This is a genomic window from Lelliottia sp. RWM.1, assembly GCF_016859735.1.
GTDB lineage: Bacteria > Pseudomonadota > Gammaproteobacteria > Enterobacterales > Enterobacteriaceae > Enterobacter.
On sequence record NZ_WLVC01000002.1, the window covers coordinates 1 to 57000 of the forward strand.

The 57000-nt window shown below is 52.9% G+C and carries 56 protein-coding genes, 1 pseudogene and 1 riboswitch (1 of these 58 only partly in view); of the genes and pseudogenes, 25 read left to right on the forward strand and 32 right to left on the reverse strand.

The features are described from left to right. Nucleotides 1-76: 76 nt before the first annotated feature. Together GF617_RS27020 and yghX are read right to left on the reverse strand one after the other, a co-directional pair. Nucleotides 77-193, reverse strand: a pseudogene (locus tag GF617_RS27020) (hypothetical protein); the annotation flags it as partial. Nucleotides 194-306: 113 nt separating this feature from the next. Continuing rightward, nucleotides 307-1194, reverse strand: a complete 888-nt coding sequence (gene yghX / locus GF617_RS01790; protein WP_181620797.1) for a YghX family hydrolase — start codon at nucleotides 1192-1194, stop codon at nucleotides 307-309. A gap of 82 nt (nucleotides 1195-1276) precedes the next feature. On the opposite strand from yghX, the gene GF617_RS01795 reads away from it, so the two are divergent. Next, nucleotides 1277-2317, forward strand: coding sequence for an aldo/keto reductase (locus GF617_RS01795; protein ID WP_181620798.1), 1041 nt, complete (start codon nucleotides 1277-1279; stop codon nucleotides 2315-2317). 64 nt (nucleotides 2318-2381) lie between these two features. Here the strand turns inward: GF617_RS01795 and GF617_RS01800 are convergent, their stop codons facing one another. Together GF617_RS01800 and GF617_RS01805 are read right to left on the reverse strand one after the other, a co-directional pair. Next, entirely contained in the window at nucleotides 2382-2870 is a 489-nt protein-coding gene (locus GF617_RS01800; protein ID WP_181620799.1) for a TIGR00645 family protein, read from the reverse strand. 81 nt (nucleotides 2871-2951) lie between these two features. Next, complete coding sequence (locus tag GF617_RS01805; RefSeq protein ID WP_181620800.1) at nucleotides 2952-3455, reverse strand: ESA_00282 family adhesion-associated protein; 504 nt, start codon at nucleotides 3453-3455, stop codon at nucleotides 2952-2954. Nucleotides 3456-3557: 102 nt separating this feature from the next. Between GF617_RS01805 and GF617_RS01810 the strand changes: the two genes are divergently transcribed. Together GF617_RS01810 and GF617_RS01815 are read left to right on the forward strand one after the other, a co-directional pair. Beyond that, nucleotides 3558-3962, forward strand: coding sequence for a hypothetical protein (locus GF617_RS01810; RefSeq protein ID WP_181620801.1), 405 nt, complete (start codon nucleotides 3558-3560; stop codon nucleotides 3960-3962). A gap of 1 nt (nucleotide 3963) precedes the next feature. After that, a complete protein-coding gene (locus GF617_RS01815) occupies nucleotides 3964-4398 on the forward strand; it encodes a cytoplasmic protein (RefSeq protein ID WP_181620802.1) in 435 nt (144 codons plus the stop codon). Here GF617_RS01815 and GF617_RS01820 read toward each other — a convergent pair. The 3 genes from GF617_RS01820 to exbB all read right to left on the reverse strand — a co-directional run bounded on the left by GF617_RS01820 (nucleotide 4395) and on the right by exbB (nucleotide 7288). Further along, the gene (locus GF617_RS01820) at nucleotides 4395-5846 is read right to left on the reverse strand and encodes a methyl-accepting chemotaxis protein (RefSeq protein WP_203450936.1); all 1452 of its coding nucleotides are present in this window, start codon (nucleotides 5844-5846) and stop codon (nucleotides 4395-4397) included. The two genes, GF617_RS01815 and GF617_RS01820, sit on opposite strands and share 4 nt — an antisense overlap. Before the next feature lie 280 nt (nucleotides 5847-6126). Beyond that, nucleotides 6127-6552: a TonB system transport protein ExbD gene (gene exbD, locus GF617_RS01825; protein ID WP_181620804.1), complete on the reverse strand. Its 426-nt coding sequence runs from the start codon at nucleotides 6550-6552 to the stop codon at nucleotides 6127-6129. A gap of 4 nt (nucleotides 6553-6556) precedes the next feature. Further along, the gene (gene exbB / locus GF617_RS01830; protein ID WP_181620805.1) at nucleotides 6557-7288 is read right to left on the reverse strand and encodes a tol-pal system-associated acyl-CoA thioesterase; all 732 of its coding nucleotides are present in this window, start codon (nucleotides 7286-7288) and stop codon (nucleotides 6557-6559) included. Nucleotides 7289-7539: 251 nt separating this feature from the next. Here exbB and metC point away from each other — a divergent pair, with 251 nt between their 5' ends. Together metC and yghB are read left to right on the forward strand one after the other, a co-directional pair. Beyond that, complete coding sequence (gene metC / locus GF617_RS01835) at nucleotides 7540-8727, forward strand: cystathionine beta-lyase (protein WP_181620806.1); 1188 nt, start codon at nucleotides 7540-7542, stop codon at nucleotides 8725-8727. 143 nt (nucleotides 8728-8870) lie between these two features. Further along, the gene (gene yghB / locus GF617_RS01840; protein WP_181620807.1) at nucleotides 8871-9530 is read left to right on the forward strand and encodes a DedA family general envelope maintenance protein YghB; all 660 of its coding nucleotides are present in this window, start codon (nucleotides 8871-8873) and stop codon (nucleotides 9528-9530) included. A gap of 48 nt (nucleotides 9531-9578) precedes the next feature. On the opposite strand, the gene GF617_RS01845 is transcribed toward yghB, so the two are convergent. Continuing rightward, the gene (locus GF617_RS01845) at nucleotides 9579-10478 is read right to left on the reverse strand and encodes an AraC family transcriptional regulator (RefSeq protein ID WP_181623834.1); all 900 of its coding nucleotides are present in this window, start codon (nucleotides 10476-10478) and stop codon (nucleotides 9579-9581) included. Between the two features lie 193 nt (nucleotides 10479-10671). Here GF617_RS01845 and yqhD point away from each other — a divergent pair, with 193 nt between their 5' ends. Together yqhD and dkgA are read left to right on the forward strand one after the other, a co-directional pair. Continuing rightward, nucleotides 10672-11835 (forward strand): alcohol dehydrogenase, encoded by a 1164-nt coding sequence (gene yqhD, locus GF617_RS01850; protein ID WP_203450937.1) that lies wholly within the window; start codon nucleotides 10672-10674, stop codon nucleotides 11833-11835. A gap of 106 nt (nucleotides 11836-11941) precedes the next feature. Next, on the forward strand, nucleotides 11942-12769 hold the full coding sequence (gene dkgA / locus GF617_RS01855) for a 2,5-didehydrogluconate reductase DkgA (RefSeq protein ID WP_181620809.1): 828 nt from the start codon (nucleotides 11942-11944) through the stop codon (nucleotides 12767-12769). A gap of 31 nt (nucleotides 12770-12800) precedes the next feature. On the opposite strand, the gene GF617_RS01860 is transcribed toward dkgA, so the two are convergent. From GF617_RS01860 to GF617_RS01880, 5 genes are all read right to left on the reverse strand, one after another. Then, complete coding sequence (locus tag GF617_RS01860; protein WP_239006296.1) at nucleotides 12801-14972, reverse strand: YgiQ family radical SAM protein; 2172 nt, start codon at nucleotides 14970-14972, stop codon at nucleotides 12801-12803. Between the two features lie 142 nt (nucleotides 14973-15114). After that, on the reverse strand, nucleotides 15115-16527 hold the full coding sequence (ftsP, locus tag GF617_RS01865; RefSeq protein WP_181620810.1) for a cell division protein FtsP: 1413 nt from the start codon (nucleotides 16525-16527) through the stop codon (nucleotides 15115-15117). Nucleotides 16528-16585: 58 nt separating this feature from the next. After that, a complete protein-coding gene (gene plsC, locus GF617_RS01870) occupies nucleotides 16586-17323 on the reverse strand; it encodes a 1-acylglycerol-3-phosphate O-acyltransferase (RefSeq protein ID WP_181620811.1) in 738 nt (245 codons plus the stop codon). Between the two features lie 164 nt (nucleotides 17324-17487). Next, nucleotides 17488-19746, reverse strand: coding sequence for a DNA topoisomerase IV subunit A (parC, locus tag GF617_RS01875; RefSeq protein WP_203450938.1), 2259 nt, complete (start codon nucleotides 19744-19746; stop codon nucleotides 17488-17490). Between the two features lie 119 nt (nucleotides 19747-19865). Beyond that, the gene (locus GF617_RS01880; protein ID WP_181623836.1) at nucleotides 19866-20267 is read right to left on the reverse strand and encodes a YgiW/YdeI family stress tolerance OB fold protein; all 402 of its coding nucleotides are present in this window, start codon (nucleotides 20265-20267) and stop codon (nucleotides 19866-19868) included. 139 nt (nucleotides 20268-20406) lie between these two features. On the opposite strand from GF617_RS01880, the gene qseB reads away from it, so the two are divergent. From qseB to GF617_RS01900, 4 genes are all read left to right on the forward strand, one after another. After that, nucleotides 20407-21066, forward strand: coding sequence for a quorum sensing response regulator transcription factor QseB (gene qseB, locus GF617_RS01885; protein ID WP_203450939.1), 660 nt, complete (start codon nucleotides 20407-20409; stop codon nucleotides 21064-21066). Continuing rightward, nucleotides 21063-22412: a quorum sensing histidine kinase QseC gene (qseC, locus tag GF617_RS01890; RefSeq protein WP_203450940.1), complete on the forward strand. Its 1350-nt coding sequence runs from the start codon at nucleotides 21063-21065 to the stop codon at nucleotides 22410-22412. The genes qseB and qseC overlap by 4 nt, the downstream gene beginning before the upstream one ends. Before the next feature lie 106 nt (nucleotides 22413-22518). Further along, a complete protein-coding gene (locus GF617_RS01895; protein WP_203450941.1) occupies nucleotides 22519-23100 on the forward strand; it encodes an NAD(P)H-dependent oxidoreductase in 582 nt (193 codons plus the stop codon). 74 nt (nucleotides 23101-23174) lie between these two features. Then, entirely contained in the window at nucleotides 23175-23489 is a 315-nt protein-coding gene (locus tag GF617_RS01900; protein WP_203450942.1) for a putative quinol monooxygenase, read from the forward strand. A gap of 76 nt (nucleotides 23490-23565) precedes the next feature. Here the strand turns inward: GF617_RS01900 and GF617_RS01905 are convergent, their stop codons facing one another. Genes GF617_RS01905 through GF617_RS01925 form a run of 5 tightly spaced genes read right to left on the reverse strand, consistent with a single transcriptional unit; the run spans nucleotide 23566 to nucleotide 28255 of the window. Beyond that, nucleotides 23566-24453 carry a MurR/RpiR family transcriptional regulator gene (locus GF617_RS01905; RefSeq protein ID WP_181620817.1) on the reverse strand — a complete coding sequence of 296 codons (888 nt, stop codon included), beginning with the start codon at nucleotides 24451-24453 and terminating at the stop codon, nucleotides 23566-23568. Further along, complete coding sequence (locus GF617_RS01910) at nucleotides 24450-25400, reverse strand: iron-siderophore ABC transporter substrate-binding protein (RefSeq protein WP_203450943.1); 951 nt, start codon at nucleotides 25398-25400, stop codon at nucleotides 24450-24452. The genes GF617_RS01905 and GF617_RS01910 overlap by 4 nt, the downstream gene beginning before the upstream one ends. Before the next feature lie 13 nt (nucleotides 25401-25413). Next, nucleotides 25414-26451 carry an iron ABC transporter permease gene (locus GF617_RS01915; protein WP_181623837.1) on the reverse strand — a complete coding sequence of 346 codons (1038 nt, stop codon included), beginning with the start codon at nucleotides 26449-26451 and terminating at the stop codon, nucleotides 25414-25416. Nucleotides 26452-26462: 11 nt separating this feature from the next. Then, on the reverse strand, nucleotides 26463-27446 hold the full coding sequence (locus GF617_RS01920; protein WP_181620819.1) for an iron ABC transporter permease: 984 nt from the start codon (nucleotides 27444-27446) through the stop codon (nucleotides 26463-26465). Further along, entirely contained in the window at nucleotides 27443-28255 is an 813-nt protein-coding gene (locus tag GF617_RS01925) for an ABC transporter ATP-binding protein (protein WP_181620820.1), read from the reverse strand. Before GF617_RS01925 ends, GF617_RS01920 begins: the two co-directional genes overlap by 4 nt. 385 nt (nucleotides 28256-28640) lie before the next feature. Here GF617_RS01925 and GF617_RS01930 point away from each other — a divergent pair, with 385 nt between their 5' ends. Continuing rightward, nucleotides 28641-30782 carry a TonB-dependent siderophore receptor gene (locus GF617_RS01930; RefSeq protein WP_181620821.1) on the forward strand — a complete coding sequence of 714 codons (2142 nt, stop codon included), beginning with the start codon at nucleotides 28641-28643 and terminating at the stop codon, nucleotides 30780-30782. A gap of 44 nt (nucleotides 30783-30826) precedes the next feature. Here the strand turns inward: GF617_RS01930 and GF617_RS01935 are convergent, their stop codons facing one another. The 7 genes from GF617_RS01935 to nudF are packed head-to-tail and all read right to left on the reverse strand — an operon-like array spanning nucleotide 30827 to nucleotide 36590. Continuing rightward, nucleotides 30827-31234 (reverse strand): DUF2000 family protein, encoded by a 408-nt coding sequence (locus GF617_RS01935; protein WP_181620822.1) that lies wholly within the window; start codon nucleotides 31232-31234, stop codon nucleotides 30827-30829. A 56-nt stretch (nucleotides 31235-31290) separates the two neighbouring features. Beyond that, complete coding sequence (locus GF617_RS01940; RefSeq protein WP_375289293.1) at nucleotides 31291-32145, reverse strand: helix-turn-helix domain-containing protein; 855 nt, start codon at nucleotides 32143-32145, stop codon at nucleotides 31291-31293. Between the two features lie 37 nt (nucleotides 32146-32182). Next, nucleotides 32183-34075 carry a DNA topoisomerase IV subunit B gene (gene parE, locus GF617_RS01945; RefSeq protein ID WP_181620823.1) on the reverse strand — a complete coding sequence of 631 codons (1893 nt, stop codon included), beginning with the start codon at nucleotides 34073-34075 and terminating at the stop codon, nucleotides 32183-32185. Nucleotides 34076-34102: 27 nt separating this feature from the next. After that, nucleotides 34103-34684, reverse strand: coding sequence for an esterase YqiA (gene yqiA, locus GF617_RS01950; RefSeq protein ID WP_181620824.1), 582 nt, complete (start codon nucleotides 34682-34684; stop codon nucleotides 34103-34105). Further along, nucleotides 34684-35511, reverse strand: a complete 828-nt coding sequence (gene cpdA, locus GF617_RS01955; RefSeq protein ID WP_203450944.1) for a 3',5'-cyclic-AMP phosphodiesterase — start codon at nucleotides 35509-35511, stop codon at nucleotides 34684-34686. Before cpdA ends, yqiA begins: the two co-directional genes overlap by 1 nt. Before the next feature lie 27 nt (nucleotides 35512-35538). Then, nucleotides 35539-35961: a DUF1249 family protein gene (locus tag GF617_RS01960; protein WP_181620826.1), complete on the reverse strand. Its 423-nt coding sequence runs from the start codon at nucleotides 35959-35961 to the stop codon at nucleotides 35539-35541. Then, complete coding sequence (nudF, locus tag GF617_RS01965) at nucleotides 35958-36590, reverse strand: ADP-ribose diphosphatase (protein WP_203450945.1); 633 nt, start codon at nucleotides 36588-36590, stop codon at nucleotides 35958-35960. The genes GF617_RS01960 and nudF overlap by 4 nt, the downstream gene beginning before the upstream one ends. A 203-nt stretch (nucleotides 36591-36793) precedes the next feature. Between nudF and tolC the strand changes: the two genes are divergently transcribed. The 3 genes from tolC (at nucleotide 36794) to GF617_RS01980 (ending at nucleotide 40318) form a co-directional block, all read left to right on the forward strand. After that, a complete protein-coding gene (gene tolC, locus GF617_RS01970) occupies nucleotides 36794-38287 on the forward strand; it encodes an outer membrane channel protein TolC (protein ID WP_203450946.1) in 1494 nt (497 codons plus the stop codon). Between the two features lie 202 nt (nucleotides 38288-38489). Next, nucleotides 38490-39155, forward strand: coding sequence for a DUF1190 family protein (locus tag GF617_RS01975; protein WP_181620829.1), 666 nt, complete (start codon nucleotides 38490-38492; stop codon nucleotides 39153-39155). A gap of 2 nt (nucleotides 39156-39157) precedes the next feature. Continuing rightward, the gene (locus tag GF617_RS01980; RefSeq protein WP_203450947.1) at nucleotides 39158-40318 is read left to right on the forward strand and encodes a glutathionylspermidine synthase family protein; all 1161 of its coding nucleotides are present in this window, start codon (nucleotides 39158-39160) and stop codon (nucleotides 40316-40318) included. A gap of 43 nt (nucleotides 40319-40361) precedes the next feature. Here the strand turns inward: GF617_RS01980 and ygiD are convergent, their stop codons facing one another. After that, nucleotides 40362-41150, reverse strand: coding sequence for a 4,5-DOPA dioxygenase extradiol (gene ygiD, locus GF617_RS01985; protein ID WP_203450948.1), 789 nt, complete (start codon nucleotides 41148-41150; stop codon nucleotides 40362-40364). 196 nt (nucleotides 41151-41346) lie between these two features. Between ygiD and zupT the strand changes: the two genes are divergently transcribed. Then, nucleotides 41347-42120 (forward strand): zinc transporter ZupT, encoded by a 774-nt coding sequence (gene zupT, locus GF617_RS01990; protein ID WP_181620832.1) that lies wholly within the window; start codon nucleotides 41347-41349, stop codon nucleotides 42118-42120. 33 nt (nucleotides 42121-42153) lie between these two features. On the opposite strand, the gene ribB is transcribed toward zupT, so the two are convergent. Next, on the reverse strand, nucleotides 42154-42807 hold the full coding sequence (gene ribB, locus GF617_RS01995) for a 3,4-dihydroxy-2-butanone-4-phosphate synthase (RefSeq protein WP_033146666.1): 654 nt from the start codon (nucleotides 42805-42807) through the stop codon (nucleotides 42154-42156). 105 nt (nucleotides 42808-42912) lie between these two features. Beyond that, nucleotides 42913-43063: riboswitch (FMN riboswitch) on the reverse strand. Nucleotides 43064-43184: 121 nt separating this feature from the next. Between ribB and ubiK the strand changes: the two genes are divergently transcribed. Further along, complete coding sequence (gene ubiK, locus GF617_RS02000; protein ID WP_181620833.1) at nucleotides 43185-43481, forward strand: ubiquinone biosynthesis accessory factor UbiK; 297 nt, start codon at nucleotides 43185-43187, stop codon at nucleotides 43479-43481. 60 nt (nucleotides 43482-43541) lie between these two features. On the opposite strand, the gene hldE is transcribed toward ubiK, so the two are convergent. From hldE to GF617_RS02015, 3 genes are read right to left on the reverse strand one after another with little or no spacing between them, the layout of a single operon-like run. Next, nucleotides 43542-44972, reverse strand: a complete 1431-nt coding sequence (hldE, locus tag GF617_RS02005; RefSeq protein WP_181620834.1) for a bifunctional D-glycero-beta-D-manno-heptose-7-phosphate kinase/D-glycero-beta-D-manno-heptose 1-phosphate adenylyltransferase HldE — start codon at nucleotides 44970-44972, stop codon at nucleotides 43542-43544. A gap of 40 nt (nucleotides 44973-45012) precedes the next feature. After that, complete coding sequence (gene glnE / locus GF617_RS02010) at nucleotides 45013-47868, reverse strand: bifunctional [glutamate--ammonia ligase]-adenylyl-L-tyrosine phosphorylase/[glutamate--ammonia-ligase] adenylyltransferase (protein WP_203450949.1); 2856 nt, start codon at nucleotides 47866-47868, stop codon at nucleotides 45013-45015. 20 nt (nucleotides 47869-47888) lie between these two features. Continuing rightward, on the reverse strand, nucleotides 47889-49187 hold the full coding sequence (locus tag GF617_RS02015; protein WP_181620836.1) for an inorganic triphosphatase: 1299 nt from the start codon (nucleotides 49185-49187) through the stop codon (nucleotides 47889-47891). A gap of 229 nt (nucleotides 49188-49416) precedes the next feature. Between GF617_RS02015 and GF617_RS02020 the strand changes: the two genes are divergently transcribed. Together GF617_RS02020 and GF617_RS02025 are read left to right on the forward strand one after the other, a co-directional pair. Continuing rightward, the gene (locus tag GF617_RS02020; RefSeq protein ID WP_181623839.1) at nucleotides 49417-50037 is read left to right on the forward strand and encodes a TIGR04211 family SH3 domain-containing protein; all 621 of its coding nucleotides are present in this window, start codon (nucleotides 49417-49419) and stop codon (nucleotides 50035-50037) included. Between the two features lie 61 nt (nucleotides 50038-50098). Further along, nucleotides 50099-51340: a multifunctional CCA addition/repair protein gene (locus GF617_RS02025; protein ID WP_203450950.1), complete on the forward strand. Its 1242-nt coding sequence runs from the start codon at nucleotides 50099-50101 to the stop codon at nucleotides 51338-51340. Between the two features lie 10 nt (nucleotides 51341-51350). On the opposite strand, the gene bacA is transcribed toward GF617_RS02025, so the two are convergent. Together bacA and folB are read right to left on the reverse strand one after the other, a co-directional pair. Next, a complete protein-coding gene (bacA, locus tag GF617_RS02030) occupies nucleotides 51351-52172 on the reverse strand; it encodes an undecaprenyl-diphosphate phosphatase (RefSeq protein ID WP_203450951.1) in 822 nt (273 codons plus the stop codon). Between the two features lie 104 nt (nucleotides 52173-52276). Further along, complete coding sequence (gene folB / locus GF617_RS02035) at nucleotides 52277-52645, reverse strand: bifunctional dihydroneopterin aldolase/7,8-dihydroneopterin epimerase (RefSeq protein WP_181620839.1); 369 nt, start codon at nucleotides 52643-52645, stop codon at nucleotides 52277-52279. A 107-nt stretch (nucleotides 52646-52752) separates the two neighbouring features. Between folB and plsY the strand changes: the two genes are divergently transcribed. From plsY to ureC, 6 genes are all read left to right on the forward strand, one after another. Beyond that, nucleotides 52753-53373: a glycerol-3-phosphate 1-O-acyltransferase PlsY gene (gene plsY, locus GF617_RS02040; protein ID WP_181620840.1), complete on the forward strand. Its 621-nt coding sequence runs from the start codon at nucleotides 52753-52755 to the stop codon at nucleotides 53371-53373. A 93-nt stretch (nucleotides 53374-53466) separates the two neighbouring features. Then, on the forward strand, nucleotides 53467-54933 hold the full coding sequence (locus GF617_RS02045; RefSeq protein ID WP_203450952.1) for an MFS transporter: 1467 nt from the start codon (nucleotides 53467-53469) through the stop codon (nucleotides 54931-54933). A gap of 422 nt (nucleotides 54934-55355) precedes the next feature. After that, complete coding sequence (locus GF617_RS02050; RefSeq protein WP_203450953.1) at nucleotides 55356-56183, forward strand: urease accessory protein UreD; 828 nt, start codon at nucleotides 55356-55358, stop codon at nucleotides 56181-56183. Between the two features lie 10 nt (nucleotides 56184-56193). Beyond that, complete coding sequence (locus GF617_RS02055; protein WP_203450954.1) at nucleotides 56194-56496, forward strand: urease subunit gamma; 303 nt, start codon at nucleotides 56194-56196, stop codon at nucleotides 56494-56496. 10 nt (nucleotides 56497-56506) lie between these two features. Then, the gene (locus GF617_RS02060; RefSeq protein WP_181620844.1) at nucleotides 56507-56827 is read left to right on the forward strand and encodes an urease subunit beta; all 321 of its coding nucleotides are present in this window, start codon (nucleotides 56507-56509) and stop codon (nucleotides 56825-56827) included. Further along, nucleotides 56820-57000, forward strand: the start of a protein-coding gene (ureC, locus tag GF617_RS02065; RefSeq protein ID WP_203450955.1) for an urease subunit alpha. Its footprint extends 1523 nt past the window's final position; the window shows 181 of its 1704 coding nt (coding positions 1-181); its start codon is at nucleotides 56820-56822; its stop codon lies beyond the right edge, outside the window. The genes GF617_RS02060 and ureC overlap by 8 nt, the downstream gene beginning before the upstream one ends.

Consider the following 57000-nt stretch of genomic DNA (forward strand, 5'->3'; position numbering starts at 1 on the left):
TCATATGCCACCAACTGAATACGAAAAACAATATTATCAGCGGCTCGGAAGTGTCTAGATTATCTGTGGCGATTCATGTAACCCTGGAAAGTGACCAGGTGCTGTAGAGTCCTACACCTGCCCACATCAAACAAAAGAGACCCAAAATCGTCAACATGACGAACCGAATCGTAAAATTACGAAGCATTTGCATAGTGTGTTCCTTGCCGTTAGGGAGACACGTCCAGAGACGAGTCTTACCCTCGTTATCGGCAGGCGCTGTGGAAAATATAACCTTTTGTGATTCTTTTTGATTACGGAAAACGATCAACTCAGGTATTTTTCAAACCAGCTTAACGTTCGCTGCCAGGCCAGGCCTGCTGCGGCCTCATCGTATCTTGGCGTAGAATCGTTGTGAAATCCGTGGTTTACACCAGGATAGATATACGCCTCGTAAACCTTATTGTTCAATTTAAGAGCTGCTTCATAGGTAGCCCAGCCATCGTTAATATTTTTATCGAGCTCAGCGTAGTGCAGCAATATGGGAGCCTTAATTCTGGGTACGTCTGCCGCCGGAGGTTGTCTGCCATAAAAGGGAACGGCACACGCCAGTTCCGGGTACGCCACCGCTGAAGCGTTAGCCACACCACCGCCATAGCAAAAACCGGTGATCCCGACCTTACCGGTCGCATTCGGATGCGTTTGCATAAACGTAATCGCCGCGAAAAAATCATTCATCAGCTTTGTCGGGTCAACCTTCTGCTGTAACGCTTTCCCCTCCTCATCGTTTCCCGGATAACCCCCAACCGAGCTTAAACCGTCTGGCGCAAGCGCGATGTAACCGGCTTTGGCCACTCGACGCGCCACATCTTCGATATAGGGATTCAGCCCACGGTTTTCGTGTACCACAACCACGGCAGGAACTTTACCTGTGGCTTTGGCTGGTTTCACCAGATAACCCCGGACTTCGCCATGACCCTCGGGTGATGGGTAATGTATGTACTCCGGCAAAATATCCGGATCGGTGAATTTCACCTGCTCCGCCAGGGCATAGTCAGGCTTAAGCATATTGAACAGCGCCAGTGCCGTGACCCCGCCGACTGCATACCGCGCCGCCAGGTTGAGAAATTCACGTTTGGTGATTTTGCCGTGGGCGTAATAATCATAGTAATCAAGCAATTCTTGCGGAAAATCTTTGGCGGTCAGGCGTGTCATCGCTTATCTCCATGAATTGTGTTTTGATAAGCATAGAATGAAAACGCTGTTTCGAAAATTCATCGACAAGAAAGGAGACATCATGTCCTGGAACCCCTACTCCGGCCGCTATGAGAACATGCAGTACCGATACTGTGGAAAAAGTGGTTTGCGCTTGCCCGCTCTGTCACTGGGCTTGTGGCACAGTTTTGGTCATGTTCAGGCACTCGACTCCCAGCGCATATTGCTGCGCAAAGCCTTCGATCTGGGCATGACCCATTTCGATCTCGCCAATAACTATGGCCCACCAGCGGGCAGTGCCGAGGAGAATTTTGGCCGTCTGCTGCGTGAAGATTTCGCCGCCTACCGCGATGAACTGGTGATTTCGACCAAAGCAGGTTACGACATGTGGCCGGGGCCCTATGGGTCTGGCGGATCACGCAAATATCTGCTTGCCAGCCTCGACCAGAGCCTGAAACGTCTGGGTGTGGAATATGTCGACATCTTCTATTCCCATCGCGTGGATGAGAATACGCCGATGGAAGAGACTGCCTCTGCGCTGGCGCAAGCGGTACAAAGCGGCAAAGCATTGTACGTGGGGATCTCGTCCTACTCGACAGAACGCACTCAGAAAATGGCTGACCTGTTGCGTGAGTGGAAAATCCCGCTGCTTATTCATCAGCCATCCTACAACTTGCTGAACCGTTGGGTGGATAAGAGTGGGTTACTGGATACGCTGGAGGCCAACGGCACTGGCTGTATCGCCTTTACGCCGCTGGCGCAGGGGTTGCTGACAGGGAAATACCTGAACGGTATTCCTGATGGTTCCCGGATGCAGCGCGAAGGCAAAAAGGTACGTGGTCTGACAGAGAAAATGCTGACTGAAGCCAACCTGAACAGCTTGCACTTACTCAATGAGATGGCACATGCGCGCGACCAGACAATGGCGCAAATGGCACTTAGCTGGTTGCTGAAAGATGAGCGGGTCACGTCAGTGCTGATTGGCGCGAGCCGTCCTGAACAACTGGAAGAGAACGTTCAGGCATTGAATAACCTGCGTTTCACCGATGATGAGCTGATGAGAATTGACCAGCATGTCGCGGATGGAGAATTGAATTTGTGGCAGGCGTCGTCGGATAAATAGGTGATATTCCCCTCACCCGCCCTCTCCTCACTGGGGAGAGGTTAGGTTGAGGGGCGAGGGCAAATTACTTCTTACTGATCTTATCCAGATACCCCATCACAAACGCCGACAGTACAAACGTCAGGTGGATAATCACGTACCACATCAGTTTGTTATCCGGGATATTCTTCGCATCCATAAACACGCGTAACAGATGAATGGAAGAAATTGCCACAATGGATGCCGCAACTTTGTTCTTCAGCGACGTGGCATCCATTTTACCCAGCCAGCTCAGCTTCTCTTTGTGCTCGGCGATATCCAACTGGGAAACAAAGTTCTCATAACCGGAGAACATCACCATCACCAGTAACCCACCAACCAGCGTCATATCCACCAGCGACAGCAGCACCAAAATCAGATCCGATTCGGCAACAGAGAAAATGTTGGGCAAGACGTGAAAAATTTCCTGGAAAAACTTAATGGTCAGCGCGACCAGAGCCAGTGAGAGGCCAAAATAAACGGGTGCCAAGATCCAACGAGAGGCATACATTGCGTTTTCGAAAAAGCGTTCCATAGAGTCCTGTCAGCAAACGAAACCAGCGCCCAGTATATCTCAACGGCGATAACAGTTTGCAACAACTAACCAACAAAACACCTACACGTCATCAGGGTTAATTTCTGGGCGCGCGTACTCTGGCCACACCAGCACAACCAGTTCCGGATACGCCTCCAGACTAAACTCGCGAAAACATTGACGTAAGTTTAATACGTCTAAATCAGAATACGACACCTTCTCACCGTTAAGGCAGCGCTTTTTGATATTGTCATAATATTTATAGACTGCTGAATTCAGGTCGCTGCAACGACGCTGAGCTTCAAACAACCCCGGCGTGTCATTAATTTCTGACATCTTCATCCGCTTAATAGTGGCGTGAAGGAAGTCGATATATTCGTGATTCACCCTCCAGTACCATACGGGCGTCACCGAGTTCATCAAAACGGAAAAATGATCTTCCCCTTCCTCTTTAGTCATAGGTTCTGGTTGTAGAGGTTCACTGGCGTCTTTCGACACTTTCGTTTTATTGAACTCATGCATCAATAAAAGAACACCAGCGGTCAGTAATAGTAATGTGACGACCGTAAAAAAAATGCTGTTCATGGGTAGGCTCCATTTTTTTTGATTTTAAAATTGCCTCATGTTATTGTCAACGAATCTCACGCCTTTACCAACCCCACCCTGTTGAAATTAAAGGAAATTAAAATGCTGCCCGACAATCTCGTCCCGGCTAAGTACCACATTGCGCCTGTGGCACAGCAGTCGGCGGAAGCAGAAAAAGAGGCTAATTTCACTCAGGGGAAAAGAAAACTCTCCGATTTTGAGTCCGACATATTAATTGGTGTTTCCCGAACGGGGAAATCCCGTAATATGTTGCTGGAAGAACATGATCGTCATATAAAAGACCGTTTATTCCGTGTTGTAAAAATTGAAGCCTTTGTTCACCTTCTTGAGGATCTGCAGGCTGAAGGTGAAATAGATGCCCAGACACTAAGTCAAATAATGGCTGAAAAAACTAAAGAAATAAATGAAGCGGGTAATGAAATTTGGCTTAATCTTATTACTCGTGAAAAAAATAACCCTATATTTTATAACCTAGGGGAAGATTAACGTGAAGGAAGTTGAAGATAACAACGTTTATTTAACTTTAGATGACAAAAAAAGTGACGAGTTTATCTTAAAGCAAAATCTCGACGCGTTGAAAAACGCTAAAAATGTCGAGATGACCCGTATTACGCAAGACCTGGTATCGATACCAGCCACACTGGTACGCCTGAAATGGCAGAATCGCCGTGAAATTTATGCTTTACAGGTGAAAGAAGAGATTTATGGCGCAGTGATTAATGCCATTATGGAACAACGTCCTGATCTAAAAGAAAAGCTGCTGGGACGCCTGGAAACAAATTATCAATACCTGCTGGCCAGAGAAACCGCGACCCTGCGACTGACCCGTAAATTATCAGAGGGCGAGTATCACACCTCTAATGTCACCTTCGTCGCACTGGATGAAGAGGTCAGTGAATCCAAAACCAACCCACAAGGCTAATTAAATCGAAACACGGCTATTGCCTCTTTCAACTGCCCTGTCTGCTGCTGTTGCTCTTCAGCAACCTGCAATGTTTGCGCGACATGCCGCACATTCTCCTGCACACTGGCGTCAATACTGGCGATACTGCCATTCATCTGCGTAATACTTGCCCGCTGCTGTTCACTCATTAACGAAAGTTCTTCCAGCAATGAACGCAACCCTTCGACATTCTCAATAATGGATTTCATCGTCAGACCGGCCTGCTCAACCTGCTCCACACCGTGCTGAGTAGTGTGCTCTGAAGTGGTGAGGAGATGACGAATCTCTTTTGCCGCCCCTTCGCTACGCTGTGCCAGTATGCGAACCTCAGATGCAACCACGGCAAACCCTTTGCCATGCTCTCCGGCACGCGCCGCCTCGACAGAGGCATTCAGAGACAGAATATTAGTCTGAAACGTAATTCCATCGATCAGCTCCAGAATGTCGTAAATACGTCGTGACTCCTCGTGGATCTGCTCCATGGCACGAATCGCCTGACGAACATTCTCACCGCCCTGCTCTGCAACCTCACTCACGCTTAATGCCATTTCTCTGACCTGAGCCGCCTTGTCGCTGGTCTGCGTGGCAACCATATTGAGATGCTCCATCGCACTGGCTGCCGTCGCCAGCGACGTCGCCTGGTGATCGGTTCGCTCTGAGAGAGCCCGATTGCGCTGGCGCAACGACCTGGATGCTTCCAGTAACTGACCGATGTTTGTGCTGACCTGCTCCAGGGTATTGCGCATCGTGCCTAACGTCAGGCTGAAAGTCCGGGCAAATGAAGAATGCGTGGGGGGCATATCGGCGGCGAGTGTCAGAAAACCAGGTTCCCGATTAATAATGCCCGCAAGCTTTGCAACTTCACTGGCGGAGCGTGCATCTTGCGCCATACGAACCGCAAGCAAGATCAGAATCGCCGTTTGCACCACCACAAATAACCCGTGAAAAACCACCATATGAAACCCGGCGTGCATAAAGATCACCACACCAAACAGGCCATACTCTTGCAGGTAATTAAACACCAGATGATGAACGGCAATCGCAGCCGCCCCCATCAGTAACGGACGCCAGTCGCGCCAGGCCTGGAGGGCCGAGAGAAACACAAACACCGAAAAATGGTACTCGCTGTCGCCATTACCCAACTGAATGATCAGTGCAGACCAGGCCATCAGTATCACGGCAAAACTCAGACGTAACAGCAATGTACCTGGAAATAGCAGGGCTAGCGCCAGCGAAAGAACAAGTAAGAGAGTGCCCATACTTAAGGCCAGTGACACACCGTCATTCATGTAACCGATCCCCAGTGAAACACCCCACATGCCCCCTATCAGTACCAGCATTAACCGGTCAGCACGCTGTCGTATTGCAGCCAGAGAGATGAGTTCGTGTTGAGGTGCATGCGGGTGCAGCCATGTCATCATCGCCATAGAGTTTCTCATGCTGTGCAGGTGAAATACGCCCTTCAGAAGAAGGAATATTATTATTATCTGGCTTAAGCGTAGTGGGTATATTCCGCGATGCCATTCCTGCAGAAGATATATTCTTTCGGGATGAAATTAATTTAATATCAGCTTAACTATCAATGGATTATTTATTTTTTCTACCGTAGGGAAATAACTGTAATGAGAGGGGGCTTAATGCGGGTAATAGAGTGGATACGGTGACGGATGACAAACAAAAAAGCTGGCTTTCGCCAGCTTTTCTTCGTTATTTTGCGGTCGCTTTCTCTTCGCCAACCAGACCAATCTTCAGGTAGCCCGCCTGATGCAGCGTGTCCATTACCCTCATCATGGTTTCATAATCGACGGTTTTATCCGCCCGGAAGAAGACGGTTGTGTCTTTCTTACCGCCCGTCAGCGTGTCCAGAGCCGGAATAACCGATTCATCTGTTACCGGATCGTTCCCCAGGAACATGGACTTATCGGCTTTCACTGACAAGTAGATTGGTTTTTCCGGACGCGGCTGCGGCTGACTGGATGACGCAGGCAGATTGACCTTCACGTCAACTGTCGCCAGAGGCGCGGCGACCATGAAGATAATCAGCAGAACCAGCATGACATCGATAAACGGCGTCACGTTGATTTCATGCATTTCACCGTTATCGTCCAGATTTTCATTAAGACGCATTGCCATAGAATCAGCCTACACGCAGTTTGGACGCAGAATGCACGGGTTTAACAGAACTGGCATTCAGATCCAGATCACGGCTTTGCAGCAGCAGAACCTGCGCAGCAACGTCACCGAGAGTGGCTTTATAGCTGCCGATCATACGCGCGAAGATGTTGTAGATAACTACCGCAGGAATTGCTGCAACCAGGCCAATCGCCGTTGCCAGCAACGCTTCAGCGATACCTGGCGCAACCACCGCGAGGTTGGTGGTTTGAGTCTGAGCAATACCGATAAAGCTGTTCATAATGCCCCAGACCGTACCAAACAAGCCGACAAACGGAGAGATCGCCCCGATAGTCGCCAGATAACCGTTACCGCGTCCCATATGACGGCCTACAGCCGCAACACGACGCTCCAGACGGAAACCGGTACGCTCTTTAATACCTTCGTTATCTTCACTGCCTGCAGAGAGCTCCAGCTCGTTCTGCGCTTCGTTCACTAAAAGGGTTGTAAGGCTTTTCGCGTGGAAGGATGACGTGAAGTCAGACGCCTGATCCAGAGAGCGGGCTTCTGCCAGTTGCTGCTGCTCGCGCTTAAGGCGACGCTTCTGAGAAATAAGCTCTACGCTCTTGCTGAAGAAAATAGCCCAGGTGATCACGGACGCCAGAATCAGGCCGATCATCACAATCTTAACCACGATGTCAGCATGCTGATACATGCCCCAGACGGAGAGATCCGTCTGCATCAAATTATTACCCACTCTGTATCTCCAGGACGCAAATCACAAAATCTGAGCGTAATAATATCAAAACGACGTCGAATTGATAGTAGTTCTCATTAGTATTTACATACTGCCGTAAATTCCGCTCACTTTCCTTGCGCTTACGCAGTAAAAATTTCTTATGCGTATTTTTCATAATATTTTCTGCTTATTCGATAAGCATCCAAGTGCACATTTTTACAATCGTGGTAGTCTGGACGTCCAGACGTATAAAAACAGGGTTGGCAAACATGACAAAAAAGCATCTTGATACCACGCTTGTGCAGGCTGGGCGCAGTAAAAAATATACGCAGGGCTCGGTTAATAGCGTGATCCAGCGCGCCTCTTCGCTGGTGTTTGATACCGTTGAAGACAAAAAAATCGCCACGCGTAACCGCGCCAAAGGCGGTCTGTTTTACGGCCGTCGCGGCACGCTGACCCATTTTTCGCTGCAAGAAGCGATGTGTGAACTGGAAGGCGGTGTGGGCTGCGCGCTGTTCCCCTGCGGTGCAGCGGCCGTTGCCAATACCATTCTGGCTTTTGTGGAACAGGGTGATCACATTCTGATGACCAACACGGCCTATGAACCAAGCCAGGATTTCTGCACCAAAATCCTCAGCAAGCTCGGCGTCACCACCGGCTGGTTTGATCCGCTGATCGGCGAAGGTATCGCAGACCTTATTCAGCCAAACACGCGCATTGTGTTCCTGGAATCGCCTGGCTCTATCACCATGGAAGTTCACGACGTCCCCGCGATCGTGAAAGCTGTGCGCAGCAAAGCGCCAGAAGCCATTATCATGATCGACAACACCTGGGCGGCAGGCGTGCTGTTTAAGGCGCTGGAATTTGATATCGATATCTCCATTCAGGCGGCAACAAAGTACCTGATTGGCCACTCCGATGGCATGATTGGCACTGCGGTTTCCAACGCTCGCTGCTGGGATCAACTGCGTGAGAATGCCTATCTGATGGGACAAATGGTCGATGCCGATACGGCCTATATGACCAGCCGCGGTATCCGTACGCTCGGCGTGCGCCTGCGCCAGCATCATGAAAGCAGTCTGAGCGTTGCTGAGTGGTTAGCCGAGCACCCTCAGGTTGAACGCGTCAATCACCCTGCGCTGCCAGGCAGCAAAGGCCATGAGTTCTGGCAACGCGACTTTACAGGCAGTAGCGGGTTGTTCTCGTTTGTTCTGAAAAAACGCCTCAGCAATGAAGAACTCGCAAGCTATCTGGATAACTTTACGCTCTTCAGCATGGCTTACTCCTGGGGCGGTTTCGAATCACTGATTTTACCTAATCAGCCAGAGCAAATTGCGGCGCTCCGTCCAGGCGGCGAAGTGGACTTCACAGGAACCCTGATCCGTCTGCATATTGGTTTAGAAAATGTTGACGATCTGATTGCGGATTTAGCGGCAGGATTTGAACGTATCGTGTAGAGTGCAGGCTGAAAATGTACTCCCTGGATTCATTTGTGAACACCGCATGCAGAAAAGTCTGCACGAGATGCGCCCGCGATCAAACCAGACGGGCGAAATTGGGAGTACAATAGCTGCATATCTGCTGTTCCACAGGAAAGTCCATGGCTGTTATTCAAGATATTATCACAGCGCTCTGGCAACACGATTTTGCCGCGCTGGCAGACCCACATGTCGTGGGGATTGTCTATTTCGTGATGTTCGCAACCCTGTTTCTGGAAAATGGACTACTGCCAGCCTCATTTTTACCCGGCGACAGCCTGCTTTTGCTCGCGGGAGCGCTCATCGGGAAAGGGGTAATGGACTTCACTCCAACGATGCTGATCCTCACGTCTGCCGCCAGCCTTGGCTGCTGGTTGAGCTATTTGCAGGGCCGCTGGCTCGGCAATACTCGCCTGGTGAAAAGCTGGTTGGCGCAGCTCCCTCATAAATACCATCAACGCGCCACCTGCATGTTTGACAGACATGGTTTGCTTGCGTTGCTGGCGGGCCGTTTTCTGGCATTTATTCGAACCCTTCTGCCAACAATGGCCGGTATTTCCGGGCTGTCTAATCGTCGCTTCCAGTTCTTCAACTGGCTGAGTGCCCTGCTGTGGGTCACCGTGGTGACGTCATTGGGTTACGCGTTGAACATGATCCCGTTTGTGAAGCATCATGAAGATCAGGTCATGACCTTCCTGATGATCCTGCCGATGTTCTTGTTGGTTGCCGGACTGGTTGGAACCATCGCCGTAGTGATCAAAAAGAAATATTGCAGCGCCTGATAACTCCCCTTTCTATCCCCTCTCCCACCAGGAGAGGGGATCACGTTCTTAAGCCCCCTGCATCGCTCTGATCCTTGTTGCATCTTCCCCCGGCGTCACGCCAAAGTAGCGCTTAAACTCCCGGCTAAATTGCGAAGCGCTTTCGTAACCCACCCGCATGGCAGCAGCACTGGCTTTCATCCCGTCATGGACCATCAACATGCGCGCCTTATGCAACCGGTATGTTTTGAGATATTGCAGCGGCGATGTGCTGGTGACTGACTTAAAATTATGATGGAACGCCGATACGCTCATGTTCGCCTCAGAAGCCAGTTGATCCACACTGAGGTTTTCCGTGTACTGGCTTTCAATGCGTTTGAGCACACGACTTATCAGACTGAAGTGTGTCTGACGGCTAACCAGCGCCAACAGCGCGCCACCACCCGGCCCCAGCAGTACATGGAAGAGAATTTCACGGATAATCTGCTTACCCAGAATACGGGCATCCAGCGGCCTGTCCATGACATCCAACAGGCGCTCAATGGCGCAGAGGATCTCATCGGATAACGTCGCGGAGTTAATACCGCTTGCGGCCATCGAGGGCTGGAACAGTTCGTCCTCACCAATTTCCATCAACAGTTCCTGTAACTGGAGAATATCAACGTTTAACCGAATACCCGCCAGGGGAACCGCTTCTGTCGCGAAAGTTTCGCATTCAAAAGGTAAAGGTACTGTCAGAAGCAGATACTCATTGGTGTCGTAGCGAAAGACACGGTCATTGATATAGCCAATTTTATGGCCAGAGAAGAGAAAAACGATGCCAGGCTGGTACATCACCGGCGTACGTGTGCCTGGCTGAGTGCCGTACAGCAGACGAACATCAGGCAATAACTCACTGAGGTTGTTTTCTTTATTTTTCAATCTATTAATTTGTTCTGTGAGCTGCAGGCAAATCTCTTCACGGTTCATCTTCACTGACTCCAGGTACGGTTTCTGACGTTTACAGTGTGCGCAGGTTTTCGTTTTTTCTCCAGTCCTCTGTAGAAATGGGCAAGACATTGGCAGGAATGTGCATTGAGAGGATGGCGTTCAATCGCCACAATGAGCACCATCAGGCAGCCCCGGCTGGCCACGATTTTTCACCCACATAAGGGAACGAGCAATGAACAACTTTAATCTCCACACCCCAACCCGCATTTTGTTTGGTAAAGGTGCAATCTCTGATCTGCGCGATCAAATCCCCGCAGATGCCCGCGTGCTGATCACTTACGGCGGCGGCAGCGTGAAAAAAACCGGCGTACTGGATCAGGTCTACAGCGCTCTGGAAGGTCTGGATGTGCGTGAGTTTGGCGGCATCGAGCCAAACCCGTCTTACGAAACGTTGATGAATGCAGTCAACATTGCCCGTGAAGAGAAGATCACCTTCCTGCTGGCTGTTGGCGGCGGCTCTGTGCTCGACGGGACAAAATTTATCGCTGCAGCAGCACACTACGCTGATGGTGTTGACCCATGGCATATCCTGGAAACCCGCGGTAGCGACATTAAAAGCGCGATCCCAATGGGTTCCGTACTGACCCTGCCAGCCACCGGTTCCGAATCCAACAAAGGCGCGGTGATCTCTCGTAAAACGACGGGCGACAAACAGGCCTTTATGAACGATCACGTCCAGCCAGTCTTCGCGATCCTGGACCCGGTTTACACCTACACCCTGCCTCCACGCCAGGTTGCAAACGGTGTTGTTGATGCCTTTGTTCACACCGTTGAGCAGTACGTGACTTACCCGGTTAACGGTAAAATTCAGGATCGTTTCGCGGAAGGCATTCTGCTGACCCTGGTCGAAGATGGTCCGAAAGCGCTGAAAGAACCTGAAAACTACGATGTACGTGCCAACGTGATGTGGGCGGCAACACAGGCACTGAACGGCCTGATTGGTGCAGGTGTACCCCAGGACTGGGCAACCCATATGCTGGGCCACGAACTGACCGCGATGCATGGTCTGGATCACGCGCAAACGCTGGCGGTAGTTCTGCCTGCATTGTGGAACGAAAAACGTGACACCAAACGCGCCAAACTGCTGCAATATGCTGAACGCGTCTGGAACATCACCGAAGGTTCTGACGATGCACGTATTGATGCCGCTATCGAAGCAACACGTAACTTCTTTGAAGGGCTTGGCGTTCCGACTCGCCTGTCAGGTTATGGTCTGGATGGCAGCTCCATTCCTGCGCTGTTGGCCAAACTGGAAGAGCACGGTATGACCCAGTTGGGCGAACACGGCGACATCACGCTGGACGTGAGCCGTCGTATCTACGAAGCGGCACGATAAGCGTTTTTACACTCCTGCCTTTCGTTTTTTGGCATTTCGTCCAGACTTAATGCACACATGCCATCGGGGGTTCGCCCCCGATGGATGAGCACTTGAAGGAGGAAAAATGGCAAACCAAACCGTAATCAAGCTTCAGGACGGCAATGTGATGCCCCAGTTGGGGCTCGGTGTATGGAAAGCCGGTAACGACGAGGTCGTATCCGCCATTCATAAAGCACTGGAAGTCGGTTATCGCTCCATCGATACCGCCGCCGCATACAAAAATGAAGACGGCGTAGGCAAAGCACTTGCCTCTGCTGATATCCCCCGCGATGAGCTTTTCATCACCACCAAGCTATGGAATGACGATCAGAAACGTCCGCGCGAAGCGTTACAGGAAAGTCTGGATAAGCTTCAGCTTGATTTCGTTGATCTCTATCTCATGCACTGGCCCGTTCCGGCAATCGATCATTACATTGAAGCCTGGGAAGGGATGATTGAGCTGCAAAAAACCGGGCTGGTAAAAAGCATCGGTGTCTGTAATTTCCAGGTTCATCATCTGCAGCGCCTGATTGACGAAACAGGTGTCGCCCCGGTGATTAACCAGATTGAATTGCACCCGCTGATGCAGCAACGCCAGCTTCATGCCTGGAATGCCACACATAAGATCCAGACCGAGTCATGGAGCCCGCTGGCACAAGGCGGTGAAGGGGTTTTCGATCAGCAAATCATTCGTGAACTTGCGGATAAGTACGGTAAGACACCGGCGCAAATTGTCATTCGCTGGCATCTGGACAGCGGCCTTGTGGTAATTCCGAAATCAGTCACACCTGCGCGCATTGCCGAGAACTTCGACGTCTGGGATTTCCGTCTCGATAAAGATGAGCTTGGCGAGATTGCGAAACTGGATCAGGGCAAGCGATTAGGGCCTGACCCGGATCAGTTTGGCGGATAAACAAAAACCCCGGCTCGCCGGGGTTTTTTATTTACGCTTTGCGTTTGACAGGTTTCTTCGCACTTGCAGACCCATTCGAACGCTGGTGCACAATCGGCGTATGTTTGGTCAGTGCCGGACGCGTATTGCGGTTCTGGCGACGAGCTTCGCGCATCTCATCCAGCGTTGGAGCAGGGACAAGACAGTCACGACGTGAACCAATCAGGTGTTTTTTACCCATGTCTTCCAGCGCCAGACGAATCAGCGGCCAGTTTGCCGGATCATGGTAACGCAACAGCGCTTTGTGCAAACGACGCTGCTTGTCACCTCTTGGAACCACCACATCTTCACTCTTATAGCCAATCTTACTGAGCGGGTTTTTACCTGTGTAATACATGGTCGTGGAGTTTGCGAGCGGCGACGGATAGAAGTTTTGCACCTGGTCCAGACGAAAGCGACGCTGTTTCAGCCACAGCGCCAGGTTCACCATATCCTCATCACGCGTACCGGGATGCGCGGAGATGAAGTATGGGATCAGATACTGCTCTTTACCGGCCTGTTTAGAGTAGGTATCGAACAATTCTTTAAAGCGATCGTAACTGCCCATGCCAGGCTTCATCATCTTCGACAATGGGCCTTCTTCGGTGTGTTCCGGCGCAATCTTCAGATAACCACCGACGTGATGCGTCGCCAGCTCTTTGATATAACGCGGATCTTCCACGGCGATGTCGTAACGCACACCGGAGGCAATCAGGATCTTCTTGATACCTTTCAGATCGCGCGCACGACGATAAAGGTTGATCGTCGGCTCGTGGTTGGTGTCCATATGCTGGCAAATATCAGGATAAACGCACGACAGACGGCGGCAGGTTTGCTCAGCGCGCGGTGATTTACAGCGCAGCATGTACATGTTGGCCGTTGGCCCACCCAGATCGGAGATAATGCCGGTAAAGCCTGGAACGGTGTCGCGAATGGCTTCGATCTCGTTAACGATCGAATCTTCAGATCGGCTCTGAATGATGCGCCCTTCGTGCTCGGTAATAGAACAGAACGAACAGCCACCAAAACAACCGCGCATGATGTTGATCGAAAAACGGATCATCTCATACGCCGGAATACGGCTATTACCATACGCGGGATGCGGCACACGCTTGTACGGCAGCGCGAACACGCTGTCCATTTCTTCGGTCGATAGCGGGATCGCAGGCGGGTTAACCCAGATATAACGCTCGCCGTGTTTTTGCATCAACGCACGCGCACAACCAGGATTGGTTTCATGATGCAGAATGCGTGACGCATGAGCATACAGCACTTTATCGCTTTTCACTTTCTCGAAGGAGGGCAGCAACACGTAGGTTTTTTCCCACGGTTTTGGACGCGGAGGTTGAACGATAACGGCTTTCGCTTCGGCCTTTTTCGGTTCGACAGGTTTGTTATCCGCACACGGCAGATCGTCGCCATACGGATGGGGGATCGGGTCGATTTTACCCGGCATATCAATGATGCGGGAATCCACCCCACTCCAGCCCGGTAGTGCTTCTTTGACCATGATTGCCGTGTTGCGTACGTCGCGGATGTTCCCGACTGGCTCACCCTGCGACAGGCGATGGGCGACTTCCACCAGCGGGCGCTCGCCGTTGCCGAAAATCAACATATCGGCCTTGGAATCCACCAGCACCGAACGACGGACAGTATCAGACCAGTAATCGTAATGCGCGGTACGGCGCAGGCTCGCTTCAATCCCCCCCAGGATGACCGGCACGTCTTTCCATGCTTCTTTGCATCGCTGGGTGTAAACCAAAGTGGCACGATCGGGACGCTTGCCCGCGACGTTATCCGCGGTATAGGCATCGTCGTGACGCAATTTGCGGTCGGCGGTGTAGCGGTTAATCATGGAGTCCATGTTGCCCGCGGTCACGCCAAAGAACAGGTTCGGTTTGCCGAGCGTCATGAACGCATCTTTGCTGTTCCAGTCTGGCTGAGAGATGATCCCCACGCGGAAACCCTGAGCTTCAAGCATACGGCCGCAAATCGCCATACCAAAGCTCGGATGGTCAACGTAGGCATCACCAGTTACCAGAATAATATCGCAGCTGTCCCAGCCCAGTTGGTCCATCTCTTCACGGGACATCGGCAGGAATGGGGCCGGTCCAAAACAGGCAGCCCAGTACTGCGGCCAGGAGAAGAGGTCTCGATCCGGCTGGATCAAGGATATTGCGCTCATAATGCTTCCGAAGAAAAAATAAACAAAAGGGCCGGGATTATACGCCGGAACAACATGGGAAATGAAGGGGTATTATGCGGGCTGTTATCCCCTCACCCTAACCCTCCCCATGGGGGAGAGAGCCGGGAATAAGGGGGAAAATTTACGGCGCGGGATTCACCAGCAACTGCCCCACAGAGCCACGATCCGCCATTTCCAGTGTCTGGCTATGGAACAAGAAAGGGAAGTGTGGCCATGAAGGTTGGCCATAATAAACGAGCAGCTCAACCTGCCCGTCCACCCAAACGGTATCTTTCCAGCCCCTGTCTTCCGGGAACGGCATCGCCCCGTTGACGTTACGGATCAGGAAACTGACCCCTTCGATATGGAATGACTGTGGCATATCTGAACGCACAGTCCAGCGTTCCCAGGTCCCTTGCTGTGCGGTGATATCAATGCGATTAACATCCCACAGCGCACCGTTAATCCCCGGGTCGTCCCCCAGACTGATATCCCGGCTGCGCACAGGTGCACCGCTCATGATCTCCTGTGGCAACAAACGCATAGGCAGGCTATCTGTCACCAGCGGCAACAGGCCCGTTGGGCGCAGCGTCAATACCAGCGTTGAGACCAGTATGCTTGAAGGTTCAAAGAAACCGCGAATGCGGTCGACAATGCTCGCCGCTTCACCACAGGTCACCGATACTTCGTCACCGTTGGTCATATCAACCAGAATTTCACGACGTTCACCCGGCGATAACGCCAGTTGTTTCAAAGAAACGGGAGCCGGTAAAAAACCCTGGTCGCCCGAGATCACGTGCAGTGGTCGACCATCGCTCATTTGTAGCTGATAGCGACGTGAGTTTGAAGCATTCAACAGACGTAAGCGCACCCATCCACGAGAGACTTCGACATACGGACTTTGCACACCATTGACCAACAGTGTATCCCCGACAAATCCACCGCTGCCCGGTTCGCTGTATTCCGGCGTACCGAAATTATCCAGACGTTTGTCCTGGATAATGACAGGGAAATCATCCACCCCATAGTGATTCGGAATGGGCAGGGATTTACTCACCTCATCTTCCACCAGCCACATGCCGGCCAGGCCGTTATAAACCTGCTGCGCAGTGCGGTTAGGCGTATTGGCGTGATACCACAAGGTGGCCGCACTCTGACGGATTGGCAACACTGGAGCCCAATCTGCATTGGGGGACATCATACGTGCCGCACCACCAATCAGTGGTCCTGGAACCTGTAAACCGCTGACGGTCATCGCGACATTTTCAGCCGTACGGTTGCTGTAAATCAGCTTAACGTCATCACCGCTCCAGACCCGGATAGTTGGTCCAAGATAGCGGCCATTAACCCCCCAGACCGATGCACGCGTCCCCTGAGTGAACGACCAGTGAGTTCTCTGTAACGTCAGGAACAGCGGCTGTCCGCGACGTGATTCCAGTAGCGGGGGGATAGGCAGCGGCAGTTGCTGCCCGGCGGCGTTGGCAGTCAGCGGAATCGCACCCGCGCAAAGGGCGATCCCTGATGCCTGAATAAACTGACGCCGACTGAGTGACATATGTGCTCCATGTGAAACGACTAACAACGCGGGAATTCGTTTTCCCTTTAACTCCGGCTTAAAGCTTGCCGGAGGCTTCTCTCTCTGCGACTTCTTTGTCGAGCATTTCAATATGGCGAGCCATCAGCTCACGGCAATGCGTCGCGAGTTCACGTACCTGATCTTTACCGTATTTGCTGGTATCGACCGGTGGCAACATTTCGACAATCACCAGTCCGTTTTTCAGGCGGTTAAGATTAATCTTATTCGAAGTATTGGAAACGCACACAGGAATAATCGGTACGCCAGCCGCAATTGCAGCATGAAACGCGCCAGTTTTAAACGGCAGCAAACCTCTGCCACGGCTACGCGTTCCTTCCGGGAACATCCAGATTGAGATCCTGCGTTTTTTAAAGTGATTAACTACTTCGGCAATCGTACCGTGCGCTTTAGCCCGGTTATTACGATCGATCAGCAAGTTGCCGGTAAGCCAATAGAGCAGACCGAAAAACGGAACCCATAGCAGGCTTTTTTTACCCACGGTAACGGTCGGCGGCAGAACGATGTTAGCGGCAGTCACCATATCGTAGTTGTTCTGATGGTTGGCGATAAAAATAGCATTGCCAAAATGCTCTGCACCTTCAGGTAATCGTTTTTCAACCTTCAGACCAAACAGGGGTGCAAGACGGCCAAACATGTGACCAAAGGTAGCAACATGCTTAGGATTACGCGGACTGAACAGGCAATAGATACAGCCGAATACACAGACCAGAATGCAGTAGATAACAGTGAGAATTAAACGAACAATGAATAGCATAGCGACCTCTGAAGCCCCAACAGCTGACAATTATACTTCACCTGTGGCCAGGTAAGGACTTTATTACGAGCGCGTATTGTTAATCGCAACGCACGAATTAACAACGTTTTTACTGGAAATTTTAAAGGAATTCCCCCTCCTGAACGGAGGGGGATGGCAACAGGTTACTCTTCGCTGTCACCCGCTTTGCTGCAACCCGGTGCATCAATCTCCACACGGTCGATACGCTGGAGGCCACGCATCAGCGAACCACGGCGACCACGCTCACCGACAACCTTCTGTAACTCTTCCGGACGAAGTTTGATTTTACGTTTGCCGACATGGATCGTCAGCGTGCTCTGCGGCGGCAGAATGAAGAGATGCGCCAGGCCATCTTCGCCTTTTGCCGCTTCCGCCGACGGGATGTTGATGATCTTGTTGCCTTTGCCTTTCGACAATTGCGGCAGATCGCTCACCGGGAACATCAGCATGCGCCCTGCGGCAGTAATGGCCAGCAGCATATCGCTTTCATCTTCGATGACCAGCGGCGGCATGACGTGTGCGTTATCCGGCAGGCTGATTAGCGCTTTACCGGCGCGGTTGCGCGCAACGAGGTCGTTAAAGGTACAGATAAAGCCATAGCCCGCATCGGACGCCATCAGCAGTTTCTGCTCATCGGCTTCCATCAGCATATGTTCAACCGTTGCACCCGGTGGCAGCGTCAGCTTGCCGGTCAGCGGCTCGCCTTGCCCACGAGCAGAAGGCAGTGTGATCGGATCGATGGCATAGCTGCGCCCGGTGGTATCGATAAACGCCACAGGCTGGTTACTCTTGCCTTTCACGGCTGATTTGAAGCTATCCCCGGCTTTATAACTAAGCCCTGGCGCGTCAATGTCGTGACCTTTGGCGCTACGCACCCAGCCACTCTGAGACAGCACAATGGTGACAGGCTCTGAAGGCTGCATGTCATGCTCGTTCATCGCCTTCGCTTCTTCACGCTCGTGCAGCGGAGAACGACGGTCATCGCCAAAAGCATCCGAATCAGCCTGCAGTTCTTTCTTCAGCAGGTTGTTCATCTTGCGCTCGGACGCCAGAATCGCCTGCAGTTGATCGCGCTCTTTTTCCAGCTCGTTCTGCTCACCACGAATTTTCATCTCTTCCAGTTTGGCGAGATGACGCAGTTTCAGCTCAAGGATCGCTTCGGCCTGAGTTTCGCTGATACCAAAGCGCGACATCAGCGCAGGTTTCGGCTCGTCCTCAGAACGAATAATTTCAATGACTTCATCGATATTGAGAAACGCGACCAGCAAACCTTCAAGGATATGCAGGCGCTTGAGCACTTTCTCCAGACGATAATTCAGACGACGACGCACCGTATCACGACGGAAGGTCAGCCATTCGGTCAGGATCTCAAGCAGGTTTTTCACCGCCGGGCGGCCATCCAGACCAATCATGTTCAGGTTGATGCGGTAGCTTTTTTCCAGATCGGTCGTCGCGAACAGGTGATTCATCACCTGATCCATATCCACGCGATTCGAACGCGGCACAATCACCAGACGCGTCGGGTTTTCGTGATCCGATTCGTCACGAAGATCGTCAACCATCGGCAGCTTTTTATTGCGCATCTGAGCCGCAATTTGCTCCAGCACTTTGGCGCCAGATACCTGGTGTGGCAGCGCAGTGATCACCACAGCGCCATCTTCTTTATTCCACACCGCACGCATACGCACGGACCCGCGGCCATTCTGGTAAATTTTGCGGATTTCTGCCCGTGAGGTGATGATTTCGGCCTCGGTCGGATAGTCTGGCCCCTGCACGATATCCAGCACGTCATCGAGTGTAGTTTTCGGCTGTTCAATCAATGTGATAGCGGCTTTTGCCACTTCACGCAGGTTATGCGGAGGAATATCTGTCGCCATCCCCACGGCAATACCGGTTGTACCGTTCAGGAGGATGTTCGGCAGACGCGCAGGCAGCATTTTCGGCTCCTGCATCGTTCCGTCAAAATTCGGAACCCAGTCAACCGTCCCCTGGCCCAGCTCACCCAGCAGCACTTCGGCATATTTAGACAGGCGGGATTCGGTATAACGCATGGCGGCGAAGGACTTCGGATCATCCGGCGCCCCCCAGTTCCCCTGACCATCGACCAGCGGATAGCGGTAAGAGAACGGCTGCGCCATCAGCACCATGGCTTCATAGCAGGCGCTGTCGCCGTGCGGATGGTATTTACCAAGCACGTCACCAACGGTACGGGCGGATTTTTTGAACTTGGCGCTGGCGCTCAGCCCCAGCTCAGACATTGCATAGACGATGCGGCGCTGAACGGGTTTCAGGCCATCACCGATAAACGGCAATGCCCTGTCCATGATGACGTACATGGAGTAGTTCAGGTAGGCATTTTCCGTGAATTCATGTAGCGCGAGGCGCTCTGCCATATCGCTCATTAAATGTGATTCCTCAACTCAGAAACCTGTGGGTTTCAGGCAATATTGCCGCAGATACTACCTTATCTGACGAGTTGAGTCACAAAGAAAAAAGGCCGCACTGGCGGCCCTTTTTTGCTTTATTTATTCAGTTTGATGACCTGTTTAACGTCGATTTCAAACTCATTCCACTCTTTGTCGACTTTGCCCTGAATCTCGACCTTATCCTGTGGGGTAATGGTTTGTCCGTTCCAGCGTTTGTGGTCAATTTCAATATTCACCGTACCGCTTTCATCGCGGAACAGATAGCGATCGTCAGACTGGCGCTCTGTAATGTTGCCACGCAGTTTCACCCAGGCGTCGTCTTTGAGGTCTTTCACCTTTGCCGCCGTGGTGAGATTAGCGTCATTATCTACGAAGCCACCCTGCGCAGGTTGGCTCTGAGTTTGCGTGGCTGATGGGCCATTAAAACCACCCTGGGCGGCGAAAACCGGGGCGGTGGTCATCATCATGATGGCCGCAATTGCAGCGAATTTTTTCATCATTTTCTCTCCCTTTGATGTCGTTTCAGAGTCCATTAAACAGGGTAAACCTTAACAACTTCTTAAGGGGGAAATTTATTTATTATTACTGTACAGCAGGCGCGTACAGAGGGTTTACTGGGCCATCAAGGAGGGAGCAATGCGTATTTTACTGGTAGAAGACGACAAAATGATTGGCGACGGTATTAAGGCCGGACTCACGAAAATGGGGTTTAACCTTGACTGGTTTACCGACGGTGAAACCGGGCGAGCCGCACTGTATACCGCTCCTTATGATGCGGTGATCCTCGATCTGACCCTGCCAGAAATGGATGGGCTGGCGATCCTGCGTACCTGGCGGGAAAACGGCCGTCGCGAACCGGTACTGATTTTAACCGCGCGGGATGCGCTGGCTCAGCGGGTTGAAGGGTTGCGTCTGGGCGCGGATGACTATCTGTGTAAGCCGTTCGCACTGATCGAAGTGGCCGCCCGACTCGAAGCCCTGGTACGTCGCAGCCATGGTCAGGCACGCAGTGAATTACGCCACGGTAACGTGACACTCGATCCCTCAAGCCTGATAGCCACGCTCAACGGAGAGGCGCTGGCCCTTAAACCGAAAGAATTTGCTCTGCTCGAACTCCTGATGCGCAATGCCGGGCGCGTGCTACCGCGTAAACTCATCGAAGAGAAGCTTTACACCTGGGACGATGACGTTTCCAGCAATGCCATTGAAGTACACGTCCACCATCTGCGCCGCAAACTCGGAACCGATTTTATCCGCACTGTCCACGGCATCGGTTATACCCTGGGTGACGTATGAAACTGACACAGCGCCTGAGCCTGAAACTACGGTTAACCTTACTCTTTTTACTGCTGGCACTGGCGGCGTGGTTTGCCGCAAGCGTGGTGGCCTGGCAGCAAACGACCCATAAGCTGGACAAGCTGTTCGACACCCAGCAGATGCTGTTTGCCAAACGCCTGCTCACGATGGAATTCGACGAACACAATGCGCCTGTCCTGATGCGCGATGTGCCCAAAAAGGCAAAACATGGCCACCTGGATGATGATGCGCTGGCCTTCGCCATCTTCTCGACAGACGGCAAAATGTTGCTGAACGATGGTGAAAATGGGCGGGATATTCCGTATCAATTTCGTCGGGATGGGTTCACGAACGGTCATTTACAGGATGATAAAGACGAGTGGCGTTTTCTGTGGCTGACTGCCCCCAACGGTCAATACCGCATTGTGGTCGGTCAGGAGTGGGAATACCGCCAGGAGATGGCGCTGGATATCATTACCTCTCAACTGACCCCCTGGCTGGTGGCGCTGCCGCTGATGCTGCTCGTGCTGATCGTGTTGCTCAGCCGGGAGTTAAAACCACTGAAAAAGCTGGCGCAGACCTTACGCTCTCGCTCGCCTGATGCGACCGATAAACTGCCTACGGATGGCGTCCCGGTGGAAGTTCGCCCTCTGCTCGACGCGCTGAATCACCTTTTCACCCGCACTCAGGAGATGATGGTCCGTGAACGGCGTTTTACCTCGGATGCCGCCCATGAGCTGCGAAGTCCGCTAACGGCGCTAAAAGTGCAGACCGAAGTGGCTCAGCTTTCGGGGGATGATCCCGAGATCCAAAAGAACGCTCTGGCACAACTGCACGCCGGAATTGATCGGGCCTCTCGCCTTGTCGAGCAGCTTCTGACCCTGTCGCGCCTGGATTCTCTCGATAATCTGGACGATGTAGAACCCATTATCATCGCCGAGTTGCTGCAATCCGCCGTGATGGATATCTACCATTCGGCTCAGCTGGCCGGTATCGATATTCGCTTAACCGTCAAGGCTCCGGAAGCAACACGCGCAGGCCAGCCGTTACTGCTGAGCCTGCTGGTGCGTAATCTGCTGGATAACGCCGTACGTTATAGTCCACGCGGCAGCATTGTGGATGTCACGTTTGATGTCCGAGGCTTTACCGTACGCGACAACGGGCCGGAAATTTCACCCGCGGCGCTGACTCGGATTGGCGAACGGTTTTATCGCCCGCCTGGACAAAATGCCACCGGCAGCGGGCTGGGATTATCCATCGTAAAACGGATTGCCGCGTTGCATGGCATGCATGTTTCTCTGGGCAATGCGCAGGAAGGAGGGTTTGAGGTGAAGGTGCGTTGGTAGCGTCATTATTGCTTATCACGCAAAAGACTTTGCACATTTTGCTCATTTTACCGTTTCGTCCTCGCGCGTAGAATAACCGCCAGACTCTCATCTCCGAGGATAAATAATGAGCAACATACTGATTATCAACGGTGCGAAAGAATTCGCACACTCTAAAGGCCAGTTGAATGACACCCTGACCGAGGTCGCGGACGGTTTCCTGCGCGACGCCGGGCATGATGTTAAAGTCGTTCGCGCAGACAGCGATTACGACACCAAAACCGAAGTGCAGAATTTCCTGTGGGCCGATGTCGTTATCTGGCAGATGCCAGGCTGGTGGATGGGCGCGCCCTGGACGGTGAAAAAATACATGGACGATGTCTTTACCGAAGGTCACGGCTCACTGTATGCCAGCGATGGTCGTACCCGCTCGGACGCATCCAAAAAATACGGTTCCGGCGGCCTGTTACACGGCAAAAAATACATGCTGTCCCTGACGTGGAATGCCCCACTGGATGCCTTCACCGATGAAGAGCAGTTTTTCCATGGTGTGGGTGTCGATGGCGCATATCTGCCCTTCCATAAAGCCAATCAGTTCCTTGCCATGGCGCCGCTGCCAACCTTTATCGTAAACGACGTCATTAAAATGCCGGACGTCCCGCGCTATATCGCAGAATATCACAAGCATCTCGGCGAGATTTTTGGTTAACTGGTCGTTCAAAAGTAGACCCGACATCATTCGAGCTAAGGCTTGAGGAACAAAGGGTATAGAAGGAGTTAACCATGCTTACTGTGATTGCTGAAATCCGAACTCGTCCAGGACAACATCACCGCCAGGCGGTACTGGACCAGTTCGCGAAGATTGTTCCAACCGTACTAAAAGAGGAAGGTTGCCACGGTTATGCGCCGATGATCGACGCGGCTGCTGGCGTGAGCTTCCAGACCACCGCTCCTGACTCAATCATTATGGTTGAGCTGTGGGAAACGGTCGCACACCTTGAAGCCCATCTGCAAACGCCACACATGAAAGCGTGGGGCGACGCGGTGAAAGGCGACGTTCTGGAAACGCATATCCGTATTCTGGAACAAGGGGTTTAACCTCTCCCTCTCCCTCTCCTTTTCGGGAGAGGGAACATGATTCCCTTCCGCTTTACATTCCGGCATTACGCCGCAATCAGGTGCTTTTCTTCCCCGGCTTCAGGCCACGGTGAAACTCGTTAATGCGTTTCATCGATTTGATCGTACGTTGCGGAACGGTTGAAGCAACGGACAAAATAATCATTTCCAGACACAGCAGTACCGTGCCATGTAAAGGTATTTTGCCCTTCTCACCACCACGCGGAACATGGATCACCACGCTCGCCTCTTTGCTAAAACGTGAATCGAGGGCGTTGGTCAGCAAGATCGTCGGGATCCCCAGCCGTCGGGCTTCACGTAATGTTGTCTGCCCTTCACGATGCGCTGATTTCTGCGCCATCATCACCAGCACATCCCCCCGCTGTAAGGCGATAAGCTGTTCCGCAAGCCCAATCCCGGTGCGGTTAAGCGGAGTGGCTGGCAAGCCAATACGGCTGAACAACCTTGCGGTGTACTCCGCCAGAATACCTGACGCACCGATACCAAAAATCGCCACCTGCCGCGCCTGCGTCAGCAGTGCGACCGCCTCGGCAATCGCATAACGGTTGCCCGGCTCTGAGAGGATCTCGCAGGTATGCTGGTGTCCCTCCAGCACAAAATCGATACCTGCGTTGACGTCGCTGGTGAGGGTGTTGACCGTGGTAGACATTTTCTCACTGGAGGAAACCACCGGGCCAAACCAGTGTTCAAGCGTCTGTTTAAGGTCGCGCAGCCCGGCAAAACCGAGCGCCTGGATCGCCCGAACCACCGTGGCATCGGAGGTTTTCAACGTGGCGGCGATCTCCATCGCCGTCTGTTCCATTACCGCTTCGCGGTTTTCATTGATATAGCGGGCAACCAGCAGCAGGCGCGGCGTTAGCTGATGTCCACGGGTACGAAACCTGTCGCCATAAACATCAACCCGCGCCTTGTCTTTTCTGATCATTGCGATGCCTCCGGCAACGGACGGCCGGCAATCTGGGACTGCACCTGTGCCGCCATCAGCCCCAGCGAAGCAAAGGAGTTTGAGATCGCCTCTTCACGGGAGATCAGCACGTAGTGCCCGGTTCGACAGGCATTGAGGAACTGACACCAGCCCGGCATCACCGCATCCATTGCTGCCAGTTCATCCTGCGGTTTTCCCCCGGTATCCCCGCGCCAGGTGGCAAAAACAAAATCAGCATCCAGTTCGGGCAGGCGTTCAGCACTGACGTCAATGCGCCCGCCGTCAGGAATGCTCTCAATCAGCGGCGGGAAGGTGAATCCGGCGTCACGCAGCACGCGTCCCAGAGAATGGTAGCTGTGCATGGCATTGATTTTCCCCTGATTCGCCTGAATCACTGACACGGTGATCTTACGGGCGTCGACGGTGGATTTCAGCGCCTTAATTTGTTCCTGATAACGACGTTCAAGGATCTTGAGCCGATCTTGCGTTCCTGTCAGTTGCGCCAGTTTGCGGTAGATCTCCGGCGCACCGCCATCCAGATGATCAATACTTACCGTTGGCGCAATTCTCTCCAGCTGTTCCACCGGCGTATTCCGGGTTGGTTCAGTGATGATCAAATCCGGTTTTGCGGCGGCAATGGCTTCGATATCAATATCCGCAGTGCCGATGAATTTGATGTCGGAATTATCAAAATCGACACCCGTTAACATGCCGCTGGAGCGCAAGAAGTGGCTACCATCGGGGCGGGTACGACCATGGCTGGTAACGGGAGGAACGCCCAGTTCAATCAACGGAATGGTGATGTCCAGGTCATGGAGTGAAACGATCCGTTTCGGATGGGCAGGCACAACCACCTTACGGCCAAGATCGTCGGTAAACGTTTGGGTCGGTTCAGCCGCATTGACGGCACATCCCACCAGCAGCAACAGTGAAAAAAGTAAGCGCATCAGATCCCTCACATTAAAATTTGTCCCGTCGCTGCCACAGCAGCAGCAGGAAAAACGGTCCGCCAATCAATGAAATCACAATGCCCGCAGGCAATTGCAGCGGTAAAAATGCCAGACGACCGATAGTATCGGCCAGCAACACCAGCAACGCCCCCAGCACCGCGCTTCCCGTCAGTAACGCGGTCTGACCACCCCGCAACAGAAGACGTGCCATGTGCGGGGCAATTAATCCCACAAACCCGATACTGCCGACGCAGGAAACGCAGGCTGCGGTGAGTACGACAGGAGCAAGCACGCGAAGCAACGCCAAACGTGAGGTTTGTACGCCAAGCCCGGTTGCCGTTTGATTACCCAGCAGCGCGACATCCGCCGAACGCGCGGTGAACAACAGCAGAGCACATGCCGGAATGGCCCAGCCCAACGCGATGCTGACCAGCGTCCAGTTTGCCGCGTGCAGGCTTCCCGAAAGCCACAGCAAGGCGGTTTGCACGTCACGCACATCTGCCGTCGTCATAAAGACGCCCATACCGGCAGCGAAGGCCCAGGACACGCCGATGCCAATCAAAATGAAACGCGGACGGGAGATATCACGGGCAAGTGCCACAACCAGTAAGGCAGTCAGCAACCCACCGAACATCCCCGTCACCGGACGCCAGAACACGCTCAGCGTCGGGAACTGAAATACCAGCAGCAAGACTGCGACGCTACAGCCCTCTTTGACGCCAATAAGGCCAGGGTCAGCGAGCCCATTGCGGGTGATGGATTGCATTGCCGCTCCCGCCATCCCCAGCATCGCGCCGCACAGTAGCGCCATCAACAAGCGGGGCAACCGTATATCCATCACGATATAGCGCGCATCCGCCTCCAGGCTTTCAGGGCAAAACAGTGCACGCCCAATGGCCGAAGTGGGGATCGCCAGCGAACCGTGAGTCAACCCAAAGCCAAGCAGAATCAGAGCCAGCAATGAAAACAGCGTCAGGCACAGCAAGGCTCTGGGGCGAACCAGTGTGGAAACCTGTCCAATGCGCAATGGCCGCAACCCGGCGCGCAGGATCGCCCTGCTCATTTGAACATCCTCGAGGCCATGAAGATAAAGACTGGCGCACCGACTAGCGCCGTCATGACGCCCGTTGCCAGCTCATAAGGCATAAACAAGGTTCTGGCCGCGATATCCGCCAGCAGCAACAGCAGTGCCCCGCACAAGGCAGAAAGCGGAACGATAACCCGTAAATCCGCCGACACCAGACGGCGGATCACCTGCGGAACAACCAGGCCAATAAAGCCGATCGGCCCGGCGACCGAGACGGCCGCCCCGCAAAGCAGGGCGATTGCCAGCAGTGCCAGAAGACGAGTCTTCAGGAGTGAAACGCCCAATCCTTGCGCCATACGATCGCCCAGCGCCAGCATATTCAGTGACGGTGACAGCCAGACCGCCAGCGCAAAACCGATGGCAGCCACCCAGGAAGCAGCACGCACCATTGCACTGTTTAACCCGGCTAAATCACCGGCCAGCCAGGTTCGCATAGCAAGCAACGTCTGTTCATCAAGGATCAAGACGGCGGCGGTGATGGACGATGCAAAGGCCGACAATGCCACGCCGCACAGGGTGACTTTCATTGGCGTTAAACCGGTTCGTCCGGCCGAGGAAAACATCAGAACCAGCAGAAACAGTGCTGCTGCGCCCATCGCGGCAATCAGCGGGCGCTCAAAAGGCAGTGCCAGCCCCAGTGCACTGGTCAGTACCACCGCCAGCGCCGCGCCGGCATTCAGCCCCAGAATATGGGGCTCACCCAGCGGGTTGCGGATCACCGATTGCAGCAAGACACCCGCGACGCCAAGAGCAGCCCCGGTGATCAGGGCAGCGCCCAGACGCAACAAGCGCAGTCGGACGATAACGTTGTGGTCAAAATTGCGCGGGTCGAAATGGAGGAAGGCCTGGACCACCACCTGAGGTGCAATAAAACGCGCACCGATCCCCAGATGCACCACGGCTCCGAGCGCCAGCAATGCCGTAAAGAGGATAAACGCCAAAGAGGTACGCATCATGGTTTTCCGGCTGAACGACGAAATGGCATGAAGAACGGTTTACCCGTCAAAGGGTTAATCGACATCTGAACCTCGACATCAAACACCGCTTTGATCAGTTCTGGTGTACAGGTATCCCCTTCGTGAAGAACCCCTTGCACTTTTCCCTGACGTAAAAAGACCAGTGTATCGCCATAGTTCACGGCGAAATTAAGATCGTGTAGTACCACGACCACGGTACGCCCGTGATGGCGAGTCAGATCGTGCAGCAGTTCAAGGATCTCCACCTGATAGCGAAGATCGAGAAATGTCGTCGGCTCATCCAGCAGGATATACGGGGTTTGCTGTGCCAGGGCCATCGCAATCCAGCAACGCTGACGTTGCCCACCCGAAAGGCTCTCCACCGAAAGATGCGCAAAATCCGTCGTGCCCGTTAAACGTAATGCCTCTTCAACCGCCTGTTCATCTTCGTCTGTCCACTGGCGCATGAAATTCTGCCACGGAAAACGTCCGCGTGAGACCAGCTCAAAGACGGTCAACCCTTCCGGCAACAGTGGCGATTGCGGCAAAATACCCAACCTGCGCGCAACCGCTTTGGTCGGTTGCTCATGGATCGCCTTGCCATCAAGGAGCGCCGCACCGCCGAGGGGGGACAACAGACGTGCGATGGTGCTGAGCAAAGTGGATTTTCCACAGCCGTTCGCCCCGACCAGGACAGTCATTTTTTGCCGGGGGATCGTAAGGGAAATATCATCGACGATGATGTTTTTCTGATAGCCAGCAGAGAGGTTCTCCAGAACCAGCCCCTGCTCTGTCGTGTTATGAGCCACGTGAACGCCAACTTAATCAAATAACAGATAAATAAAAATAAAACTCATTCTCTTTTGTGAGTTTGCCGTTGCGCCATGTAGTAGTCAAGCGAAGAAACACCCTGAAAAAACCAGGGGTAATTGTTTGGCACTACATCAACAACATTTCCTTTTAAACCATTATTTTCAACAAGTTAATCAATGTAAATTTTGCCATAAAAGACCGTTATTTCGGTGTAGCAGATTTTTTCTTTTTTCCATTTACTACTACATTTCCGCATGATTGAATGATTCTCAATTACATATTCGGAGCGTGTACTGGCTAACGAATAGACCGTTAAGGGCAATGAAACACACATTCTTCCGCGAGCATTTATTCGCAGAATATTTCGGGAAAACAGATGTAATGGCTAAGTTCACACCTTCTCTCTCTGGGGTAAAAGGGCGCGCGCTCTTTTCATTATTGTTCATCGCACCTTTGGTGCACGCAGCGGAAACCAAAACCGCTAAAGATGGCGAAACGATCACCGTCGTGGCCGATCCTGATGCAAAAACGGATGCCACTAACGGCTATCAGCCACTCAATACTTCTACCGCCACGCTGACCAATATGCCGATGCTGGATATCCCGCAGGTGGTGAATACCGTCAGCGATAAGGTCCTGGAAGATCAGCATGCCACTACCCTCGACGAAGCGCTGTATAACGTCAGCAACGTGGTTCAGACCAACACGCTGGGCGGGACACAGGACGCCTTTGTGCGCCGTGGTTTTGGGGCAAACCGTGACGGTTCGATCATGACCAACGGTTTACGTACCGTGTTGCCACGAAGCTTTAATGCGGCAACCGAACGTGTTGAAGTTCTGAAAGGGCCAGCCTCCACGCTCTACGGGATCCTCGATCCAGGCGGGTTAATTAACGTTGTAACCAAACGTCCGGAAACCCAGTTTGGCGGTTCGATCTCGGCAACCTCGTCCAGCTTTGGCGGCGGAACCGGGCAAATCGATGTCACGGGCCCTGTTGAAGGCACGCGTCTCGCTTATCGCCTGACGGGCGAATATCAGGACGAAGATTACTGGCGTAACTTCGGCACAGAGCGCAGCACGTTTATTGCGCCGTCGCTGACCTGGTTTGGCGATGATGCTACCGTCACCGTGCTCTATTCACATCGTGACTATAAGACACCGTTCGATCGCGGCACAATCTTCGATCTCGATACAAAACAGGCCGTGAACGTCGACAGGAAAACCCGTTTCGACGAGCCTTTCAACGTTACCGATGGGCAATCCGATCTCGCGCAACTTAATGCGGAATACCGCCTGAACAGCCAGTGGACCGCGAAATTCGACTACAGCTACAGCCAGGACAAATACAGCGATAACCAGGCGCGCGTCATGGCCTATGACGCGAAAACGGGCAATCTGACCCGCCGTGTGGATGCCACACAAGGCTCCACCCAGCGTATGCACACGACCCGTGCAGACCTTCAGGGGAACGTGGATATCGCCGGGTTCTACAACGAGATCCTGACAGGGGTATCGTATGAAAACTACGATCTGCTGCGCACGGACATGATCCGCTGTAAGAACGTGAAAGACTTTAATATCTATACTCCGTCCTACGGCAATCTGGACAAATGTACGACCGTATCGGCGTCTGACAGCGACCAGACCATTAAGCAGGAAAGCTACTCTGCCTATGTACAGGATGCGCTGTACCTGACTGATAAGTGGATCGCCGTGACCGGTGTGCGTTACCAGTATTACACCCAGTACGCGGGTAAAGGCCGTCCGTTTAACGTCAATACCGACAGCAGCGACGAACAGTGGACACCGAAGCTGGGCCTGGTCTACAAACTCACGCCGACGGTATCGCTGTTTGCGAACTATTCACAAACCTTTATGCCGCAGTCGTCTATCGCCAGCTACATTGGCGATCTGCCACCAGAAACATCAAATGCCTACGAAGTCGGCGCGAAATTTGACCTGTTCGACGGCATTACAGCGAATATTGCGCTGTTTGATATTCACAAACGTAACGTGCTGTACACCGAAAGCGTCGGAGATGACACCATCGCCAAAACGGCGGGCCGCGTGCGTTCTCAGGGTGTAGAAGTGGACGTTGCTGGTAAGCTCACCGAAAACACCAATATCATTGCCAGCTACGGTTACACCGATGCCAAAGTGCTGGAAGATCCAGACTACGCAGGCAAACCGCTGCCAAACGTGCCGCGTCATACCGGTTCGCTGTTCCTGACGTACGATATTAACAACGTGATCGGCGGGAATACCCTGACGCTTGGCGGCGGTGGGCATGGTGTGAGCCGTCGTTCTGCCACCAACGGCGCGGATTACTACCTGCCAGGCTACTTCGTCGCAGACGCGTTTGCGGCTTACAAAATGAAGTTCCAGTATCCGGTGACACTGCAGGTGAACGTGAAAAACCTGTTTGATAAGACCTACTACACCTCATCAATCGCGACCAATAACCTGGGCAACCAGATTGGCGATCCACGTGAAGTGCAGTTTACGGTGAAGATGGACTTCTGATAGCAATATGCCCGGTAACATCATATGTACCGGGCATTTTATCATCACTGGTGCAGTGAAAGTCCTTTGATGACTTTATCCACTGATTTCTTTGGTCCGCGTATGGCCAGCCCGACCAGATTCATATTATCGGGATCTTCCGCAAGGAACACTTCACGGTTGGCTGCATCATGGCCGGTCGAAAACATCGCATGCACATAAGGGATAAGCGTCAGCTCTCGCTCAATGCCTTTCTGATGGACTTTTTGCAACCCGTCGATATCCGCGGCAAAGATAAGCATCGGCTGTATGGAGATATTGCCGTAGCGGCGTCCTTTCGCATCTTCATACGTCGCCCCTTTTATTTCTGGAGCCGCAAACGCGACGCCCGTTGCGAGGAAGGCAACAACATTCAATCTTTGCCACACCGGTAAATCATCACGTACAACGAAAGCTATTTTGGTATCAAACATTGGTTAAGGGTCTCCCTGAAACGTATCGAAGCGATATTTTCAGGGAGAGAAACGTCTCAGGATAGAACGTTTGAGCAACGGTTCTGATACATCATCGGTGTCATGCGGTAAGCACGCTGAAACCAGCGGCCAAGATGGCTTTGATCTGAAAAACCTACCTGGCAGGCGACAATTGCCGGGGGAACACCCTGGGCAAGGAGCTTACGGGCGGTGCGCAAACGCAGGCGGACCAGCCAGGCGTGGGGCGACTGACCAAACACTTTCTTGAATTCCCGACTCAGGCGAAAACGATCGATACCACTCCAGGTGGAAAGCTCATCAAGCCCAATATCCTGCGACATCTGGTCATGCAAATAATCCCTCACGCGGTACATCTGGTTGCGTGCGTTGCTGGCAGCAGACTGCCGGGGAGTAACAATATGGCGGGCCAGTACCGTCATCAGCCTGTCCAGGCTCTCATCACGCGCGAGCAATCCTTCTTTGTAGTGAAGGGCAAACCAGGCGTTTTCAATGGCGGCGGAAAGCAGAGGATCATCCGTGAGGGTATGACGAAAGGCAGTACTCAGTGCAGCGATATCGCCTAAATTGCGCTGCTGCATCGCGGAAGCGACCCAGAGCTGCGGCAGATACAGCATGATATAGGTGAAGCCCTCTGTTTGGGCAGAATGACCATCATGCACAGCACCGGGTTCAATCAGAATGGCTTTGCTAGGACTACTGGTATGCACCGAACGATGGCAGCTAAACCGCTGCAATCCCTGCCGGGTTACGCCCAGCAAGAGCTCGTCATGATCGTGAGGATCGTAGGCGTGGCCTTTGAAATGCGCATGTACACTTTCAATCCGCGTTTCGTCATTACGCTGAAATTCGAGCCAGTCCTTGCTGAGAGCGTTATCCGTTGATCTCATCATAAAACTGGCTCACCTTTCAGATTTTACAGAAGAAAAATCAGGCTTCGATATCCGCCATATCGCCTTTCTCTTGCAGCCAGTTACGACGGTCTTCCGAGCGCTTTTTGGCCAACAACATATCCATCATGGCGTTGGTTTGCTGCTCATCTTCATCACTGATAATCAGCTGTACCAGACGGCGGGTATTCGGATCGAGTGTCGTCTCACGTAATTGCATCGGGTTCATCTCACCCAGCCCTTTAAAGCGCTGGACGTTCGGTTTGCCCTTTTTACGTTTGAGCTGCTCCAGCACACCAGCTTTCTCTTCTTCCGTCAGCGCGTAGTAAACCTCTTTACCGAGATCGATACGATAAAGCGGCGGCAGTGCGACATGCACATGGCCCTGTTTTACCAGAGTGCGGAAGTGCTTCACAAACAAGGCACACAGGAGCGTGGCGATATGCAGACCATCGGAGTCTGCATCCGCAAGAATACAGATCTTACCGTAACGCAGTTGGCTAAGATCGTCACTGTCAGGATCGATGCCGATCGCCACCGAAATGTCGTGGACTTCCTGCGAGGCTAACACTTCATCAGAAGAGACTTCCCAGGTATTCAGGATCTTACCTTTCAACGGCATGATCGCCTGATATTCACGATCGCGTGCCTGCTTGGCCGACCCACCCGCCGAATCGCCTTCCACCAGGAACAGTTCAGTACGGTTCAGATCCTGCGCGGTACAGTCTGCCAGTTTACCCGGCAGTGCTGGCCCGCTGGTGAGCTTTTTTCGCACCACTTTTTTGGCTGCACGCAAACGACGTTGCGCACTGGAAATGGCCATTTCAGCCAGCATTTCCGCAGATTGTACGTTCTGGTTCAGCCACAGGCTAAACGCATCCTTCACCACGCCGGAAACAAATGCCGCGCACTGGCGGGAAGACAGACGTTCTTTTGTCTGGCCTGCAAACTGGGGATCCTGCATTTTCACCGAAAGCACATATGCGCAGCGATCCCAGATATCTTCCGCAGACAGCTTCACGCCACGCGGCAGAATATTGCGGTACTCGCAAAACTCACGCATCGCATCCAACAGCCCCTGACGTAAACCGTTAACATGCGTACCGCCAAGCATGGTCGGAATCAGGTTCACGTAGCTTTCGGTCAGTAGCTCTCCGCCTTCCGGCAGCCATAGCAGCGCCCAGTCCACGGCTTCCGTTTCACCGTTAAAATTACCGACAAACGGTTTTTCCGGCAGCGTTGGCAAGCCATTGATCGCTTCACAAAGATAATCGTTCAGACCGTCTTCGTAGCGCCAGGTTTGCTCGGTGTTATTAACGTTATCTTTAAACGTGATTTCTACGCCCGGACAAAGCACTGCCTTTGCTTTCAGCAGATGTGTCAGGCGCGAAACCGAAAAGCGTGGACTATCAAAGAAACTTTCGTCAGGCCAGAAATGGACGCTGGTTCCGGTATTGCGTTTGCCGCATGTCCCAACAACCTGCAAATCCTGTACCTTGTCACCGTTTTCAAACGCGATGTTATACACCTGTCCGTCACGTCTGACGTTCACTTCCACACGTTTTGACAGGGCGTTAACGACGGAGATACCCACACCATGCAAACCACCCGAGAACTGGTAGTTTTTGTTGGAGAATTTCCCGCCTGCGTGCAAACGGCAAAGAATCAGTTCAACAGCCGGGACGCCCTCTTCCGGGTGGATATCCACTGGCATACCACGGCCATCATCGATGACTTCCAGCGACTGGTCAGCATGCAGGATAACGTCTACGCGTTTGGCATGACCTGCCAGCGCTTCGTCCACACTGTTATCAATAACTTCCTGGCCCAGATGGTTTGGGCGCGTCGTATCGGTATACATCCCCGGGCGGCGGCGAACCGGCTCAAGCCCGGTGAGTACCTCAATGGCATCAGCGTTATAGGTTTGCGTCATGATTTAACTAGCAATTCGCAGTGATTGTCAGAGATTGTGCAGTCCAAGAAAATCGACAATCTGGGTGAAATGATTCTCAAAGCCCGTGAAAGCATGGTTTCCGCCCTCTTCTATAGTCTGGCGGCAAGAAGCGTAATACGCCACTGCCTGGCGGTAATCCAGCACTTCATCACCCGTCTGTTGTAGCAACCAAAGAAGATCTGGCGCGTCCAGCGGGTCGACCTGCATAACTTTAAGATCGTAAATATGGCGAGACTCTAGCACATATTGCTGTCCGGTGTAGGGGTTCTCGTTCTGACCAAGAAAGTCCCTTAACAGCTCGAATGGCCGCACCGCGGGATTGACCACTACAGCCGGTAACATAAAGCATTGCGACAGCCAGGTGGCGTAGTAGCCACCCAATGACGATCCCACAATGCCAAATGGCTCTCCACCATGTGCAAGCACAATAGATTCCAGCAATTCTGCTGCCTCAGCAGGGTAAGGCGGGAGTTGCGGGACAATCATCTCAATATGGGGATGATGCACTTCCAGCCATTGCCGAAACTGCGTCGCTTTCGCAGAACGCGGAGAACTGTTGAATCCGTGCAGGTAAAGAAGCGTAGACATCAGTAGCCTTCTGAAGCAGTATCTGGACGGAATTTTGCCCCAGACAGACGGCAGACTTCGGTCTTCAGTGAACCGTCGGCATAAAGCTCCAGCCAACGCCAGCCTGGCGCGATGGTATCCAGCGTGAAATTGGCGCAATGGGGCTTAAACTGGACGCAAGTAGAGGGCGTTGCCAACAGGCGGCGACCGTTCCAGTCAAGATCCTGTTCCTGATGAATATGTCCGCACAGCAGATATTTCACGCGTGGAAACTTCACCAGTACACGGTCCAGCGCAGCAGAATTACGTAAACTGTGCTGATCGAGCCAGCTACAGCCCGCCGGCAGCGGGTGATGATGGAGTAGCAGCAACGTATGACGCTCCGGCTCAGCCATGAGCTTTCTCTCCAGCCATTCGAGCTGAAACTCACTGAGCTCGCCATGTGGAACACCAAAGACCTGGCTATCAAGCAGCAGCACTTGCCACTGCTCGCTTGCAAAAACACACTTTGCTGGAGAGATACCCGCATCCTGGAGAGCACTGTACATCGCAGGCTGGAAATCATGATTACCCGGCAACCAGACGCAAGGCACGCTAAAGCTCGCGATCCCTTCAGCAAAATGCTGATAGGCCGCGGAAGATTGATCCTGCGCCAGATCACCCGTCGCGACAATCAAATCGCATACGCGTTTTTCGGCATGAATCGCGTTGAGTACGGCTTGATAACTCTCCCAGGTGTTCACTCCCTGCAGAGTTTCATGCTTTTCGGCAAACAGGTGAGTATCAGTAATTTGTAATATCCTGACTGGCGCCCCACCAGCAACAGTCAGGTTCAACAGGCTTTCCAAATGGTGTCCTTAGGTAGGTTTATGACGCTAACAAACCGGAATCGCCATTGCTCCATGTGCTAAACAATATCTTAGCCAGTCAGCTAAAAACTGGTTAATTTGATGCTTTTCGTCGCGTTGATGCAACTTTTTATTAGGGTAATCATATCGCGCTTTGAAGCGAAAGATCTGCTGGCTTGAACACACTTCAGCGACCATTGCATCATGATACAGCCGTACCGTCATTGATGGCAGGCTCCAGTAACTAATACTGGGCGCTGTCTGTTCGATTTCCACCAGCGTAGTGTAACGTGTTGATTCAGTTATCGTTATCCGATACTGCGCGTTGCTCACCTGATAGCTTACCGTTTCGCCGGGCGCATCATTTCGCGGCAGCAGGCGGCGCAATTGTGCGAAATTGGTTTCGCACAAGCGCATCATTTCTGGGAAGTCAGGTGTATAACGCTTCATTTTTTCCACTCGTTTCGTAATGTCTGATAATGCAGCTGCAGCCATTGCAGGGCGATGACAGATGCTGCGTTGTCGATTTTCCCCTCTTCTACCCACTGGTAAGCCTGCTCCCGACTTACCACATGAACACGAATATCTTCGTTTTCATCAGCCAGACCGTGAATACCCTCAGCCGTCGTGGCGTCCACTTCCCCAACCAGAATCGACAAGCGCTCGCTCGTCCCGCCTGGGCTCGCAAGATAACTCAGCACCGGCTTAGTACGCCCGACAACCAGTCCGGCTTCTTCGAGCGCCTCGCGTCGGGCAACATCCTCTACCGATTCGCCTTCTTCAATCATCCCTGCCACCATCTCCATCAGCCAGGGGCTCGGGCTGGTGTCGTAAGCCGCAATACGGATCTGTTCAACCAGTACCACTTCATCACGCACTGGGTCAAAGGGTAGCAAGACTGCGGCGTGCCCGCGCTCAAAAATTTCACGACGAATTTCACCACTCATCTGACCGTTAAACAGCCGATGCCTGAAACGGTAAAGATCCATCGAAAAAAAACCGCTATATAGCGTTTCTCGTGCAATAATTTCTACATCGTTTTTGGCGAATGTCACTGGCAACTGTTCTGGTTTTTTCATTAGGCATGTCCTGATAGCAATAGTGATGAAATCATGAATTTCAAGGCTGTTTGGCTACCGTTTCTGGGGCTATATGATAGATTGGTGCAAAATACCGCCAGATGGCACGTAACGCCAACCTTTTGGTGTGGAAGATTCTGTTAGAATCGGCAATTATTTTTAATTAGATCAGCGCTAATACTGCTTCACAACAAGGAATGCAAATGAAGAAATTGCTCCCCATCCTTATCGGCCTGAGCCTGACGGGCTTCAGCGTAATGAGCCATGCAGAGAATCTGCTACAGGTCTATCAGCAGGCACGTCTGGGTAACCCTGACCTGCGTAAATCGGCGGCCGATCGTGATGCTGCGTTCGAAAAAATTAATGAAGCACGTAGCCCGCTGCTGCCGCAACTGGGATTAGGTGCTGATTATACCTACAGCAATGGTTTCCGCGACTCTAATGGCGTGAACTCCAACGCAACCAGCGCTTCTCTGCAATTAACCCAGACCCTGTTTGATATGTCCAAATGGCGTGCACTGACGTTGCAAGAAAAGAGCGCAGGCATCCAGGATGTAACTTATCAGACCGATCAGCAAACACTGATCCTGAATACCGCGACAGCCTACTTCAATGTGCTGAGTGCGATAGATTCACTCTCTTACACTGAAGCGCAGAAACAGGCTATCTATCGCCAGTTAGACCAGACGACTCAACGTTTCAACGTGGGTCTGGTGGCCATCACTGACGTTCAGAACGCCCGTTCGCAGTACGACAGCGTACTGGCAAACGAAGTGACCGCGCGTAATAACCTCGATAACGCACTGGAATCACTGCGTCAGGTCACCGGGAACTACTATCCGGAACTGGCCTCTCTGAACGTGAGCAGCTTCAAAACCGACAAACCGCAGGCGGTGAATGCCCTGCTGAAAGAAGCTGAAAACCGCAACCTGACGTTGCTGCAAGCACGTCTGAGCCAGGATCTTGCTCGTGAGCAAATTCGCCAGGCACAGGACGGTCACCTGCCAACGCTGAGCCTGAGTGCCTCAACTGGCGTGTCAGATACCAGCTACAGCGGCTCAAAAACGCATGGCGCCAATAGCACCCAATATGACGATAGCAATCTGGGTCAAAACAAAGTCGGCCTGAGCTTCTCCCTGCCGCTGTATCAGGGTGGGATGGTCAATTCACAGGTGAAACAAGCGCAGTACAACTTTGTCGGCGCAAGCGAACAGCTGGAAAGCGCGCATCGCAGCGTAGTACAGACTGTCCGTTCTTCTTTCAACAACGTGAATGCCTCTATCAGCAGCATCAACGCCTATAAACAGGCCGTTGTCTCTGCGCAAAGCTCTTTGGATGCGATGGAAGCAGGTTACTCTGTGGGCACACGTACTATTGTTGATGTGCTGGATGCAACCACCACGTTGTACAACGCGAAACAACAACTTTCCAGCGCGCGCTACACTTACCTGATTAACCAGCTGAATATCAAATCAGCTCTGGGTACGCTTAACGAGAAAGATCTGGAAGCGCTGAACAGCACGCTGGGTAAACCGGTTTCCACTACGCCAGATAGCGTTGCGCCGGAAAACCCACAGCAGGATGCGAATGCTGATGGCTACAATGCGAACAGCACCGCTCCAGCGGCTCAGCCTGCTGCCGCACGTACAACCAGTACAGCGACCAGCAGCAAAGGCAACAATCCGTTCCGTCATTAAGTATCGCGCTTAAGTTCTTTGTTTATAGGGTCTGCAATCCTGCAGGCCCTATATGTTCGCTCTCTGGTGCAAAATCACATGCGAACGTAAGCCAACGTAAAGATCCCCCGGTTTCTCCCCCTCTTCGCTTCATTTTCGACCACTCATCCTCTATCCTGAGGCTTATTTACTTCGTTCTACCACTGGGTCCTGGAAGACAAAAATGAAACGGACAAAATCCATTAATCACGCATCGTTTCGCAAAAGCTGGAACGCGCGTCACCTTACCCCTGTCGCACTGGCAATAACGGCTGTCTTTATGCTGGCAGGTTGTGAAAAAAGCGATGAAACGGTATCGATGTATCAGAATGCCGATGACTGCTCTGCCGCCACTGGCAAAGCGGCTGAATGTACCACCGCTTACAACACCGCACTGAAAGAAGCCGAGCGTACTGCACCGAAATACGCAACACGCGAAGACTGTATCGCCGAATTCGGTGAAGGCCAATGTCAGCAGACGCCAGCGCAGGCAGGCACTGCACCTGAAAATCAGGCTCAGGCACAATCCAGCGGCAGTTTCTGGATGCCACTGATGGCAGGTTACATGATGGGTCGTATGATGGGCGGCGGTGCAGGCTTCCAGCAACAGCCTCTGTTTAGCTCTAAAAACCCGGCCAGCCCGGCTTATGGTCAATACACTGATGCCAGCGGCAAAGGCTATGGCGCAGCACAGCCTGGCCGCACCACGACCGTACCCAAAACGGCAATGGCTCCAAAACCTGCCACCACCAGCACCATTACCCGTGGCGGGTTTGGCGAATCTGTCGCGAAACAGACCACGATGCAGCGTAGCGCGACCGGCTCCTCCACGCGCTCAATGGGCGGCTGATCATGGAACGAGTCAGTATTGTTGAGCGCCCGGACTGGCGTGAAAAAGCCACTGAATACGGTTTTAACTTTCACACTATGTATGGCGAACCGTACTGGTGTGAAGATGCTTACTACAAGCTGACGCTTGCGCAGGTTGATAAGCTGGAAGAGGTTACCGCAGAGCTACACCAGATGTGCCTGAAAGTGGTCGAGAAGGTCATCGGCAGCGATGACCTAATGGCCAAATTCCGTATTCCAAAGCACACCTGGAGCTTTGTACGTCAGTCATGGCAAACCCATCAGCCCTCACTCTATTCACGCCTTGATTTGGCATGGGATGGCATTGGTGAACCTAAGCTGCTGGAAAATAATGCTGATACGCCGACCTCGCTGTACGAAGCGGCTTTCTTCCAGTGGCTCTGGCTGGAAGATCAGGCCAATGCCGGTAACCTGCCAGCAGGCGCTGACCAGTTTAACAGCCTGCAGGAAAAACTGATTGAGCGTTTTGCTGAGCTGCGCGAACAACACGGTTTTAATCTACTGCACCTTGCCTGCTGCCGCGACACGGTTGAAGATCGCGGTACGGTTCAGTATTTGCAGGACTGTGCCGCCGAAGCGGAAGTTGCGACTGAATTCCTGTATATCGAAGATATTGGTCTGGGCGAAAGAGGCCAGTTCACCGATCTCCAGGACCAGGTGATCAGCAACCTGTTCAAGCTCTACCCCTGGGAATATATGCTCCGCGAAATGTTCTCGACCAAGCTTGAAGATGCTGGCGTTCGCTGGCTGGAACCGGCCTGGAAGAGCATTATTTCCAACAAAGCCTTGCTGCCGCTGTTGTGGGAGATGTTCCCTGACCACCCAAATCTGCTGCCGGCGTACTTTGCCGAAGACGATTACCCGGCAATGGAGAAGTATGTTGTTAAACCGATCTTCTCCCGCGAAGGGGCGAATGTGTCGATTATCGAAAACGGTAAAACGCTGGAGGCGGTTGAAGGGCCATACGGTGAAGAAGGGATGATCGTCCAGGCGTTTTATCAACTGCCGAAATTTGGTGACAGCTATACGCTGATCGGTAGCTGGCTCATTAACGATCAGCCAGCCGGGATCGGTCTTCGTGAAGACCGGGCGCTGATCACGCAAGATCTGTCACGTTTTTATCCGCATATTTTTGTGGAGTAATTTGCTGGGCCCGGCGGCACGTCGCCTGCCGGGCCTGTTCGTTTTAGCCGACCTGCACCGACAACATACTCAAACTCCCCATCTCAATCCCATCGACTGGAATAGTTATCGGCTCCTGACCATCCCATGCCCCTAATACATACAGCAGCGGCAGGAAGTGATCCGGTGTCGGGTTAGACAGCGATCCCCCTTCGTGATCCATATAATTCACCAGCGGATGCTGTTCAACCGGGCCCTGCCAGGTCAGATTCGCTTTAACGTAGTCGTTGAATGAGGTCGCCCACGGATAAGGCGTATTTTCCCCATGCCAGCGTGCAGTGCGCAGGTTGTGCACCACGTTACCGCTCGCAACCAGCATGATGCCTTCATCGCGCAGTGTCGCCAGCTTACGGCCGATTTCCATATGCCACGCGGCCGGTTTTGTGCTGTCGATACTGAGCTGCACCATCGGGATATCCGCATCCGGATACATTTTAATGAGTACGCCCCAGGAACCATGGTCAAAGCCCCAGGCTTCTTTATCCAGTGCGACAGGAACAGGCGACAGTAAATCAACCAGTTGCTGTGCGAGGGCAGGCGAACCAGGAGCCGGATAATGCGTGTCATACAACGCCTGCGGGAATCCGCCGAAATCATGAATAGTTTTCGGCGCTTCCATTGCCGTCACGCCAGTACCACGGGTGAACCAGTGTGCTGAAACCACCACAATCGCTTTCGGACGCGGCAACGTCTCTCCCAGATGACGCCAGGCGCGGGTATAGACGTTATCTTCCAGAACGTTCATAGGGCTACCGTGGCCTAAAAACAGTGCTGGCATACGAGAAGAAGTCATGGTGATATCCTTACATAAGATGTCGTTTTGATGGTTATACATTACGCGCAATCAGGCAAAGATGAACCTGGATAAGCGTGATGATCATCTTCAGGAAATTTGAACGTAAGGAATGTGTAAAGCAGAGATGCCCCTCTCGCTTTGCCTCGAATGAATCATTAATATTAATGAGAATCATTATCATAAGGAGCGGTAAATGTCAGTCCCCTTGATCCTGACCCTACTCGCGGGTGCAGCCACTTTTATTGGCGCTATTCTCGGCGTCATTGGCCAGAAGCCTTCCAACCGGGTGCTGGCATTCTCACTCGGTTTTGCCGCCGGGATTATGCTGTTAATCTCCCTGATGGAAATGCTGCCAGCCGCGTTGGGGGCTGAGGGTATGTCTCCTGTCTTAGGCTATGGCATGTTTGTATTTGGGTTGCTGGGCTACTTTGCGCTTGACCGTATGCTCCCGCATGCGCATCCCCAGGATTTAATGCAAAAAAACGTGACACCACTGCCACGCAACATTAAACGCACGGCTATCCTTCTCACGCTGGGTATCAGCCTGCATAACTTCCCGGAAGGCATTGCCACCTATGTCACGGCCAGCACCAACCTTGAGATGGGCTTTGGCATCGCGCTGGCTGTTGCATTGCACAATATTCCTGAAGGACTCGCCGTAGCCGGGCCGGTTTATGCCGCAACGGGTTCAAAACGGACAGCAATTTTCTGGGCTGGTATCTCAGGCATGGCTGAAATTTTTGGGGGTATACTGGCGTGGTTGATACTCGGAAGCCTGGTATCACCAGTGGTGATGGCAGCGATCATGGCCGCAGTCGCGGGCATTATGGTGGCATTGTCAGTTGATGAGCTGATGCCGCTGGCGAAGGAGATCGATCCCAACAACAACCCCAGCTACGGCGTGTTATGCGGTATGTCGGTAATGGGATTAAGTTTAGTACTCTTGCAAACAGCAGGTATTGGATAAAAAACGCCGGGCAATCCCGGCGTTTTTCAACAATCAGCTGGCTTTACGTTCGTGCGCCTGGCGGTATTCCACCAGATCTTCAATCGTAACAACGGGCATGTTATGCAGACGCGCAAAGGTGATGCACTCTGGCGCACGAGCCATCGTGCCATCATCGTTAGTCAGTTCACACAACACACCCGCCGGTTTGAAGCCTGCCAGCGTCACCAGATCGATAGTCGCTTCAGTGTGGCCGCCACGCGTCAACACACCACCCGCTTGCGCACGCAGGGGGAACACGTGGCCAGGACGGTGCAGGTCTGAAGGTTTTGCGCCATCAGCGATAGCGGCACGAACAGTGGTCAAACGGTCAGCCGCAGACACACCTGTCGTCACGCCATGCGCGGCTTCAATGGTCACGGTAAAGCCCGTACCAAAGGCACTGGTGTTGTTTTCAACCATCATCGGCAGGTCAAGCTGCTTACGACGATCTTCGGTAATACACAGGCATACGATGCCGCTACCGTGACGAATGGTCAGCGCCATCTGTTCAACGGTCATGTTTTCGGCGGCAAAGATCATGTCGCCTTCGTTTTCACGGTTTTCATCGTCAAGCACCATCACACCGCGGCCTTCGCGCAGTGCATCAAGAGCGTGTTCAACACGTTGAGTTGAAGTGCCAAAAGAGGAAAGTAGCGTCTGATTCATGGTAAAAAAACCTCATTAATATTATGGTTACCAGAATCAGGGCAGTCTTAGGAGCGCCGTATAAGCGGCAAAAAAATAACGTGAGCGGGCCATGCCCGACTGGATCGTTACTCTCTCCCATCCGGACTCTAACCGTCGGCCCCGGAATTACACCGGATCTGCTGACCTTTGAGTTTTCACCCAAAGCGCTCGCGGGCTTTCAGCGTTATGCTGATTTACCGCCGGTGGGGAATTTCGCCCCGCCCTGAGAATAAGCGAGATAACTATAACGCTATTGATTATCCTGGGCAATGCATAAGCTTCAAACAATTCTGGTTTATCCTGGAGCATGACGCGCTACAATGGTTATCAACACCGTTTCATCAAGGGAAGCCACAATGATTGACCCGAAAAAAATTGAGCAAATTGCGCGTCAGGTCCACGAATCCATGCCAAAAGGTATCCGTGAATTTGGTGATGACGTTGAGAAGAAAATCCGCCAGACGTTGCAGGCGCAGTTGGTTCGCCTTGATTTAGTCAGCCGTGAAGAGTTTGACGTGCAGACGCAGGTTCTGCTTCGCACTCGCGAGAAGCTGGCGTTGCTGGAGCAGCGTTTAACCGAGCTGGAAAACCGTAATGTACCGGAAGAGGTGAAGCCAGCACCAGCCATACCACCAGTGGACGAAGCAGAATAATATGCTCATCTCCCCGTCGGAGAAGATGAAAAATAAAACGGGCCAATCGGCCCGTTTTATTTAATGACTGTCTTTCTGGATCTTCTTAATAATATTGGTGGTTGAACATCCATCTTCGAAGTTGAGCACCATCACTTCGCCGCCATTCGCCCAGACCTCTTCGCTGCCCGCGATTTGGTCCGGCTTATAATCACCACCTTTCACCAGAAGATCGGGCAGAATGCCGGCAATCAGGCGCTGCGGGGTATCTTCTTCAAAGGAGACCACCCAATCCACCGCTTCCAGTGCGCCAAGCACAATCATGCGCTGCTCCAGCGGATTCACTGGACGCGTTTCGCCTTTCAGGCGTTTTGTGGATGCATCGCTGTTTACCGCTACAATCAGGCGATCGCCCAGCTTGCGTGCATTCGCCAGATAAGAAACATGACCCGCATGCAGAATGTCGAACACGCCGTTGGTCATGACCACTTTCTCGCCGCGTTTACGCGCAGCAGCGACAGCCGCTTTCAACTCATCTTCACTCATCACACCAAAACCGGTATCGGCACGACCGCGCACCGCATTTTCCAGCTCGATTGGTGAAACGGTAGAGGTTCCGAGTTTACCAACAACAACACCGGCTGCAGCATTAGCGAAGTAACAGGCTTCTTCAAGGGAATTTCCCGCCGCCAGCGTCGCCGCCAGCACGCCGATCACCGTATCGCCCGCCCCCGTAACATCGTAAACTTCCTGTGCCTGGGTTGGCATATGTAGCGGCGCTTTACCTGGCTGCAACAACGTCATCCCCTGCTCTGAGCGGGTTACCAGCAATGCGGATAGGTCGAAATCAGCAATGATTGTCATCCCACGCTCAACCAGTTCTTCCTCGGTTTTGCACTTACCGGCAACGGCTTCAAATTCAGACAGGTTTGGCGTCAGCAGCGTTGCACCGCGATAACGTTCAAAGTCAGTCCCTTTAGGATCGATCAGGACCGGGACATTCGCTTTACGTGCCAGCTGAATCATCTGCTGAACGCTTGCCAGCGCGCCTTTCGCATAATCTGAAAGCACCAGCGCACCAATGTTGCCCAGTGCCTGTGCGATGCGCTCATGCATCGGCTCAGGATCGACACCTTCGAACCCCTCTTCAAAGTCGAGTCGGATCAACTGCTGATTACGCGAGAGCACACGCAATTTGGTGATCGTCGGATGCGTCGGTACAGAAACGAAATCACACTTCACGTTCACATCCGCCAGCGACTTGCTCAGCGCTCGCGCCGCATCATCAATGCCGGTCAACCCCACCAGACGCGAATGTGCGCCGAGAGAAGCAATGTTCATCGCCACGTTTGCCGCGCCGCCAGGACGCTCTTCAATGGTGTCCACTTTGACCACCGGAACAGGGGCTTCCGGGGAAATACGGCTGGTCGGCCCATACCAGTAGCGATCCAGCATCACATCACCGACAACCATAACCCCAGCACGTTCAAACTCTGGCAGTGTTACTTTCATTCCTGACTCCAGAAGGATTCACAATTTGCGCGCGATAATATCACACTTGTTTTGATACGCACGGTTCCACCAGCCACTTCTGCCAGCTTGCCGTTACCTGCGCACGTTCCTGTACAAAGCAGTCCAGCGCGACATGGCCGGGTTGCTCCTGCAATGCCAGATGGTGCAACGCATCGCGAAGCGTCGTATAAGCACGCGTTAACGCCTGTGCTTCCTGCTCATCCATAATGTCGTTTTGCGCAAGCAGTTCCAGAATACGCACGTTATCAGACCAGCGCGTCAGTTTCGGCTTATCGTGCGCATGCAGCAGCACCAGATACTGTGTGATGAACTCAATATCGGTAATCCCCCCTTCATCGGCCTTGATATCAAAGCGATCACGGTGCTTATTGCCTAAATGGGTGCGCATTTTTTCACGCATTTCGCGTACTTCGGTTTGCAGCATGCTGCCTTCACGCAGCGTGGTCATGACATCTTTACGGATAAGGTCAAACTGCGTTTTGAGCTGCGGATCGCCATACACCACGCGGGCACGCACCAGCGCCTGATGTTCCCATGTCCAGGCTTCATTCTTCTGATAATCGGCAAAGGATTCGGTTGAGGTCACCAACATGCCTGCCGCGCCGGATGGGCGTAAACGGGCATCCACTTCATACAAAATGCCCGACGAGGTGCGGGTACTGAACAGGTGCATAATGCGCTGTGCCAGACGCAGATAGAACTGACGCCCGTCGATTTCGCGCTCGCCATCAGTCATGACATCAACCGGGCAGTCATGCAGGAAAATCAAATCGAGATCGGAGCTGTATCCCAACTCCCAGCCACCGAGTTTTCCGTAGCCCACGACAGCAAAGCCACGACCTTCGCGGTCGGCCAGATGTTTGGGTTGCCCAAACCGCGTCACCATCTGCCCCCAGGCTTGCTGCACTACCGCATCGATAATCGCTTCCGCAAGCCAGGTTAAGTGATCGCTCACTTTCATTACCGGCAATGTACCGGCAATATCGGCTGCAGCAATACGCAACAACTGCGCCTGCTTAAACTGCCGCAGTGCTTCAAGCTGTTGCTCTTCGTCCTCTTCCGGCACGCGTAGCAAATACTGGCGAAGTTCATCGCGGTAAGCGTCCGTTGCCGTCGGCTGATACAGCGTATTCGGATCCAGCAACTCGTCCAGCAGCAGGGGATAACGCGCCAGTTGGCTGGCAACCATCGGAGAGGCCGCACACAGCGAAATCAGATGTTTCAGCGCGCCAGGGAACTCACTCAGCAGCTCAAGATAGGTTGTACGGGTGATGATCCCACTTAACAGCGGCATCATACGTGACAACGGTACAGGCGCATCCTCACGCGAGCAGACATCGCTGAGCAGATGCGGCATCAGATGATCCAGCACCTGGCGGCCACGTGGTCCAATGGCGCGCTTGTTCAGCTCCACCCGAAAATCGGCAATCAAGACCACCACGCGGTGACGATCCTCATCACTCAAATGTGCGAGAACAGGTGTTGTGTCATCTTCCTGCAATGCGTCCTGCCACAGTTCTCGCCAGTGTTCTGAGAGCGTATCATCCGGGGATTCACTTTCGTCGTCACCAATCAGGTCATTAAAGATGCGACGCACACCCGCCATGTGGGTTTCCAGTTGATCCGTTAATACCGACCAGTCATCCGCGCGCATTCCCCATGCCAGACGCGCGCGATTTAGCTCATCACCAGGCAGGGTTTGGGTTTGTTCGTCATTAATGCTTTGCAGGAGATTTTCCAGACGGCGCAGGAAAAGGTATGCATCGCGCAGCGTTTGCGCATCGCCTTCTGGCAATAAATGAAGTTGCTCAATCGCGCTTAACGTTGGCAGTAGCGAACGGGATTGCAGGGACGGTTCGCGCCCGCCCCGAATAAGCTGAAAAACCTGGACAATGAATTCGATTTCACGAATTCCACCAGCACCGAGTTTGATGTTGTCTTTCAGGCCACGGCGGCGGACTTCTCGGGAGATCATCCCTTTCATGTTACGCAGCGACTGGATCACACTGAAGTCGATATAGCGGCGGAAAACGAACGGGCGCAGCATGGCACGCAGTTCATTGGCATAGGCATCGTCGCTGTCGCCCATAATCCGCGCTTTGACCATCGCATAACGCTCCCAGTCACGCCCCTGCTCCTGGTAATAATCTTCCAGTGCCGCAAAACTCAGTACCAGCGGGCCACTGTCACCAAACGGACGCAGACGCATATCTACGCGATAGACAAAACCGTCCTGAGTGGGCTGGTCCAGCGCTTTGATTAACCGCTGACCTAAACGCGTGAAAAACTGCGCGTTGTCCAGTTCACGGCGTCCACCACGCGTAGAGCCCTTTTCTGGCCAGGCAAAGATCAGATCGATATCGGAGGAGAAATTCAGCTCGCAGCCACCCAGCTTGCCCATTCCCAGGATAAGCAATGGCTGAGGAACGCCCTCTTCACTACAGGGCGTTCCCCACTCGCGGCAGCAGACGTCATACAGCCAGTCGCGCGCGGCAACGATCAGCGTCTGCGCCAGGCCACTCAGTTGCTGCAATGTGCTCTCTTCGCTCACCAGTTCCAGCGACTGCGCCCAGGCAATACGCACCATCACCCGACGGCGGAACTGACGCAAAACGCACATTAGCGTCGCCTCATCCGCCACGCCATCAAGTTCGGTTTGTAACCAGCCAGCATACTGCCGCCACTCTTCGGCCTGCGGCGGAGAGTTCTCAAGCTCAGCCAGCCACTCAGGATTAGCCGTTACACTCTCCTGCACAAAATCACTGAACGTGAGCACGCACTTAGCCTGCTCGCTTAATGATGACGCCGGTAATGACTCAGGCAGACGTTCGCAAACGGTCTGCCACTGCTGCTGTAACTGCGAAGAAAGCGGCATTGTAGGGTTCCTTGCCAGAGTTAACGTTTTCCGCTGTGCAGCCAGAATGGCTCCTGCGAAATGGCCTCATTACGGAAATGCTCTATCTCAATATGCTGACGGGTTTCGATAGCATGTTTCAGCCCCTGCCAGTTTTCCAGCCAGACCTGTGCTTTACCCTCGTAGGCGCCAGACAGCAGTAGCATGCTGTCGATATTGCGCGTCAGGCGAATAAGCTGATCGCCATACTGGTCGCCCAGCGGATAAGCAAAGGTCGTCTTCAGTTCAGCGGCATGACGGGAAAGCTGGATATCCGCAAAACGTTTGAATGATTCACTGATTTTGGTTTGCGCTTTTGCATCCAGGAATGTGCGCCAGCTACGCGTCACCAGAAATTCGGTGAGCGCCAGTTTTGCAGTCGCGTTCTGCGGACTGTAGATTGCCGTTTTTGCTGAGACATCGGACGCCATCAGCGTTTCCGCCTGGGTCAGAAAATCACGTAAGTGAGCACTTGCTTTACGAGGAACAATGCCGCCAAACAGCGTTAACGCATGGCGAACCAGTCCCATCGCGCCCAATACATGGGCTTTCGATCCTTTCACACCGCGCGCCCACAGCTCTTCGTGGTACTGCCACTGAGAAAGCGCCAGCTCCAGCGAGGCCTCCAGACCTTGCTCCACGCTTGCTTTCGGCACGGTGCGTAAAATCGCCGTCGCCTTAGGCTGACGCGGTGCATTCCCGGCAGCCAGGTGATACCCACGCGCAGCTTTGCTCAGACTGCCCTGACGTAAACCGGATTGACTGACCAGCTTATGCGCCAGCCTGAGGACGTCAGCGGCGTCGCCTTCCAGCAATTCAAGTTCCAGTTCACAAATGGGCTCCTGAAATTCCCCCGCCTTCACCTCACCCAAATCAAGGGCGATTTCAATCCGGCTTTTACCTTCATTCACCAGCCATTTCTCACGCCAGAAATCGGTGCTAAACAGCGGTTGCACCTGAGCGCTAAGGGTTTCCGGTAATTCACCATTTGGCCATACTTCTGCGGGAAGACGATCGAGCTCAAGTTCTGGCTTGCTGATGTCGATATTGTATTCCGGGCGTTGATGCAAACCACCGACCACCCGGCCAGCAATTTTCATCGTCATCTCGTAGCGTCCATTAGCACCACGAATGCGCAACCCCATGTCATGTTGACGCAGCCAGTTATCTGGCGTTTCGTAATAGATATTGAGTAACTGAACGGGTTCGTGATGCTCGCCAGACAATGTATGCAGATGGTTGCGCAGCGCATCAACGCTGTCGTTTTCGACGATAAATTTTAATTCGATTTCTTGTGCCATGGCCTTGTACTTATGTGTGCGTCACAGATGAGTCAATTAAGGCGAACTTACTCGCCACTTTTTTGTCAGTACATAGTATTTTGCGCCAAATTGCCACGCAATGAGCAATTTTCCGAGCTTAAAAGTTTGAAGCCGTGACACAGATGATTCCGATTGCTGACGAATACTTTGCGTAGAGACACTGTTGCCACTACTATCGATCCACTTTTTATGAAAATAACGACGAATGATGCTTAAATTACGCCTGATTGGACTTACTTTACTTGCATTCAGCGCTGCAACCGCGGTGCACGCTGAAGAGAAACGTTATGTTTCTGACGAACTGAACACCTGGGTGCGTAGCGGCCCTGGTGATAATTATCGCCTCCTGGGCACGGTCAATGCTGGGGAAGAAGTCACACTGTTACAGACCAATCCAGACACTAATTACGGCCAGGTTCGTGACAGCACCGGACGTACCTCCTGGATCCCGATGAAGGAACTTAGCACCGTGCCGAGTCTGCGCACCCGCGTGCCAGATCTGGAAAATCAGGTAAAAACGCTGACCGATAAGCTGAACAATATCGACACCACCTGGAACCAGCGTACCGCTGAAATGCAGCAGAAAGTTGCCCAGAGTGACAGCGTGATTAGCGGTCTGAAAGACGAAAACCAGAAACTGAAAAACGAGCTTATTGTCGCCCAGAAAAAAGTGAATGCCGCTAACCTGCAGCTCGACGACAAACAACGAACCATCATCATGCAGTGGTTTATGTATGGCGGTGGCGTGTTGGGCGTAGGTTTGGTGCTGGGTCTGGTTCTGCCGCTGCTGATCCCAAGCCGTAAGCGTAAAGATCGTTGGATGAATTAATTCGTCTTCAATGCCAGACTTACGTACTATCTTGCGAAAAGAAAAGACGGGAGTTGTGGGCGTGAAGAGTTATCTGGTCGGTGGTGCGGTTCGTGATGCGTTGTTAGGCCTGCCGGTCAAAGACAGAGACTGGGTCGTGGTGGGTTCCACGCCTCAGAAGATGCTCGACGCGGGCTACCAGCAGGTAGGCCGCGATTTTCCCGTATTTCTTCACCCAACCAGCCATGAAGAGTACGCCCTGGCTCGCACCGAGCGAAAATCTGGCTCCGGTTATACCGGTTTTACCTGCTATGCCGCACCTGATGTGACTCTGGAGCAAGATTTGTTGCGCCGGGACCTCACCATTAACGCGCTGGCACAGGACGATCAAGGCCGAATTTTTGACGCTTATGGCGGTCTGGACGATCTCCGAGACCGTATTTTGCGTCATGTCTCCCCTGCGTTTTCTGAAGATCCGCTGCGCGTGCTGCGCGTGGCGCGTTTCGCTGCTCGTTATGCTCACCTGAGTTTTCGTATCGCCACTGAGACTATGGCACTGATGACCGCCATGACCCATGCGGGCGAGCTGGAGCACCTTACGCCAGAACGCGTCTGGAAAGAGACAGAAAGCGCGCTATCGACCCGCAACCCGCAGGTCTTTTTCCAGGTACTTCGTGAGTGTGGTGCGCTGAAAGTCCTGTTCCCGGAAATCGATGTACTCTTCGGTGTGCCGGCTCCGGCAAAATGGCATCCGGAAATTGATACCGGCATTCATACCCTGATGACGCTGAGTATGGCGGCCATGCTCAGCCCTGCCATTGATGTACGTTTCGCGACGCTATGCCACGATCTGGGCAAAGGGTTAACACCGAAAGAGTTCTGGCCTCGCCACCACGGACACGGCCCGGCGGGAGTGAAACTGGTTGAGGGATTATGTCAGCGTCTGCGTGTGCCTAACGACATCCGCGATCTGGCAAAACTGGTGGCGGAGTTTCATGACCTGATCCACACGTTCCCGATCCTGAAACCAACCACTGTCGTCAAACTTTTCGACAGTATCGACGCCTGGCGCAAGCCACAGCGCGTAGAACAGATCGCTCTGACCAGTGAAGCCGACGTTCGTGGGCGCACCGGGTTTGAAGCCTGCGATTATCCGCAGGGACGGTTGTTGCGTGAGGCATGGATCGTAGCGAGTGCAGTGCCAACAAAAGACGTTGTCGAAGCCGGCTTTAAAGGACCAGAGATCCGCGAAGAGCTGACCAAACGCCGTATTCAGGCAGTAGCTGACTGGAAGGAACAGCGTTGCCCTCAGCCAAAAGACTGAGGGCAATCAATCAGAAGAAGACGACGTACACCGCCGCGGCGACAATAAAGCGATAGATCGCAAACGGAATAAACGAGATACGTTTGATAAGTTGCAGGAAGGTTTTGATCGCAATCAGCGCCACAATAAAGGCGGTGATAAAGCCCACGGCGAACATCGGAATATCTCCCACCGTCAGGAAGCCGATGCTTTTATAGAGATCAAGCGCAGTTGCCCCCATCATCATCGGTACGGCCAGCAGGAATGAAAACTCCGATGCCGCGTAACGGCTAACGCCCATCAGCATCCCACCTGAAATCGTTGCTCCTGAACGCGAAAAACCCGGCCACAGCGCCAGACACTGGAAACAGCCAATCATGAATGCCTGACGGTAAGTCATGTCGTCCAGGCCTTCCGCACGCGGTTTTTTCGGTTTCAGCACTTCCGCTACAATCAGCAACACCCCGCCAACCACCAGCGCATACATGACGTTAATCGGGTTAAACAGCGATTTAATCGTGTCGTGAAAAATCAGTCCCAGTACTACAGCAGGAACCATACCTAACAGGATATGGATCAGCGTCAGGCGGCCTTTACCTTCTCCCTCGTGTTGCGGCAGACGGCCAAAGTGAATACCAATCAAGCCAAAGAGACGACGCCAGAACATCACAACGACCGCCAGAATCGAACCTAACTGGATAACAACTTCAAACGTCTTTGCCGTATCGCCCTCAAAGCCCAGCAGATGTCCCACGATAATCATGTGACCAGTACTGGAAACCGGCAAAAACTCCGTCAATCCTTCGACCACACCCAGGATTGCCGCCACCAGCAGCGAGTGCATATCGCTCATCAATAAACCCCTAAAAAGATATAAAAACGGTGAACCGTCATGTCCACCGTGAAAGATACATCCTTAAGACCGGTATAACCGAAAATGGTTTAGCTATTATGACGTTAAATGTTTCCTTTCGGATTACTGCCACGCTCGATGATCACACCAACATTGGTCGCGCGTGCCACAGCGCCGGGCTTACTGAGTTTGATACGTACCCAGGGAGAGTTGAAGCGGCTCAACAGCAAATCTGCAACCTCTTCTGCCACGCGTTCAACCAGTGCAAAACGTTGGCCTTCGACGTGGCTAATGACCGTGTCGCTAATATCGGCATAGCTCAGACAGTCATTCACATCATCACTTTTTGCGGCCAGACGGTTGTCCCAGCCCATTTCGATATCGAACACTAATTTCTGTTCGATGGTCTGTTCCCAGTCGTAAACACCAATAGTGGTGATTACCGAAAGTTGCTCTATAAATACAATATCCATCACGACCTGCCTGCTTTTTGGCTAAACCGGATACCACTTCCGGCGAATTATGCGTATTATCCACAGATGTTGAGAACACAGATACATTTTCAAAACGGAACAGCGTTATGAGTGCAATCGCGCCTGGAATGATTCTCCTCGCCTACCTTTGCGGCTCAATCTCCAGCGCCATTCTGGTCTGCCGCATCGCCGGGTTACCTGATCCACGCGAGAGCGGATCCCGGAATCCCGGGGCGACCAATGTACTACGAATTGGCGGCAAGGGAGCAGCCGTAGCGGTTTTGATTTTTGATGTTCTGAAAGGAATGCTACCGGTCTGGGGCGCATATGCTCTGGGCGTTACCCCTTTTTGGCTCGGGCTTATCGCCATCGCAGCCTGTATTGGTCATATCTGGCCTGTTTTCTTTGGTTTTAAAGGCGGTAAAGGCGTTGCCACCGCATTTGGCGCGATTGCGCCCATCGGTTGGGATTTAACGGGCGTGATGGCCGGAACCTGGCTTTTGACCATTTTACTGAGTGGCTATTCATCGCTGGGCGCAATTGTGAGCGCACTTATCGCGCCATTTTATGTCTGGTGGTTTAAGCCCCAGTTTACCTTCCCGGTGTCGATGCTCTCCTGCCTCATTTTGTTGCGCCATCACGATAACATTCAGCGCTTATGGCGTCGTCAGGAGACCAAAATCTGGACGAAACTGAAGCTAAAGAGAAAGAAAAAAGACCCTCAGTAAGCGGTTAGTTATGCCTTATAACCAAATGTGATTTTGGTCACCTTCTGCCTGTGGTAACTGTTAGAGACACAACACAACCACACAAAAAGAAAAATGGCAGAAATCACCAACTCAACCTCTCTTTCAACGGCAGAACATTCCCCTGATGGCGACATCAGATGGGTTCGTAGCGCCTCTGACGTTTCACGTCTGGTCAACGCGGGTTCTCAGGGCCGGGCGAATGCCCGTATCGTGATCGGTATCGCGCTGGGCGGTATTTTCCTCGATGCATACGATCTCGGTGCTCTGGCATTCGGTATCAAAGACATTACCCGCGAGTTTAATCTCACGCCGGCAGGCACGGGCATGGTGGCGTCGGCCATCACCTTCGGGGCAATCGTCGGGGCGCTCCTCGGTGGCTACCTCACGGACAAAATTGGGCGTTACCGCGTCTTTATGGCCGACATGGTGTTCTTCGTGGTGGCCGCCATCGCCTGTGCGCTGGCGCCGAACGAGTATGTTCTGGCGGGGGCACGCTTCGTAATGGGTCTTGGCGTGGGGATCGACCTTCCCGTCGCGATGGCATTTTTAAGCGAATTTGCCAAACTAAAAGGCCCCGGCAACAAAGCCTCCAGCGTCGCCATGTGGTGTCCAACCTGGTACGCCGCCATCAGTATCTCTTATCTGTTGGTTCTCTTCTTCTATGCGGTCCTGCCGGAAAGCCACAGCGACTGGCTCTGGCGTTTGATCCTCGGCTTTGGCGCGGTTCCTGCATTGGTCATTATCGCAATCCGCAGCCGCTATATGAGCGAGTCTCCGGTCTGGGCGGCAAACCAGGGCAACCTGAAACAGGCAGCTTCCATTCTGCGCCAGTCGTATAACATTAACGCCCATGTCCCGCAGGATGCGCTCAACCAGCCAGCGCCGGTGGTCAATAAAGCAAAATGGGCAAATTACCTGAACCTGTTCAAGGGGGTCTATTTACGGCGAACAACGCTGGCGACGTTGCTGTCGGTGGTCTCCTCATTTGCCTATAACGCCGTGGCCTTTGGCCTGCCCGTCATTATCTCCAGCTTCTTTGTTCAGTCGATGTTGACCACCATTTTGATCTCGCTGGCGCTTAACCTGCTGTTTGCGTTCGTCGGCGGACTGCTGGCAGTGCGTTACGTCCCGCGCTTTGGCGCATGGCGAATGTCACTTGCAGGTTATACCTGTCAGCTTATTGCCTTGCTTGGTCTGGCGCTGATTGGTCGCCCGGAAGGCGCCCCGGAAGGTATTATCGCCGTCGCCATGCTGGCGCTGTTCCTGTTCGGCCAGGGTTTTGGACCGGGCGCGCATACCATGGCATTTGCTTCGCTGAGCTATCCAACGTCGTTGCGCGGTGTAGGCGTTGGCCTCAACCAGACGCTGATGCGCAGCAGCTCAACGCTGTCGCTGTTCCTGTTCCCACTGCTGGTTGCCTCTCTGGATACCGCGGTGTTCTGGGTGATTGCCCTGGCGCCGTTTATCGGGCTGGCCTCACTGCTGGCGATCCGCTGGGAACCGTCCGGGTATGATGTGGATGCGGAGGATTATCGGTAATTTCCTCCTTAACTCAATTGTGGAATTGTTCCGTTCACTACAGCACCTCTGCTATCTGAAACACCCACAGCGGCCTGAAAGGGGAACGGGTGTTGAGTCCCCGCTAAAATCGGCGAACCGGAGACCGAATGACAAGGTCTGGACGCCAGGGATAGCGGCCTGAGGCGAATCGAGACAGGATATCGAGTTGAGCCGACCGCAGGCAGAGGGTCGGGAGATGAGCGAAGTGCGAAGCACCGATTTTGTTGCGGGGCCGCGGTGGCCCCCTTTTCCCATTCACAGGCTGCATCATTTTATTTTCTGCCACTCTCAAGGTGAACGGAACAAACCTCAACACTCATCCATAAGCGACTCATATGACAGCCTTCATTTCTGCCAGGGCATACTAAAACGTAACCCGGTAGTGAGCAGATGGATGCAGCATGTTAGCAACTCAGGTCACTGATAACTCTTATAAAGGCTGGCAGGCATCCCTTGATCTGCTGTTTCGCCGCACCCCTGAGAAAACCCTTCTGCAGTCGGCCCGTCACGTAGGCCCCCTCACGGTTCAACGCCCGTTTTACCCCGAAGAGGAAACCTGCCACCTCTACTTACTTCACCCACCCGGTGGAATTGTCGGTGGAGATGTTCTGAATATTTCCGTTCAGTTAGAAGCGGGCTGTCACACGCTGATTACCATGCCGGGAGCAAGCAAGTTTTACCGCAGCAGCGGTAAAGAGGCACGTCTGGAGCAGCACTTTACCCTCGCAGAAAACGCCACGCTGGAGTGGTTGCCGCAGGACTCCATTTTCTTCCCTGGCGCGAATGCCGCACTGCGTTCCGTCTTCCATCTGCAAACCTCCAGCACCCTGCTGGCCTGGGAGCTTTTCTGCCTGGGCCGTCCGGTGATCAACGAAACCTTCAGCCTCGGCACAATCGAGAGTCGGCTGGAGGTCTGGATCGAGGGTGAACCGCGGTTAATTGAGCGTCAGCATCTGAAGGACGGAGACCTTTCCTCTGTAGCAAACCATCCGTGGATCGGCACATTGCTGTTCTATCCATCAACGGAACATCACCTTGAAACTGTGCGTGAACAGCTCGCCCCGCTGGAAAATTTTGCCGGAGCGACCCTCACCGATGGTCTGATGTCGGTGCGTTTTCTCTCGCACGATAACCTGATTTGTCAGCGGGTAATGCGCGAAATATGGCAGTCGCTTCGCCCGCTTTTAACCACCAAATCGCCCTGCTCACCCCGCATCTGGCAGACCTAAGAGAAACGTTATGGAACTGACCCCCAGAGAAAAAGACAAGCTGTTGTTGTTCACCGCGGCGCTGGTTGCTGAGCGCCGCCTGGCTCGTGGTGTAAAGCTTAACTATCCGGAATCGGTCGCCTTGATCAGCGCCTTTATTATGGAAGGTGCTCGCGACGGGGAAACCGTGGCGGCTTTAATGGAAGCTGGCCGCCACGTTCTGACGCGCACTCAGGTGATGGAAGGTGTCCCGGAAATGATCCCCGACATTCAGGTTGAAGCCACGTTTCCAGACGGCTCCAAGCTTGTCACCGTTCACAACCCCATTGTGTAAGGAGCATGTGATGATCCCAGGTGAATACCAGATCAAATCAGGGCAGATAGCCCTTAACAGTGGGCGAGAAACACAACGTGTGATCGTGGAAAACCACGGCGACAGGCCGATCCAGGTGGGATCGCATTACCACTTTTACGAGGTCAACCCGGCGCTAAAGTTCGATCGTGAACCTGTAAAAGGCTATCGCCTCAATATTCCAGCCGGCACAGCGGTACGGTTTGAACCCGGCCAGAAACGTGAAGTCACGTTGGTCAAAGTGGCAGGCGCACAGCGCATTTTCGGCTTTCGGGGCGATGTTATGGGCGAACTGGAGGTAAAAAATGGCTGATATTTCACGCCAGGCCTATGCCGATATGTTCGGCCCGACGACGGGAGATAAAGTCAGGCTGGCCGATACCGGGCTGTGGATCGAAGTGGAACACGATCTCACGATCTACGGTGAAGAGGTTAAATTCGGCGGCGGGAAAGTGATCCGCGACGGCATGGGACAAGGGCAGATGA

What these genes read in the sequence shown, in the direction of transcription:
- yghX (WP_181620797.1), bottom strand. Translation starts at nt 1,194, where the DNA reads ATGACACGCCTGACCGCCAAAGATTTTCCGCAAGAATTGCTTGATTAC.
- GF617_RS01795 (WP_181620798.1), top strand. Translation starts at nt 1,277, where the DNA reads ATGTCCTGGAACCCCTACTCCGGCCGCTATGAGAACATGCAGTACCGA.
- GF617_RS01800 (WP_181620799.1), bottom strand. Translation starts at nt 2,870, where the DNA reads ATGGAACGCTTTTTCGAAAACGCAATGTATGCCTCTCGTTGGATCTTG.
- GF617_RS01805 (WP_181620800.1), bottom strand. Translation starts at nt 3,455, where the DNA reads ATGAACAGCATTTTTTTTACGGTCGTCACATTACTATTACTGACCGCT.
- GF617_RS01810 (WP_181620801.1), top strand. Translation starts at nt 3,558, where the DNA reads ATGCTGCCCGACAATCTCGTCCCGGCTAAGTACCACATTGCGCCTGTG.
- GF617_RS01820 (WP_203450936.1), bottom strand. Translation starts at nt 5,846, where the DNA reads ATGGCGATGATGACATGGCTGCACCCGCATGCACCTCAACACGAACTC.
- exbD (WP_181620804.1), bottom strand. Translation starts at nt 6,552, where the DNA reads ATGGCAATGCGTCTTAATGAAAATCTGGACGATAACGGTGAAATGCAT.
- metC (WP_181620806.1), top strand. Translation starts at nt 7,540, where the DNA reads ATGACAAAAAAGCATCTTGATACCACGCTTGTGCAGGCTGGGCGCAGT.
- yghB (WP_181620807.1), top strand. Translation starts at nt 8,871, where the DNA reads ATGGCTGTTATTCAAGATATTATCACAGCGCTCTGGCAACACGATTTT.
- GF617_RS01845 (WP_181623834.1), bottom strand. Translation starts at nt 10,478, where the DNA reads ATGAACCGTGAAGAGATTTGCCTGCAGCTCACAGAACAAATTAATAGA.
- yqhD (WP_203450937.1), top strand. Translation starts at nt 10,672, where the DNA reads ATGAACAACTTTAATCTCCACACCCCAACCCGCATTTTGTTTGGTAAA.
- dkgA (WP_181620809.1), top strand. Translation starts at nt 11,942, where the DNA reads ATGGCAAACCAAACCGTAATCAAGCTTCAGGACGGCAATGTGATGCCC.
- GF617_RS01860 (WP_239006296.1), bottom strand. Translation starts at nt 14,972, where the DNA reads ATGAGCGCAATATCCTTGATCCAGCCGGATCGAGACCTCTTCTCCTGG.
- ftsP (WP_181620810.1), bottom strand. Translation starts at nt 16,527, where the DNA reads ATGTCACTCAGTCGGCGTCAGTTTATTCAGGCATCAGGGATCGCCCTT.
- plsC (WP_181620811.1), bottom strand. Translation starts at nt 17,323, where the DNA reads ATGCTATTCATTGTTCGTTTAATTCTCACTGTTATCTACTGCATTCTG.
- parC (WP_203450938.1), bottom strand. Translation starts at nt 19,746, where the DNA reads ATGAGCGATATGGCAGAGCGCCTCGCGCTACATGAATTCACGGAAAAT.
- GF617_RS01880 (WP_181623836.1), bottom strand. Translation starts at nt 20,267, where the DNA reads ATGAAAAAATTCGCTGCAATTGCGGCCATCATGATGATGACCACCGCC.
- qseB (WP_203450939.1), top strand. Translation starts at nt 20,407, where the DNA reads ATGCGTATTTTACTGGTAGAAGACGACAAAATGATTGGCGACGGTATT.
- qseC (WP_203450940.1), top strand. Translation starts at nt 21,063, where the DNA reads ATGAAACTGACACAGCGCCTGAGCCTGAAACTACGGTTAACCTTACTC.
- GF617_RS01895 (WP_203450941.1), top strand. Translation starts at nt 22,519, where the DNA reads ATGAGCAACATACTGATTATCAACGGTGCGAAAGAATTCGCACACTCT.
- GF617_RS01900 (WP_203450942.1), top strand. Translation starts at nt 23,175, where the DNA reads ATGCTTACTGTGATTGCTGAAATCCGAACTCGTCCAGGACAACATCAC.
- GF617_RS01905 (WP_181620817.1), bottom strand. Translation starts at nt 24,453, where the DNA reads ATGATCAGAAAAGACAAGGCGCGGGTTGATGTTTATGGCGACAGGTTT.
- GF617_RS01910 (WP_203450943.1), bottom strand. Translation starts at nt 25,400, where the DNA reads ATGCGCTTACTTTTTTCACTGTTGCTGCTGGTGGGATGTGCCGTCAAT.
- GF617_RS01920 (WP_181620819.1), bottom strand. Translation starts at nt 27,446, where the DNA reads ATGATGCGTACCTCTTTGGCGTTTATCCTCTTTACGGCATTGCTGGCG.
- GF617_RS01930 (WP_181620821.1), top strand. Translation starts at nt 28,641, where the DNA reads ATGGCTAAGTTCACACCTTCTCTCTCTGGGGTAAAAGGGCGCGCGCTC.
- GF617_RS01935 (WP_181620822.1), bottom strand. Translation starts at nt 31,234, where the DNA reads ATGTTTGATACCAAAATAGCTTTCGTTGTACGTGATGATTTACCGGTG.
- GF617_RS01940 (WP_375289293.1), bottom strand. Translation starts at nt 32,145, where the DNA reads ATGATGAGATCAACGGATAACGCTCTCAGCAAGGACTGGCTCGAATTT.
- parE (WP_181620823.1), bottom strand. Translation starts at nt 34,075, where the DNA reads ATGACGCAAACCTATAACGCTGATGCCATTGAGGTACTCACCGGGCTT.
- yqiA (WP_181620824.1), bottom strand. Translation starts at nt 34,684, where the DNA reads ATGTCTACGCTTCTTTACCTGCACGGATTCAACAGTTCTCCGCGTTCT.
- GF617_RS01960 (WP_181620826.1), bottom strand. Translation starts at nt 35,961, where the DNA reads ATGAAGCGTTATACACCTGACTTCCCAGAAATGATGCGCTTGTGCGAA.
- nudF (WP_203450945.1), bottom strand. Translation starts at nt 36,590, where the DNA reads ATGAAAAAACCAGAACAGTTGCCAGTGACATTCGCCAAAAACGATGTA.
- tolC (WP_203450946.1), top strand. Translation starts at nt 36,794, where the DNA reads ATGAAGAAATTGCTCCCCATCCTTATCGGCCTGAGCCTGACGGGCTTC.
- GF617_RS01975 (WP_181620829.1), top strand. Translation starts at nt 38,490, where the DNA reads ATGAAACGGACAAAATCCATTAATCACGCATCGTTTCGCAAAAGCTGG.
- GF617_RS01980 (WP_203450947.1), top strand. Translation starts at nt 39,158, where the DNA reads ATGGAACGAGTCAGTATTGTTGAGCGCCCGGACTGGCGTGAAAAAGCC.
- ygiD (WP_203450948.1), bottom strand. Translation starts at nt 41,150, where the DNA reads ATGACTTCTTCTCGTATGCCAGCACTGTTTTTAGGCCACGGTAGCCCT.
- zupT (WP_181620832.1), top strand. Translation starts at nt 41,347, where the DNA reads ATGTCAGTCCCCTTGATCCTGACCCTACTCGCGGGTGCAGCCACTTTT.
- ribB (WP_033146666.1), bottom strand. Translation starts at nt 42,807, where the DNA reads ATGAATCAGACGCTACTTTCCTCTTTTGGCACTTCAACTCAACGTGTT.
- ubiK (WP_181620833.1), top strand. Translation starts at nt 43,185, where the DNA reads ATGATTGACCCGAAAAAAATTGAGCAAATTGCGCGTCAGGTCCACGAA.
- hldE (WP_181620834.1), bottom strand. Translation starts at nt 44,972, where the DNA reads ATGAAAGTAACACTGCCAGAGTTTGAACGTGCTGGGGTTATGGTTGTC.
- glnE (WP_203450949.1), bottom strand. Translation starts at nt 47,868, where the DNA reads ATGCCGCTTTCTTCGCAGTTACAGCAGCAGTGGCAGACCGTTTGCGAA.
- GF617_RS02015 (WP_181620836.1), bottom strand. Translation starts at nt 49,187, where the DNA reads ATGGCACAAGAAATCGAATTAAAATTTATCGTCGAAAACGACAGCGTT.
- GF617_RS02020 (WP_181623839.1), top strand. Translation starts at nt 49,417, where the DNA reads ATGCTTAAATTACGCCTGATTGGACTTACTTTACTTGCATTCAGCGCT.
- bacA (WP_203450951.1), bottom strand. Translation starts at nt 52,172, where the DNA reads ATGAGCGATATGCACTCGCTGCTGGTGGCGGCAATCCTGGGTGTGGTC.
- folB (WP_181620839.1), bottom strand. Translation starts at nt 52,645, where the DNA reads ATGGATATTGTATTTATAGAGCAACTTTCGGTAATCACCACTATTGGT.
- plsY (WP_181620840.1), top strand. Translation starts at nt 52,753, where the DNA reads ATGAGTGCAATCGCGCCTGGAATGATTCTCCTCGCCTACCTTTGCGGC.
- GF617_RS02045 (WP_203450952.1), top strand. Translation starts at nt 53,467, where the DNA reads ATGGCAGAAATCACCAACTCAACCTCTCTTTCAACGGCAGAACATTCC.
- GF617_RS02050 (WP_203450953.1), top strand. Translation starts at nt 55,356, where the DNA reads ATGTTAGCAACTCAGGTCACTGATAACTCTTATAAAGGCTGGCAGGCA.
- GF617_RS02055 (WP_203450954.1), top strand. Translation starts at nt 56,194, where the DNA reads ATGGAACTGACCCCCAGAGAAAAAGACAAGCTGTTGTTGTTCACCGCG.
- GF617_RS02060 (WP_181620844.1), top strand. Translation starts at nt 56,507, where the DNA reads ATGATCCCAGGTGAATACCAGATCAAATCAGGGCAGATAGCCCTTAAC.